This is a genomic window from Ruegeria sp. CI1, from assembly GCF_056536925.1.
On record NZ_JBQFQP010000016.1, the window covers coordinates 1 to 55,898 of the forward strand.

53 protein-coding genes (1 of these 53 running past the window's edge) are annotated in these 55,898 nt (G+C 61.5%); 19 read left to right on the forward strand and 34 right to left on the reverse strand.

Features of this window, described 5'->3' with window-relative positions; all coding sequences use genetic code 11:
* Nucleotides 1-294: 294 nt before the first annotated feature.
* Nucleotides 295-1,056, forward strand: a complete 762-nt coding sequence (locus ACR0LZ_RS17440; RefSeq protein WP_480751181.1) for an NAD kinase — start codon at nt 295-297, stop codon at nt 1,054-1,056.
* A 303-nt stretch (nt 1,057-1,359) separates the two neighbouring features.
* Here ACR0LZ_RS17440 and ACR0LZ_RS17445 read toward each other — a convergent pair whose 3' ends face one another.
* The 4 genes from ACR0LZ_RS17445 to ACR0LZ_RS17460 form a co-directional block, all read right to left on the reverse strand.
* Nucleotides 1,360-2,790 carry an amidase family protein gene (locus ACR0LZ_RS17445; protein WP_480751182.1) on the reverse strand — a complete coding sequence of 477 codons (1,431 nt, stop codon included), beginning with the start codon at nt 2,788-2,790 and terminating at the stop codon, nt 1,360-1,362.
* A gap of 76 nt (nt 2,791-2,866) precedes the next feature.
* Nucleotides 2,867-3,448 (reverse strand): SCO family protein, encoded by a 582-nt coding sequence (locus ACR0LZ_RS17450; RefSeq protein WP_480751183.1) that lies wholly within the window; start codon nt 3,446-3,448, stop codon nt 2,867-2,869.
* Nucleotides 3,448-4,008 (reverse strand): hypothetical protein, encoded by a 561-nt coding sequence (locus ACR0LZ_RS17455; RefSeq protein ID WP_480751185.1) that lies wholly within the window; start codon nt 4,006-4,008, stop codon nt 3,448-3,450. Before ACR0LZ_RS17455 ends, ACR0LZ_RS17450 begins: the two co-directional genes overlap by 1 nt.
* Nucleotides 4,005-4,451, reverse strand: coding sequence for a hypothetical protein (locus ACR0LZ_RS17460; RefSeq protein WP_480751187.1), 447 nt, complete (start codon nt 4,449-4,451; stop codon nt 4,005-4,007). The genes ACR0LZ_RS17455 and ACR0LZ_RS17460 overlap by 4 nt, the downstream gene beginning before the upstream one ends.
* A 242-nt stretch (nt 4,452-4,693) precedes the next feature.
* On the opposite strand from ACR0LZ_RS17460, the gene ACR0LZ_RS17465 reads away from it, so the two are divergent.
* Nucleotides 4,694-5,503: a class I SAM-dependent methyltransferase gene (locus ACR0LZ_RS17465; RefSeq protein WP_480751188.1), complete on the forward strand. Its 810-nt coding sequence runs from the start codon at nt 4,694-4,696 to the stop codon at nt 5,501-5,503.
* 9 nt (nt 5,504-5,512) lie between these two features.
* Here the strand turns inward: ACR0LZ_RS17465 and prpE are convergent, their stop codons facing one another.
* The 3 genes from prpE to ACR0LZ_RS17480 form a co-directional block, all read right to left on the reverse strand.
* Nucleotides 5,513-7,402, reverse strand: coding sequence for a propionate-CoA ligase PrpE (gene prpE, locus ACR0LZ_RS17470; protein WP_480751190.1), 1,890 nt, complete (start codon nt 7,400-7,402; stop codon nt 5,513-5,515).
* 232 nt (nt 7,403-7,634) lie between these two features.
* Nucleotides 7,635-8,024 carry a GFA family protein gene (locus ACR0LZ_RS17475; RefSeq protein ID WP_480751192.1) on the reverse strand — a complete coding sequence of 130 codons (390 nt, stop codon included), beginning with the start codon at nt 8,022-8,024 and terminating at the stop codon, nt 7,635-7,637.
* Nucleotides 8,025-8,067: 43 nt separating this feature from the next.
* On the reverse strand, nt 8,068-10,341 hold the full coding sequence (locus ACR0LZ_RS17480; protein ID WP_480751193.1) for an NADP-dependent malic enzyme: 2,274 nt from the start codon (nt 10,339-10,341) through the stop codon (nt 8,068-8,070).
* Between the two features lie 141 nt (nt 10,342-10,482).
* Here ACR0LZ_RS17480 and ACR0LZ_RS17485 point away from each other — a divergent pair, with 141 nt between their 5' ends.
* The 6 genes from ACR0LZ_RS17485 (at nt 10,483) to upp (ending at nt 16,198) form a co-directional block, all read left to right on the forward strand.
* Nucleotides 10,483-11,568, forward strand: a complete 1,086-nt coding sequence (locus ACR0LZ_RS17485) for a cupin domain-containing protein (RefSeq protein WP_480751194.1) — start codon at nt 10,483-10,485, stop codon at nt 11,566-11,568.
* 81 nt (nt 11,569-11,649) lie between these two features.
* Nucleotides 11,650-12,066, forward strand: coding sequence for a cytidine deaminase (locus ACR0LZ_RS17490; RefSeq protein WP_480751195.1), 417 nt, complete (start codon nt 11,650-11,652; stop codon nt 12,064-12,066).
* A 4-nt stretch (nt 12,067-12,070) separates the two neighbouring features.
* A complete protein-coding gene (locus tag ACR0LZ_RS17495) occupies nt 12,071-13,378 on the forward strand; it encodes a thymidine phosphorylase (protein WP_480751197.1) in 1,308 nt (435 codons plus the stop codon).
* The gene (locus ACR0LZ_RS17500) at nt 13,375-14,586 is read left to right on the forward strand and encodes a phosphopentomutase (RefSeq protein ID WP_480751199.1); all 1,212 of its coding nucleotides are present in this window, start codon (nt 13,375-13,377) and stop codon (nt 14,584-14,586) included. The genes ACR0LZ_RS17495 and ACR0LZ_RS17500 overlap by 4 nt, the downstream gene beginning before the upstream one ends.
* A complete protein-coding gene (locus ACR0LZ_RS17505) occupies nt 14,583-15,569 on the forward strand; it encodes an adenosine deaminase (protein WP_480751200.1) in 987 nt (328 codons plus the stop codon). The genes ACR0LZ_RS17500 and ACR0LZ_RS17505 overlap by 4 nt, the downstream gene beginning before the upstream one ends.
* Nucleotides 15,566-16,198, forward strand: coding sequence for a uracil phosphoribosyltransferase (gene upp / locus ACR0LZ_RS17510; protein WP_480751202.1), 633 nt, complete (start codon nt 15,566-15,568; stop codon nt 16,196-16,198). Before ACR0LZ_RS17505 ends, upp begins: the two co-directional genes overlap by 4 nt.
* Nucleotides 16,199-16,314: 116 nt before the next feature.
* Here the strand turns inward: upp and ACR0LZ_RS17515 are convergent, their stop codons facing one another.
* The 6 genes from ACR0LZ_RS17515 to ACR0LZ_RS17540 form a co-directional block, all read right to left on the reverse strand.
* Complete coding sequence (locus ACR0LZ_RS17515) at nt 16,315-17,841, reverse strand: hypothetical protein (protein ID WP_480751203.1); 1,527 nt, start codon at nt 17,839-17,841, stop codon at nt 16,315-16,317.
* Nucleotides 17,842-17,884: 43 nt separating this feature from the next.
* Entirely contained in the window at nt 17,885-18,337 is a 453-nt protein-coding gene (locus tag ACR0LZ_RS17520) for a hypothetical protein (RefSeq protein WP_480751205.1), read from the reverse strand.
* Between the two features lie 35 nt (nt 18,338-18,372).
* Nucleotides 18,373-21,876 carry a hypothetical protein gene (locus tag ACR0LZ_RS17525; protein WP_480751207.1) on the reverse strand — a complete coding sequence of 1,168 codons (3,504 nt, stop codon included), beginning with the start codon at nt 21,874-21,876 and terminating at the stop codon, nt 18,373-18,375.
* A gap of 276 nt (nt 21,877-22,152) precedes the next feature.
* A complete protein-coding gene (locus tag ACR0LZ_RS17530) occupies nt 22,153-24,621 on the reverse strand; it encodes a GcvT family protein (protein ID WP_480751208.1) in 2,469 nt (822 codons plus the stop codon).
* Between the two features lie 10 nt (nt 24,622-24,631).
* Nucleotides 24,632-25,807, reverse strand: coding sequence for a mandelate racemase/muconate lactonizing enzyme family protein (locus ACR0LZ_RS17535; RefSeq protein ID WP_480751210.1), 1,176 nt, complete (start codon nt 25,805-25,807; stop codon nt 24,632-24,634).
* Nucleotides 25,794-27,314, reverse strand: coding sequence for a trimethylamine methyltransferase family protein (locus ACR0LZ_RS17540; RefSeq protein ID WP_480751212.1), 1,521 nt, complete (start codon nt 27,312-27,314; stop codon nt 25,794-25,796). The genes ACR0LZ_RS17535 and ACR0LZ_RS17540 overlap by 14 nt, the downstream gene beginning before the upstream one ends.
* A 91-nt stretch (nt 27,315-27,405) precedes the next feature.
* On the opposite strand from ACR0LZ_RS17540, the gene ACR0LZ_RS17545 reads away from it, so the two are divergent.
* Nucleotides 27,406-28,323 carry a LysR substrate-binding domain-containing protein gene (locus ACR0LZ_RS17545; RefSeq protein WP_480751214.1) on the forward strand — a complete coding sequence of 306 codons (918 nt, stop codon included), beginning with the start codon at nt 27,406-27,408 and terminating at the stop codon, nt 28,321-28,323.
* Nucleotides 28,324-28,348: 25 nt separating this feature from the next.
* Here the strand turns inward: ACR0LZ_RS17545 and ACR0LZ_RS17550 are convergent, their stop codons facing one another.
* Both ACR0LZ_RS17550 and ACR0LZ_RS17555 read right to left on the reverse strand, forming a co-directional pair.
* The gene (locus ACR0LZ_RS17550) at nt 28,349-28,870 is read right to left on the reverse strand and encodes a thioesterase family protein (RefSeq protein ID WP_480751215.1); all 522 of its coding nucleotides are present in this window, start codon (nt 28,868-28,870) and stop codon (nt 28,349-28,351) included.
* 14 nt (nt 28,871-28,884) lie between these two features.
* A complete protein-coding gene (locus ACR0LZ_RS17555) occupies nt 28,885-29,661 on the reverse strand; it encodes a cyclase family protein (protein ID WP_480751217.1) in 777 nt (258 codons plus the stop codon).
* A 263-nt stretch (nt 29,662-29,924) separates the two neighbouring features.
* Between ACR0LZ_RS17555 and ACR0LZ_RS17560 the strand changes: the two genes are divergently transcribed.
* Nucleotides 29,925-30,638, forward strand: a complete 714-nt coding sequence (locus tag ACR0LZ_RS17560) for a DUF1194 domain-containing protein (RefSeq protein WP_480751219.1) — start codon at nt 29,925-29,927, stop codon at nt 30,636-30,638.
* A gap of 139 nt (nt 30,639-30,777) precedes the next feature.
* On the opposite strand, the gene ACR0LZ_RS17565 is transcribed toward ACR0LZ_RS17560, so the two are convergent.
* Nucleotides 30,778-31,791 (reverse strand): hypothetical protein, encoded by a 1,014-nt coding sequence (locus tag ACR0LZ_RS17565; RefSeq protein ID WP_480751221.1) that lies wholly within the window; start codon nt 31,789-31,791, stop codon nt 30,778-30,780.
* Between the two features lie 169 nt (nt 31,792-31,960).
* Between ACR0LZ_RS17565 and ACR0LZ_RS17570 the strand changes: the two genes are divergently transcribed.
* Nucleotides 31,961-32,869 (forward strand): DMT family transporter, encoded by a 909-nt coding sequence (locus ACR0LZ_RS17570; RefSeq protein ID WP_480751223.1) that lies wholly within the window; start codon nt 31,961-31,963, stop codon nt 32,867-32,869.
* Between the two features lie 38 nt (nt 32,870-32,907).
* A complete protein-coding gene (locus ACR0LZ_RS17575; RefSeq protein WP_480751224.1) occupies nt 32,908-33,555 on the forward strand; it encodes a sulfotransferase family 2 domain-containing protein in 648 nt (215 codons plus the stop codon).
* A gap of 31 nt (nt 33,556-33,586) precedes the next feature.
* Here ACR0LZ_RS17575 and ACR0LZ_RS17580 read toward each other — a convergent pair whose 3' ends face one another.
* The 8 genes from ACR0LZ_RS17580 to ACR0LZ_RS17615 form a co-directional block, all read right to left on the reverse strand.
* Nucleotides 33,587-35,788: a 3-hydroxyacyl-CoA dehydrogenase NAD-binding domain-containing protein gene (locus ACR0LZ_RS17580; RefSeq protein WP_480751226.1), complete on the reverse strand. Its 2,202-nt coding sequence runs from the start codon at nt 35,786-35,788 to the stop codon at nt 33,587-33,589.
* A gap of 24 nt (nt 35,789-35,812) precedes the next feature.
* On the reverse strand, nt 35,813-37,024 hold the full coding sequence (locus ACR0LZ_RS17585) for an acetyl-CoA C-acetyltransferase (RefSeq protein ID WP_480751228.1): 1,212 nt from the start codon (nt 37,022-37,024) through the stop codon (nt 35,813-35,815).
* A gap of 10 nt (nt 37,025-37,034) precedes the next feature.
* The gene (locus tag ACR0LZ_RS17590) at nt 37,035-37,673 is read right to left on the reverse strand and encodes a glutathione S-transferase family protein (protein WP_480751229.1); all 639 of its coding nucleotides are present in this window, start codon (nt 37,671-37,673) and stop codon (nt 37,035-37,037) included.
* Nucleotides 37,664-37,954, reverse strand: coding sequence for a hypothetical protein (locus tag ACR0LZ_RS17595; protein WP_480751231.1), 291 nt, complete (start codon nt 37,952-37,954; stop codon nt 37,664-37,666). Before ACR0LZ_RS17595 ends, ACR0LZ_RS17590 begins: the two co-directional genes overlap by 10 nt.
* Nucleotides 37,951-38,163: a hypothetical protein gene (locus ACR0LZ_RS17600; RefSeq protein ID WP_480751233.1), complete on the reverse strand. Its 213-nt coding sequence runs from the start codon at nt 38,161-38,163 to the stop codon at nt 37,951-37,953. The genes ACR0LZ_RS17595 and ACR0LZ_RS17600 overlap by 4 nt, the downstream gene beginning before the upstream one ends.
* Nucleotides 38,164-38,212: 49 nt before the next feature.
* On the reverse strand, nt 38,213-39,994 hold the full coding sequence (locus tag ACR0LZ_RS17605; RefSeq protein WP_480751235.1) for an acyl-CoA dehydrogenase C-terminal domain-containing protein: 1,782 nt from the start codon (nt 39,992-39,994) through the stop codon (nt 38,213-38,215).
* A gap of 45 nt (nt 39,995-40,039) precedes the next feature.
* A complete protein-coding gene (locus ACR0LZ_RS17610) occupies nt 40,040-40,441 on the reverse strand; it encodes a MerR family transcriptional regulator (protein WP_480751236.1) in 402 nt (133 codons plus the stop codon).
* Nucleotides 40,442-40,785: 344 nt separating this feature from the next.
* On the reverse strand, nt 40,786-41,154 hold the full coding sequence (locus tag ACR0LZ_RS17615) for a MerR family transcriptional regulator (RefSeq protein ID WP_480751237.1): 369 nt from the start codon (nt 41,152-41,154) through the stop codon (nt 40,786-40,788).
* A 116-nt stretch (nt 41,155-41,270) separates the two neighbouring features.
* Between ACR0LZ_RS17615 and ACR0LZ_RS17620 the strand changes: the two genes are divergently transcribed.
* From ACR0LZ_RS17620 to ACR0LZ_RS17635, 4 genes are read left to right on the forward strand one after another with little or no spacing between them, the layout of a single operon-like run.
* Nucleotides 41,271-41,690: a PaaI family thioesterase gene (locus ACR0LZ_RS17620; protein ID WP_480751238.1), complete on the forward strand. Its 420-nt coding sequence runs from the start codon at nt 41,271-41,273 to the stop codon at nt 41,688-41,690.
* Nucleotide 41,691: 1 nt separating this feature from the next.
* Nucleotides 41,692-42,210, forward strand: coding sequence for a PaaI family thioesterase (locus ACR0LZ_RS17625; RefSeq protein WP_480751239.1), 519 nt, complete (start codon nt 41,692-41,694; stop codon nt 42,208-42,210).
* 6 nt (nt 42,211-42,216) lie between these two features.
* A complete protein-coding gene (locus tag ACR0LZ_RS17630) occupies nt 42,217-43,533 on the forward strand; it encodes an MATE family efflux transporter (protein ID WP_480751241.1) in 1,317 nt (438 codons plus the stop codon).
* 46 nt (nt 43,534-43,579) lie between these two features.
* Nucleotides 43,580-44,119, forward strand: a complete 540-nt coding sequence (locus ACR0LZ_RS17635) for a GNAT family N-acetyltransferase (protein WP_480751243.1) — start codon at nt 43,580-43,582, stop codon at nt 44,117-44,119.
* Between the two features lie 9 nt (nt 44,120-44,128).
* Here ACR0LZ_RS17635 and sigJ read toward each other — a convergent pair whose 3' ends face one another.
* From sigJ to ACR0LZ_RS17670, 7 genes are all read right to left on the reverse strand, one after another.
* Nucleotides 44,129-45,019, reverse strand: coding sequence for an RNA polymerase sigma factor SigJ (gene sigJ / locus ACR0LZ_RS17640; RefSeq protein ID WP_480751245.1), 891 nt, complete (start codon nt 45,017-45,019; stop codon nt 44,129-44,131).
* Nucleotides 45,016-45,555 (reverse strand): hypothetical protein, encoded by a 540-nt coding sequence (locus ACR0LZ_RS17645; protein WP_480751246.1) that lies wholly within the window; start codon nt 45,553-45,555, stop codon nt 45,016-45,018. Before ACR0LZ_RS17645 ends, sigJ begins: the two co-directional genes overlap by 4 nt.
* Nucleotides 45,552-45,932 (reverse strand): hypothetical protein, encoded by a 381-nt coding sequence (locus ACR0LZ_RS17650; protein ID WP_480751248.1) that lies wholly within the window; start codon nt 45,930-45,932, stop codon nt 45,552-45,554. Before ACR0LZ_RS17650 ends, ACR0LZ_RS17645 begins: the two co-directional genes overlap by 4 nt.
* A gap of 110 nt (nt 45,933-46,042) precedes the next feature.
* Nucleotides 46,043-46,384 carry an arsenate reductase (glutaredoxin) gene (arsC, locus tag ACR0LZ_RS17655; protein ID WP_480751249.1) on the reverse strand — a complete coding sequence of 114 codons (342 nt, stop codon included), beginning with the start codon at nt 46,382-46,384 and terminating at the stop codon, nt 46,043-46,045.
* The gene (locus ACR0LZ_RS17660) at nt 46,381-47,439 is read right to left on the reverse strand and encodes a quinone-dependent dihydroorotate dehydrogenase (protein ID WP_480751251.1); all 1,059 of its coding nucleotides are present in this window, start codon (nt 47,437-47,439) and stop codon (nt 46,381-46,383) included. The genes arsC and ACR0LZ_RS17660 overlap by 4 nt, the downstream gene beginning before the upstream one ends.
* Nucleotides 47,436-47,867 (reverse strand): DUF1330 domain-containing protein, encoded by a 432-nt coding sequence (locus ACR0LZ_RS17665; RefSeq protein WP_480751252.1) that lies wholly within the window; start codon nt 47,865-47,867, stop codon nt 47,436-47,438. Before ACR0LZ_RS17665 ends, ACR0LZ_RS17660 begins: the two co-directional genes overlap by 4 nt.
* On the reverse strand, nt 47,864-48,202 hold the full coding sequence (locus ACR0LZ_RS17670) for a DUF952 domain-containing protein (RefSeq protein ID WP_480751324.1): 339 nt from the start codon (nt 48,200-48,202) through the stop codon (nt 47,864-47,866). Before ACR0LZ_RS17670 ends, ACR0LZ_RS17665 begins: the two co-directional genes overlap by 4 nt.
* Nucleotides 48,203-48,333: 131 nt before the next feature.
* On the opposite strand from ACR0LZ_RS17670, the gene ACR0LZ_RS17675 reads away from it, so the two are divergent.
* Nucleotides 48,334-49,911, forward strand: a complete 1,578-nt coding sequence (locus ACR0LZ_RS17675) for a bifunctional metallophosphatase/5'-nucleotidase (protein WP_480751253.1) — start codon at nt 48,334-48,336, stop codon at nt 49,909-49,911.
* Here ACR0LZ_RS17675 and ACR0LZ_RS17680 read toward each other — a convergent pair whose 3' ends face one another.
* Entirely contained in the window at nt 49,912-51,735 is a 1,824-nt protein-coding gene (locus ACR0LZ_RS17680; RefSeq protein WP_480751254.1) for a tetratricopeptide repeat-containing sulfotransferase family protein, read from the reverse strand.
* 21 nt (nt 51,736-51,756) lie between these two features.
* Between ACR0LZ_RS17680 and ACR0LZ_RS17685 the strand changes: the two genes are divergently transcribed.
* Together ACR0LZ_RS17685 and mnmH are read left to right on the forward strand one after the other, a co-directional pair.
* Nucleotides 51,757-52,431 (forward strand): SOS response-associated peptidase, encoded by a 675-nt coding sequence (locus ACR0LZ_RS17685; RefSeq protein ID WP_480751255.1) that lies wholly within the window; start codon nt 51,757-51,759, stop codon nt 52,429-52,431.
* A 52-nt stretch (nt 52,432-52,483) separates the two neighbouring features.
* Entirely contained in the window at nt 52,484-53,536 is a 1,053-nt protein-coding gene (mnmH, locus tag ACR0LZ_RS17690; protein WP_480751257.1) for a tRNA 2-selenouridine(34) synthase MnmH, read from the forward strand.
* Here mnmH and selD read toward each other — a convergent pair.
* The gene (selD, locus tag ACR0LZ_RS17695) at nt 53,527-55,686 is read right to left on the reverse strand and encodes a selenide, water dikinase SelD (protein ID WP_480751258.1); all 2,160 of its coding nucleotides are present in this window, start codon (nt 55,684-55,686) and stop codon (nt 53,527-53,529) included. The genes mnmH and selD overlap by 10 nt on opposite strands.
* A gap of 5 nt (nt 55,687-55,691) precedes the next feature.
* Nucleotides 55,692-55,898: the 3' portion of a Na+/H+ antiporter subunit G gene (locus ACR0LZ_RS17700; RefSeq protein ID WP_480751259.1), read on the reverse strand. The gene runs 180 nt beyond the window's last position; the window shows 207 of its 387 coding nt (coding positions 181-387); its start codon lies off the right edge, out of view; the stop codon is at nt 55,692-55,694.

Sequence of the window (55,898 nt, forward strand, 5' to 3'; positions counted from 1 at the left end):
GACGCGATCAGCTCGATCTCGTCGCGCTGACGGCCAAGCTCCGACGCGATCGAGCCGTAAAGCTCAGGATCACGATCCGCGAGAGATTGGGTGAAAAAATCGTCGGTACGAGTTTTGGCGTCCATGGGGGCTCCGCAATGCTTGGGGTGTGTTTTGCGAATTTCCTATAGGAAACTGAATGGGCGAGAAAGGCCGTAAAGCGACGAATTGGCCCGCTGGGGCGTCAAGTCTGGCCTATCGCGGAAAGGTATGTTTGTTTCGGAACCAAATGCGCAGGACCGGAAACCTGAAAACATGAAAAAGAGAATCGCCTTTTTGGCAAGCGATGCGCAGGTGGCGCAGGACGCCCGCACAACCCTTGTGGGTCGGTACGGAAACGTGGCGCCGCGCGACGCCGATGTCATCGTGACCCTGGGCGGTGACGGATACATGTTGCGGACGCTGCACAATACCCAGCACCTGAACGTCCCCGTCTATGGCATGAACCGCGGAACCATCGGGTTTCTGATGAACGAATACAGCGAAACCGGCCTGACCGAGCGTCTTGACTCAGCTCAGGAAGAAATCATCAACCCGCTGGCGATGACGGCGATGGACCAGTCCGGCACGCTGCATGAGGCGCTGGCGATCAACGAGGTGTCGCTGCTCCGGGCCGGGCCACAGGCAGCGCGACTCAAGATCACGGTGGATGGTCGGCTGCGTTTGGCCGAACTGGTTTGCGACGGGGCGCTGGTTTCGACGCCCGCCGGATCGACCGCCTACAATTACTCGGCGCATGGACCGATTCTGCCAATTGGGTCGGATGTTCTGGCCCTGACGGCCATCGCCGCGTTCCGCCCGCGCCGCTGGCGCGGTGCGCTGCTGCCCAAGACGGCGCATGTACGATTCGACGTAATGGAGGCCGACAAGCGCCCGGTCATGGCGGATGCCGATTCGATTTCCTTTCCTGACATCGATTGGGTCGAAATCCGGTCGGAACCGGCCATCGAACACCGCATCCTGTTCGATCCGGGGCACGGGTTGGAGGAACGCCTGATCTCGGAACAGTTCACTTGAACGTGAAATTTGGGGAAAATTTTCGCTTATGTGAACGAGGTCACATTCAGGGTGGTTCGGTTGGTCTAGGGTGAGCTTACCCGGAGTGAACGTCCTGATGGGAGTGAGTGGCCATCGAAGCGGCGTTAAGTAAATGATTGCGCAATGTTTCGCGCTGGCGGGGGCGGTTGACGCCGCGCCCGTCATCAAACTCCGGGAATATTTTAGCATGCAGGCCCCGGGCGCAGCGAGCTGCATTTCCCCGGGGCTTATTTCTTTGGTGATACGGCCTGTCGCTAGACAGTTGGGCGCTTCCCGAAACTCTCAGCCCATTTGTGCCCAAAGCGCGTCGCACATGCGTCCGACGCGGGCTTCTATTGCGGCGGCTGCGTCCACCGCCATATCTTCGCGCCAGCGCCGCGCCACGATTTGTACGTTGATGGGCTGTCTGCCGCCGGGCAGGTCCGCCAATCGACTGGGAACGCATGCCGCAGGCAGGCCCATGAAATTCATTGCATAGGAATAGACGGCACATCCCAGCACCTCGTGCACGCCTTCGGGGCCTTCGGTGTCGCGGTCGGGTCGGAAGAACGGTTGCGGCAGGAAGGGCGTCAGAACCAGTGGGTAGTCCTGCGCAAACATGGACCATTGGCGCGCATAGTGACTGCGCGCCGCCATCATCCGAACAAGTTCGGTGTCGGTGAAGGGAGGAAACTCCTGAAAATAGACGTCGAAGATGTCGCGAATCGTGTCCGAGCCGTGGGCGTCGATATCGGATTTCATCAGCGCCCAGACCTCACCCATCAGCGCGCGGTACCCGTTACGGCCGCAATCGAACACATCGGGTGGCTCGACCTCCTCGACGACATAGCCCGCATCCGTCAGCGCCTCTCGCGCGGTGTTCAGCGCGGCGTCGACCTCGGGGTGCAAGTCATAGCCAAAGGTGGTCTTGGTGAAGGCCACCCTGATCGGGCCGTCCATCGCCTCGCCCCGCCACGGCAACGGCACGTGGAACGGATCGCGCGGATCGGGGGAGATCATCGTGGGCATCGCCAGGTGCAGATCGCGGGCGCTGCGGGTGATCAGCCCCTGTACCGACATGGATTGCGCCAGCATCCCACGTTCGGCAGTCTGGCTGGGGTTCCATGCCGGTATGCGACCCAGACCCGGCTTGACGGTGGTCGCGCCGTTGGCGGCGGCGGGAAATCGCAGGCTGCCGCCGATATCGTTGCCATGCGCCAGCGCGCCGATCCCTGCCATCACCGCAGCGCCCGCGCCGCCGGAGGAACCGCCGGGAGAGATATGTTTGCCCCACGGATTGTGGGTGCGCCCGTGCAGCGGGTTGTCAGTGTCGGCGCGAAAGGAAAACTCGGGCGTGTTGGTGCGCCCGATCACCACCGCGCCCGCACGTTCAAGGCTGCGCACGATGGGGGCATCGTCGGTGGCGACCAGGTCCTTCAGGGCGGGCACGCCGTTGGACGTGGCATAGCCCTTTTGATCGACATTGATCTTGATGGTGACGGGAACGCCGTGCAGAGGCCCCGGTTTCGCCCCGCGCGCGCGCGCCATGTCCAGATCGCGCGCCCGCGCCCGCGCCGCATCGGCGCAGCTTTCCACCACGGCGTTCAATGCCGGGTTGATAACGTCCATGCGGTCAATGGCGGCGGATACGACCAGTTCGGCGCTCAGATCGCCCGAAACGGTGCGCGAAGCGATGTCGGTTGCGTCAAGTCGCCAAAGGTCTTGTTGTGTCATGATCCGGTTCTCCCGCTCGCAGGTTAGGGGCAGCGGGGCGGGAAGTCCAAGCTCGGGCACAGAGAGTGACGCCGGGTCACGCGCCGCCGGATGTCAGGTATTTCAGCGCCAGTTCCACCGCCCGGTCCGAAGTCAGGATCGGCGGGAACAGGGTCAGCACGTCTCCCTGCGCGTCGAGCAGATAGACAAAGCTGCCGTGGTTGTAGACTGGGCCGTATTCGATATCGACATAGGCCAGTTCATTTTCGACCGAGAAGGCATCATAGGCCACCTGCAACTGGGCCTTGGTTCCGGTCAGGCCGACGAATTCCGGGTGGTATTTTGCCAGCGGCGCATCCATGTTGCCGGGCTGGTCGCGTTCGGGGTCGACGGTGATCATCACCGGTGTCACGCTCAGTCCCTCGGCCTTCAGGCGGTCGACCGCCTCGGCCATCATCGGCATGGCAACCGAGCAGATACCGGGGCAATTGGCGTAGCCAAAGAACAGCAGCTGACCATGCCCGTCCGGGTTCACCTGACTGCGGCGCTGACCGTATTGGTCGGTGAGTTCGAACGCGCCGCCCACGTCGAAGGGCAGGGGTGCGGTCTCTGAACCGTCTGCGACGGAGGTCGTCGTGACCACCGCCGCCAGAGCCATCACGAGCCTCGGAAGGCGCATCAGAACCAGTCCTTGATGAAGGCCTCGTCGGTTTCCAGGCCAAGACCGAGGTAGCCTTCGGCCTCGATCATCTCCTTGATCCGGGGGTCGCGGCGGAACCATGGCCCCTTGCCTTCGGCATCCGGGTTCTCCCTGGCCCAGACCTTGGTGAACTGGTTGGCCTTTTGCCATTCGCCGCCGGGTTCGCGGATCGTCTGCACCATATAGACGTTCTTGGCGCGCAGGTCCGGGTCTTCGATCATCAGCCCATCGACCTCGACGGTCTTGCCGCAATAGGGCGCGAGATCGGCGGCGGCGCCGCTGAAGGCAGGCTGGCCGTTCTTGAGCGGCAGGACCATCACGCCATCGGCGCTGCGCAAAAGGCCCAGCTGGCGCTTGCCCGCACCGCAATCGGCGGGGCAGTCGCCGGTCAGCTCGCAAAGCAGATCAATGACCTTGGCCTCGAACCGGGCAGGTTTTTCGGCATAAAGGTTCCAGGTCTTGGCTTCGGACTCGGCCGAAAAATCCTGTGCAAGGGCGGGGCTGGCCAACAGGGCCATCGCAAATGCAAGACGTTTCATTCCTTCGGCTCCGGTATCGCAAAGCCCGGCACCGGGCCGTAATCTTCGTGGTTGAGGTTGGTGATGCCCGCGTCGCTGACAACCTTTTCGACGATCAGGTAATTGATGCCGTCACGTTCGTAGAACATACCATCAGCCTCGACCGTGTGAGAGGCCAGACGCAGCGCGGTGTCGCCGCCCGCCAGCTTGTCATCGTTTTCCAGCTTGAGCACCATGTAGACCGTGCCGTCTTCGGCCTGCATCCCCACCGGGATACCGCCTGCCGAACACCAGAGCGCGCAGGTGTGATGCGCTGTGCCGACCACGGCCTCGGGGCCGCCCATGACGCCCGAATAATAACACCACGTATCGATCAGTTCCCCGGTGACCTGAATACGCTGCCCTTCGCTCGCAACTGCGGGCAGGGCGGTGCAACAGGCCAAGGCGGCAAGCAAAGCGCGCATGGCAGCATCCTTTTGTTAGGTTCCGTTTTGGAGAGAGGCTAGAAAGCTTGTCGGGCTATGGCAATCGCCCAGGCTGAAACGATTGATCACAGTTTCTTGGGGTCCGGTGCCGACCCGGTTTCACAATATCGACACGAGGCCGATTGAAGGCTTGGGGGTCTACACCAAGGCCACGTTGAAAACACCCGGGGGCAACGTTGAAATGTGCTATGCTGAGGTGGCCTGGTTCTGCGGAGGGTGCAATGTCCCGGAATGACACGACGTTTGTTGGAAATATCCCCGATATCTATGATACTTACCTTGTTCCGCTGATTTTCGAGCATTATGCGGCCGACCTGGCCGCCCGCGTCGTCAACCAGCCGGTCGCGGATGTGCTGGAAACTGCGGCAGGCAGCGGGGTGGTGACGCGGGCGCTGGCGCCGCTGCTGCCGGATGATGCCCGGTTTGTCGTGACCGACCTGAACCCGCCCATGCTGGAGCGCGCCAAGGCCAGGCAGGGGGTGGACCTGAGGATCGTGTGGCAGGCGGCGGATGCGCTGGACTTGCCGTTCGACGATCGGAGTTTCGATGCGGTCTGTTGTCAGTTCGGGATCATGTTCTTTCCCGACCGGGTGCGTGGCTATGCCGAGGCCCGCCGGGTTCTGCGCGACGGAGGGAGGTTTCTGTTCAACGTGTGGGACGGGATCGAGCATAACGAGTTTGCCCGGATCGTGACCGAGGTGGCCTCGACCCTGTTGCCCGCGTCGCCGCCGCATTTCCTGGCGCGCACGCCACATGGGCACGGAAATCCCGAACGTATCCGTTCAGAGCTGCAAAAGGCGGGTTATGCCCATGTCGACATCGAAAAGATCACCGCGATCAGCCGCGCCCCCGATCCGTCGCACCCTGCCATCGCCTATGTGCGCGGGACGCCGATGTACGGAGAAGTCGCGCCGCATGGCGAAGCGAAGGTGCAACGGATCGTGGAAGCCGCGACAGAGGAAATCCGCGCCCGCTTTGGTGCGGGCGAGGTTGCGGCAAAGATGCAGGGCTATGTGGTCACGGCAAGCTGACGCCGAGTGTTACTTTGCATAGCCGATGGTTTGCAGGGACGACCTGATCTCGTCCAGAATGGCCGGATCGTCGATGGTTGCGGGCATCTTGAATTCCTTGCCATCAGCAATCGAGACCATGGTGCCCCGCAGGATCTTGCCCGAGCGGGTCTTGGGCAGGCGATCCACCACGACGGCCAGCTTGAAGGCGGCAACGGGGCCGATCTTTTCGCGGACCAGTGCGACGACCTCCTTCACCACATCGCTGTGCGCGCGCTCGGTGCCCTTGTTGAGACACAGAAAGCCCACGGGCATCTGCCCTTTCAGGTCATCGCTGACTCCGATCACCGCACATTCTGCGACATCGGGGTGGGCCGCCAGCACCTCTTCCATGCCGCCGGTGGACAGACGGTGGCCTGCGACGTTGATGACGTCATCGGTGCGCGCCATGATGTAGAGGTAGCCATCCTCATCGATCATGCCCGCATCGCCGGTTTCGTAGTAGCCGGGGAAATGCTCCAGATAGGATTTCTTGAACCGCGCCTCGGCGTTCCAAAGGGTCGGGAGGGTGCCCGGCGGCAGCGGCAGTTTCACCGCGATGGCGCCCAGCTCGCCGGGTTTCATAGGGTGGCCGCCTTCGTCGAGGATCCGTACGTCGTAGCCCGGCATCGGCTTGGCGGGCGAGCCCAACTTGGTCGGCAGTTCTTCAATGCCCAGCGGGTTGCCCGCAATGGCCCAGCCGGTTTCGGTTTGCCACCAGTGGTCGACAACTGGCACGTTCAGCGCGTTTTGCGCCCAGATGATCGTGTCGGGATCGGCGCGTTCACCGGCCAGATAAAGGGCCTTGAGACAGCTCAGGTCGTATTTCGCCAGCATCTCGCCCTTGGGGTCCTCGCGCTTGACGGCGCGGATGGCGGTGGGGGCGGTGAAGAAGCTGCGCACATTGTGTTCGGAAATCACCCGCCAGAAGGTTCCGGCGTCTGGGGTGCCCACGGGCTTGCCCTCGAACACGATGGTGGTGTTGCCGTGGATCAGCGGTGCGTAACAGATATAGGAGTGGCCGACGACCCAGCCGACGTCGGAGGCGGCCCAGAACACATCGCCCGGATCGACGTTGTAGATGTTCTTCATCGTCCAGTTCAGCGCCACCAGATGCCCGGCGGTGGGGCGAACCACGCCCTTGGGCGCGCCGGTGGTGCCCGAGGTATACAGGATATAGGCCGGATCGTTGCCCGCGACCGGAACGCATTCCGCAGGTTCCACGCCATACTGGAAGCCGTGCCAGTTATAGTCGCGCCCGGGGGTCAGCTTGGCCACTTCTTGTTCGCGCTGGAAAATGACGCAGAAGTCAGGCTTGTGGCTGGCCATGTCGATGGCCCCGTCGAGAAGCGGTTTGTAGTGCACGACGCGCCCCGGCTCCATCCCGCAGGAGGCTGCGATGATCGCCTTGGGCTTGGCGTCGTCGATGCGAACGGCCAGTTCGTTGCTGGCAAAGCCGCCGAAGACGACCGAATGCACCGCCCCCAGGCGGGCGCAGGCGAGCATCGCTTCGAGCGCTTCGGGGATCATCGGCATGTAGATGATGACCCGGTCGCCCTTTTCCACGCCTTTGGCCCGCAGCGCCCCGGCCAGTTGGGCCACCCGATTGCGCAGGTTGACATAGGTAATGCGCCGTGTGACGCCCGAAACCGGGCTGTCGTGGATGATCGCGACCTGATCGCCGCGGCCATTCTCGACATGGCGGTCGACCGCGTTCCAGCAGGTGTTCACCTTGGCATCCGAGAACCATTCATAGAGCGGGGCGTTGTCGTCAAACAGCGCCTTGGACGGGGCTTCGACCCAGTCGATCCCTTTGGCGGCTTCCATCCAGAACGCCTCGGGGTCGTTCTTCCAGCTCTCGTAAACATCGCTGTATGCCATGGCGTCCTCCTCAACGTTCGGCTTTCCGGTTGTGTTAGGCGTGCCGGGTCAGTCGGGCAAGCATTGCGAATGACGGCGCGTCAGTTTATCGCAAAAACTTTGCATCTCGGCCGAAAATTGCCTGCAAATTTTTGCAAACAAAGCTATTTTCCGCGTTGATTCTGGAAAAAAACGTAGATTTGCAAATCAGCAAACACTTTACCTGCAAAGTGCGGCTGGAGAGATTCGCTGGTCATCCGGCAGTTTTGGCATAGCGGGGCAACGTGTCGTGGATGTTCAGCCAATGCAGGTGGTCGGAGTGAAAGACGTGGAACCTGGGCGCCAGGTCATCCGGGTTCTCCAGTGTTGCGGTGTAGAGATGGATGTTCACCGGGTCGCGGACGTTGCGATAGGCCATCTGGGTTCCGCAGTTGCCGCAGAACAACCGCTCGACCCCTTCGGACGACGCGTAGACACGCGGAGTCTCGCCAACCCATTTCACCTTCTCATGCGGCAGACCGAAAAACGCGGTGACGGGGGATGCGCAATTGCGGCGACAATCCGAACAATGGCAATAGCAACTCCATGCAACCTCGCCATCGCTTTGCCAGCGCACCGCATTGCAGTGACAATGCCCTTGCATTCTGACCTCCCTGAATGGGCGGTCGGAAAGGCGACCGCCGGACTTAACCGTAATGCGCTACAGGCGTTCCGGCAATGGCCGCCATGTTCAGGAGGCCGCGGGCGGTGATCGCGGGCGTCACGATATGGGCCTTGTTGCCCATGCCCATCAAGATCGGGCCGACCTCGATCCCGTCGGCCTTCATCTTGAGCACGTTGCGCACACCGCTGGCGGCGTCGGCGTGGGCAAAGATCAGAACATTCGCCGCGCCTTCGAGGCGGGAGTTGGGGAAGATGCGCTCGCGCAGGTCCGGGTCGAGCGCGGCATCGAGATTCATTTCGCCCTCATAGGTGAAATCGCGCGGTTTGCTGTCCAGAATTCGGATCGCGTCGCGCAGGCGCTTGCCGGACCCTTCGGCCTGATTGCCGAACTGCGACTGCGAGCAGAAGGCGATCTTTGGTTCCAGCCCGAAACGGCGCACATGACGGGCCGCGCCCAAGGTGATTTCGGCCAATTCTTCCGGGCTGGGCCGAGTGCGCACATGGGTGTCGGCGATGAAGAGAGGGCCGTCTTCGAGGATCATCAGCGAAAGCGCGCCATGCGGGCGCAGGTCGCCGTCATTCAGCACCTGTTCCACGTAGTTCAGATGCCAGCGGTATTCCCCGAAGGTGCCGCAGATCATGCTGTCAGCCTCGTCCCTCTGAACCATGATTGCGCCGATGGCGGTAGAATTGGTGCGCATGATCGCTTTGGCCAGATCGGGCGTGACGCCCCGGCGCTGCATGATCTGGTGGTAGGATGTCCAGTAATCATAATAACGGGGGTCATTTTCCGGGTTCACGATCTGGAAGTCCCGGCCCGGGCGCACCGAAAGACCGATCCGTTCGCAGCGCGCCTCGATCACCTCGGGGCGGCCGATCAGGATGGGGGTTTCGGTGGTTTCTTCGAGGATCGCCTGTGCCGCGCGCAGGACGCGTTCGTCTTCGCCCTCGGCAAAGACGATCCGGCGCGATGCGACGGCGGCGGCTTCGAAGACCGGACGCATCAGCAGGGCAGATTTGAAGACGGTCTGGTTCAGCTTTTCCTTGTAGGCTTCCAGGTCGGCGATGGGCCGCTTGGCCACGCCGCTTGCCATCGCCGCCTTGGCGACCGAAGAAGACACTACGCCAACAAGGCGTGGGTCGAACGGTTTCGGAATCAGGTAGTCGGCGCCAAATGTCAGCTGCTCGCCCTTATAGGCCGCCGCAGCCTCGGCGCTGGTGGTGGCGCGGGCAAGATCGGCGATGCCGTCGACGCAGGCGATCTGCATCTCATCGTTGATTTCGGTTGCGCCGACGTCCAGCGCACCCCGGAAGATGAAGGGGAAGCACAGCACGTTGTTGACCTGGTTGGGAAAGTCGCTGCGCCCGGTGGCGATGATGGCGTTTGGCGCAACTTCGCGCGCGGCATCAGGCAGGATTTCCGGCGTCGGGTTGGCCAGCGCAAAGATGATAGGGCGATCGGCCATTTTCGCGACCATCTCGGGTTTCAGCACGTTGGGACCGGAAAGCCCCAGGAACAGGTCGGCCCCGTCGACCACCTGATCCAGTGTCCGCAGGTCGGTCTTTTGGGCAAAGGCGGCCTTTTGCGGGTTCATATCCTCGGCCCGGCCCTCGTAGACCAGCCCGTGAATGTCGCACAGCCATACATTTTCGCGTTTGACACCCAATTTCAGCAGCATGTTGAGGCAGGCAATTCCCGCCGCGCCGCCGCCGGTGGAGACGATCTTGATTTCTTCGAAAGACTTGCCCGCCACATGCAGCGCGTTCTTGGCTGCCGCGCCGACGACAATGGCAGTACCGTGCTGGTCATCGTGAAAGACAGGGATGTTCATGCGCTCACGGCACAGCTTTTCGACGATGAAACAGTCGGGCGCCTTGATGTCTTCGAGGTTGATCGCTCCAAAAGTCGGTTCAAGTGCACATACGATGTCGGCGAGTTTTTCCGGGTCGGCCTCGTTCACTTCTATGTCGAAACAGTCGATGCCTGCGAATTTCTTGAACAGAACCGCCTTGCCTTCCATCACCGGTTTTGACGCGAGCGCACCGATATTGCCCAGCCCCAGCACCGCGGTGCCGTTCGATACCACCGCCACCAGATTGCCGCGTGCGGTATAGCGTTCGGCATTGTCGGCGTTGTCCTTGATTTCGATACAGGCCTCGGCCACACCGGGGGAGTATGCCCGCGACAGATCCCGGCCATTCGCCATCGGTTTGGTCGCCTTGATCTCGAGCTTCCCGGGTTTGGGAAATTCGTGATAGTCGAGTGCCGCCTGGCGCTGGCTGGTATTGTCGGACATGAAGCGAACTCCCAAAAATTTAGTTTAGCATTAAACTACTTTTGACGCAGGGGAAACAGCCTTGGTGTGGCCACAGCGTCGCAGGCGGCTTATTGCAAAACCGCCGCCTCGCGGCCACAGTCCCGCGCAAAGGAGAATGCCATGACCGACACCATAGCCGAGATGCGCCTGCCGACCAACGAATTGCGCGATGACATACCGTTCTACACCAAGGTTCTGGGAATGCGGATGGACATGATCTATCCCGCCGACGATCCGCGCGTTGGCGTCTTTTCCGGCCACGGGCTGCGTCTTCGCATAGAAAAGGACGCGCCGGAACCGCCCGGCACTCTGCGGATTCTGACCGAGAATCCCGACGGGTTCGCGGATGGCAAGCGGAGCATGGTCGCGCCGAACGGGACCCGGATCGAGATCGAGGAACGCAACCCGCCGCTGGTGATGCCGGAAACCGTGCATTCCTTTGTGGTGCGGCGGCTCAAGGATCAGGCGCCATGGATCATCGGTCGCGCGGGCATGCACTATCGCGATCTGGTGCCCTCGCGCCTTGGCGGCTCGATCATCGCTAGCCATATCCGCATTCCCGACGGCGGGCCGGTGCCCGACATGGTGCATTTTCATAAGGTTGGGTTCCAGTTGATTTTTTGCATTCACGGCTGGGTCGACGTTGTCTATGAGGATCAGGGGGAAAAGATGCGCCTGACAGCTGGCGACTGTTTCATACAGCCGCCGGAAATCCGTCACCGGGTCCTTGAGGCCAGCGACAACGTGCAGGTAATCGAGATCGGTGTTCCCGCCGAACACATCACCGAAATCGATCACGAGATGACCCTGCCCACCCCGAATTATCGCCCCGAGCGTGAATGGCAGGGGCAGCGGTTTGTTTACAATCGGGCCCGGGATGCCGAGTGGATGCCCTTCCGCTTGCCGGGGTATCTTTGCCGCGACACCACGATTGCCGAGAACACCAAGGGCGTTGCCGGAGTACAGGTTGTCCGTCGCGGCGATGGTGAGCCGCAATGGGCCACCCATGACACCGATATCCACTTTTCCTTTGTCATGAACGGCAAAGTGACGCTGGAAGGCGAGGGGCGCGATCCGTACCGCCTGGAACAGGGCGACGCCTTTGTCATTCCGCCCGGGATGCGCACCCGGCTGAGCGATCCGTCGGATGATGTAGAACTGCTGGAGGTGACTTTGCCGGGCACTTTCACAACGACGTTGGGATAAGCTGAATTTAGCTGTTGAAAACCGGTTGCGGGGGCTTCAATTTCCCGCGGCCTTTCTTTTAGGGTAGGCCATTCTGACCAAGTGATCAAAAACCGGGGAATCGCCATGTCTTTGAAAGAGACCGCCTTGACCGTTCGCGAAAATGCGCACGCGCCTTACTCGAATTTTAAGGTGGGCGCGGCGATACGGGGGGCCTCGGGCGCGGTCTATGCCGGGTGCAACGTCGAGAACGTGTCGTATCCCGAGGGCACATGCGCCGAATCCGGCGCCATTGCGGCGATGGTGGCGGCGGGCGAGACGCAGTTGACCGAAGTCTATGTCGTGGCCGAGTGCCCCGAACCTGTCACGCCCTGCGGCGGGTGCCGCCAGCGGCTGGCCGAGTTCGGCAAGGGCGACGTGGTCGTGACCATGGCGACAACCAAGGGCGCCGAGATGCAAATGACCATCTCACAACTGCTGCCCGGTGCCTTCGACACCTCGCACATGGAGGGACGCTGAACCGATGGATGCCCGTTCGATCATCGCCAAGCTACGCCGTCGAGAGGTGCCTGACGCCGCAGAACTGGCATGGTTTGCCCAAGGCCTTGCCGATGGTGGCGTCAGTGACGCGCAGGCCGGAGCCTTTGCCATGGCCGTTGTCATGGGTGGGCTGGGGGCTGATGGGCGCGCCGCCCTGACACTTGCGATGCGCGATAGCGGTGAGGTTCTCCAGTGGGATTTCGACGGGCCGGTGGTCGACAAGCATTCGACAGGCGGCGTGGGCGATTGCGTCAGCCTTGTTCTTGCGCCTGCGCTGGCCGAATGCGGGGCCTATGTGCCGATGATCTCGGGGCGCGGGTTGGGTCACACGGGCGGCACACTGGACAAACTGGAGGCCATTCCGGGCGTCACCACGCAGGTCGGAAACGAACGCTTACGGCAGATCCTGCAGGACACCGGCGCCGCGATCGTCGGCGCCAGCGGCAGTATCGCGCCTGCTGACAGGCGCCTTTACGCGATCCGTGACGTCACCGCGACAGTGGAAAGCCTGGATCTGATCACCGCCTCGATCCTGTCCAAGAAACTGGCGGCCAGCCCGGATGCGCTGGTGCTGGACGTCAAGGCGGGCAGCGGCGCCTTCATGAAGACCATCGAGGATGCGCGCAAGCTGGCAACAGCGTTGACCGAGACCGCGAATGCGGCGGGTTGCAAGACCTCGGCCGTGATCACCGACATGAACCAGCCGCTTGCGCCGGCGCTGGGTAATGCGCTGGAGGTGGCCGAAGTGATGACGGTTTTGACCGGTGGGGCCGATACGCCATTGGCGGACATCTCTGCCATTCTGGGCGGTGTCGTTCTGGCCGATGCCGGACTTGCCAGCGACGCGGCGGATGGGGAAGCCAAGGTTGCAGGTGTGATCCGCGATGGCCGCGCCGCCGAGCGGTTTGGCCGCATGATGGCCGCCGTGGGAGGGCCAGTGCATTTCGTGGACAACTGGGCGCGGTTTCTGCCTGAGGCGACCGTCATTCAGGAGGCAACGGCGCAAGACAGCGGCTATATCACCGCGATCGATGGTGAGGCGTTGGGGCTGGCCGTCGTGGCGCTGGGCGGCGGACGACAGGTGGAAAGCGATGTCATCGACCCGGCTGTAGGGATTTCGGACATCGTGCGGTTGGGTGACAGGGTGTCCAGGGGCACGCCGTTGGCGAGGGTGCATGCGTCGCGAGAGGATGCCGCGCGGCAGGCGGTGGCCGCGGTGCGCAAGGCGATCCGGGTGGGGTCGAAACCCGTCACGGCGCCGGATCTCGTTCACGAAAGGATCAGCCAGTGAACCGCGCCTTTCTTGTGGTTATGGATTCGGTCGGAATCGGCGGCGCGCCGGACGCCGACCGGTTCTATAACGGCACGCTGCCTGACGCCGGAGCCAACACCGTGGGCCATATCGCGCAGGCTTGCGCCGAGGGGCAGGCGGAAGAGGGGCGCTCAGGCCCGTTGCATGTGCCGCACCTGGATGCATTGGGCCTTGGGGCCGCGATACGGCTGGCTTCGGGCGACCCGACGCCGGGTCTGGATGCTGAGCCCGTGGGGGTTTGGGGCTGCGCGCGCGAGCATAGCATCGGCAAGGACACGCCCTCGGGCCACTGGGAACTGGCGGGTTTGCCGGTGCCGTGGGACTGGCACTATTTCCCCGATGAGCATCCTGCGTTTCCCGACGATCTGAGCCGCGCCGCAGCGCAGGCGGCAGGGACGGACGGCATTCTTGGCAACTGTCACGCGCCCGGTACAGCGATCATCGACCGGCTGGGGGACGAGCATATGCGCACCGGCTGGCCGATCTGCTATACCTCGGCCGACAGCGTGTTCCAGATCGCCGCGCATGAAGAAACCTTTGGGCTTGAGCGGCTTTATGATCTGTGCAGGGCACTGGCCCCGCGGCTTCACGGGATGAAGGTAGGACGGGTCATCGCACGTCCGTTCGTGGGCGTGCCCGAAACCGGGTTTACCCGCACCACCAACCGCCAGGATTTTGCCATCGTTCCACCCGCGCCGGTGCTGACCAACTGGGTGCAGGATGCGGGGGGCAGGGTGCATGCCATCGGCAAGATCGGCGACATATTCTCGATGCAGGGGATCGATACGCTGGACAAGGGCGCGGATGCCGATCTGATAAGCCACCTGTCGCGGCTGGTGGACGAGGCAGAGGAGGGCAGCCTGACCTTTGCCAACTTCGTCGAGTTCGACAGTCTTTACGGCCACCGCCGCGATATCTCGGGCTATGCCCGCGCACTGGAATGGTTCGATGTGGAAATCGGCGTGATCCTGAACAAGCTGCGCCGCGGTGACATGCTGGTGCTGACCGCCGATCACGGCAATGACCCGTCGTGGAGCGGCACCGATCACACCCGCGAACAGGTTCCGGTTCTGGTTGCCGGATGCGGAACAGGTTCGGTCGGGCAGATCAACTATGCCGATGTTGCAGCCAGCATCGCCGATCACCTTGGCATCGCGGCGCAGGGGCCGGGGAGGAGCTTTCTGTGAGCATCGCCGACCTGCCCAAGATCGAACTGCATCTGCATCACGAAGGTGCGGCGCCGCCTGCATTCATCCGGCAACTGGCCTTTGAAAAGAAGATCGATCTGCGTGGGATCTTCAAACCGGACGGCACCTATGATTTCCGGGATTTCGCCCATTTCCTTCGGATCTACGAGGCCGCCTGCGAGGTGCTGCAATCGCCCGAGGATTTCCGCCGCCTGACGCTGGCCATTCTGGAACAGAGCGCCGCGAACGGCGTGGTCTACTCTGAGACCTTCCTCAGCCCCGATTTCTGCGGCGGCGGCGACGTGCAGGCGTGGCGCGATTACCTGAACGCAATCCGGGACGCCGCCGACGAGGCCGAGCGCAAGTTTGGCATCACCTTGCGCGGGGTTGTCACCTGCGTGCGCCATTTCGGCCCCGACAAGGCCAGGCGGGCCTCGATCTGCGCCGCCGAGACCGCGGGGGACTGGATCACCGGCTTTGGTATGGGCGGCAACGAAAGCGTCGGGCGGCAGCGCGATTTCGCATGGGCGTTTGACTGCGCGCGCGAGGCGGGGCTGCGCCTGACCACCCATGCCGGCGAATTCGGCGGGCCGGACAGCGTGCGCGAGGCGGTGCGCGATCTGGGAGTCGAACGGGTCGGGCACGGTGTGCGGGCCATTGAAGACCCCGAGCTTGTGCATGAACTGGCCGACCGCGAGATCACGTTGGAGGTCTGTCCCGGATCGAACGTTGTTCTGGGCCTCTACCGCGATTTCGCGGCGCACCCCATCGCGCGCCTGCGTGACGCGGGTGTCAAGGTCACGGTGTCGACCGACGATCCGCCATTTTTCCATACCACCCTGCGCCACGAATATGAGATGCTGCACAAGGCATTCGGTTGGGGGCCGGAAGATTTTGCCGCGCTCAACGAAACGGCGCTGAACGCGGCATTTTGCGATGAAGAGACTCGTACGCGGGTCAGAAAAAGACTGGAGACAACATGAGCGAACATCTGACCATCGTCGATCACCCTTTGGTGCAGCACAAACTGTCGCTCATGCGTGACAAGGGCACCTCGACCGCCGGGTTCCGGCAGCTTTTGCGCGAGATCACGCAGTTGCTGGCCTATGAGATCACCCGCGAGATGCCGCTGACCACACGCAGCATCGAAACCCCGTTGGAAGAAATGGACGCCCCCATCCTTGCGGGCAAGAAACTGGCGCTGGTGTCTATCCTGCGGGCGGGCAACGGTATGCTGGACGGGGTGCTGGAGCTGATCCCCTCGGCCCGCGTCGGCTTTGTCGGCCTCTATCGGGATGAGGCGACGTTGCAGCCGGTGCAGTATTATTTCAAGGTGCCCGAGGGGCTTCAGGATCGTCTGGTGATCGTGGTAGACCCGATGCTGGCGACCGGCAACAGTTCCGCCGCCGCCGTCAAGCTGCTGAAAGAGGCGGGGGCAAACAACATCCGCTTCCTGTGCCTGCTGGCCGCACCCGAAGGTGTCGCCCGGATGCAGGAGGCGCATCCCGACGTGCCCATCGTCACCGCCGCGCTGGACCGGCAACTAAACTCCAAGGGCTATATCATGCCCGGCCTCGGCGACGCCGGAGACCGGATGTTCGGCACCAAATAGACAAGCTGAAGCCGAATGCGGCGGGCGGCTTTTGGCAGGGCCGCCGTCAGACAAAAAAGACGCATGGGTAAGTGGGTTCCGGCGGTGCCGCGACGCGTCGAACGGACCGCGCCACGTCAGCTCAGAACGCCGGAAATAGATGCCAGCGCGGAGCGGGCGGTAGAGGCAACAGCAATATTTCCAAAGCCGCTGTTATTGTCGACTACCTCGAAAAACTCGTTTTCGAGCTCGCGTTCGTATTCGGCGATCAGGGATCGGGCTTCAACCTTGAGTTTCTCGCGGGCATCGCCTGCGGGGGTGTTCACGATCTCGTCCAGCTTGTCCTCGAGGCGGGCATCCAGGTTTTTGATGTAGTCCATCAGACCGCCAATCTCGCTGGTGACATCCAGGTCCTCGATATCCGCCGTTGCCGCCACGATGGTGCTTTGCAGCGAGCGGATTTCCGATTGCATCTTGGCCCGGGCCGATTCCCAGCGCAGGCGGCTTTCGGCAAATGGTTTGACGTCGTCGGGAATATCCGCGGCGAAAGCAGACCGCCCGTCGTCGCGACCGGCTTTCAGCATCTCGACAACTTTCGGCAATGCCGCCAGCGCTTTGCTGTAGTCACCATCTGAGGCACAGTTCGTTGCCCAGTTCCAAGCAGTGCGGAATGCGTCGACGTCGGCAACCTGGCCCATGCTCAGGGCCTTTTCGGCAAGTGGCGAGATCTTGACAAAGGCCGCCTCCCATTTGGCCTGATCCGGTGCTGCCTTTTCGGCTGCCGTTTGTTCCTTTTCCTGCGCCACCTGCGACGCAGTCAAGGCAGCCTGAACTTTTTTCAAAAGCACTGCCGCGCCGGATGCGTCCGCAGCTTGAATCAGCCCGTCTGCCTGATCAAGGGCGGCGTCGAGTTTCGCCTTTACGTCCGCAACCGACCCTTCGGCACGGACGCGCAGTTTGGCGGCAGCCTCGGTCAATTTGGCCAGGTGCGGATCGGCGGCCCGGTCATTGGCAGGTCCTGACAGTTTGTCGATAACACCTTCGACGGTGGTCATCGCCTTGTCTGCGGCATCCAGTTCCTGTGCTTTGATCTGTGCGACAATGCTTTTCAGTGCGTCGTTGAGCTTTGCAGCGGCATCGGGAAGCGTTGCGGCCCGCTGTTGAGCCGACTTGATCCGCGCCACCAGGCCGGCAGAGGACTGTTGGTCCGCTGAAACAGGTTCTTCTGCTGCCTGTAAGTCCTTGTCGCCGGGCTCAGCTGCGGCGGCGGTATCGGAACCGTCGTCCATGAGATCCGGATCGTCCGGCATGTCCTCTATGTCTTCCTCGAGGACATTTCCGTTGGCATCGAGGACCTGGACGTTGAGCATGACCTTGTTTGCCTTCAGGAACCGTTTGAGGTTCTTCGCCAGGGCCGGGATCACCCGTTCGCAAGTCAGCTTCATGACCTTCTGCTCGACTTCGCAAGTGCCGAAGGCCACTTTGACGCCAGGTCCTTCCTTTTTTGCCGTCTTGGCCAGCAGGTTGCCCGGCTTTTTCCGGTGCATCGCAAAGTAATGTTCGGCGGGATCCTTGCCGGGATTGAAGGCAAAGGGCAACCGACCCCTGCGCGCCAGCTTGACGAATTTCTTTAGTTCGGGACCGTTCAATGCGTCGTCTGGCATGCTGTCTCCAATCGTTGCTCGGGAAGCCGTGGCCGGCGGCACCTCAGGTGGCCGGTTCGAGCGGTAGCGGCGTGTAGGTTTGCGCGGTCAGATTCGGGTTGGTCGGTGATGCCTCGACCCGGTAGGGAACAAAAAGTGCGGTGTCGTAGACGTAATAGGTGAGCGTTTCACCGGCTATTGCGGGAACAGCTATGGCTGAGAAATCCGGAATGCCAAAACTGCGTGAGCGGATCACGTTCTGTTCGTAGGGCTGGCCGGGTTCCTCGGCCTCGATCCGGGACCGGTAGAGCGCTTCGTACTCGGCTGCGTCATCGATGACGCGGTACCGTGTCCGGTAGGAAAAATGAGTCATCATCCGGGCAACCTTGCTGGCGTTTTCCGGGGCCGCCGTGTCGTGGGAGGATTGCACCACTTCGCCCCAGTCTGAATAGGCTTGGGTGCCGATATAGACCACCGGCTTCTGTTCTTCGCCGAAAGTCAGGGCGATACGGGGCATGCTGTCTGACATATTTCTCTACAACCTTTGTGCTGTTAACCCACCGGGCGGGTCTTGGCCCAGTCCCGGTCGACCCAATCCCGCCCAGCCGGGCTGAGCGAACCAGGCGGATCTGATTTTTTCCACATGATCGGTTCGCCGGTACCGGGATCTGGTGCGATAACAAAGCTGGTATGGCTTGGACCCGACCCCCAGTTGGTGTCGGCGATCAGAATTGGCTCCGGCATAGGCAGGTTTGCGGCCATTGCGGCGCGCACCGAGTCGCGCGACGGGTTCTTTCGCAGGATGGCTGCATAGGCCTCCTTCTTATCTTCTACGGACTTGCCGTCGTACTTGGTGCCCTGCGTGGCGGCCCAGGCACTAACTTGTTCGTCGGTCAGCGCGTCGATGACAGCATTCCACATCGCGTTTTGCCCCCCGCGAATGGAGGCGTCGATATCAGCTGACGTCATCGCCGATCCGGGCCTACGGCTATCCAGCGCCGTCTCCGCGACGCCCTTGTGGGGATCGGGCACTCCGTTCAGAGCGGATTTCAGAGCGGCATCATAAATGCTGGCGGCCTGTTCCTTGGGAACCTCGATCGCCAGCAACGTGTCGCCCATGCCAATCAGGTGGGCTTCAATTTCGCTCTTCGATTTGCCGCGGATCGCGTCCTGTGACGGATGCGTGGGTTTACCGTTGAAGATGTGCTGCCCGAGCGTGAAGAGCGAAACATTCTTGTCGTCGCCGTCGAAGGCCGTCATCAGCCCGGCAACGATGTCGATGGTGCGTTCTCCTTCGCTCTTGGATGCCGGGTCACCTTCCTTGCGCACCAGATAGGTTGACTTGGACGCCGGGTCCAGCAGCACCCGGTCGACCTCCTCGGGCATTCCGCCGGGTGCCAGTTGCCAGATCGCATTTGATCCTTGTTTGAACGAGTCGACAAACTCGTCGCTGCTGACAATCGCGCGCAGCGCGGCCTCATCCTCGGGCGTTTTGAGCCGATCCTTGTATACGTTCTTGGCGACTGCGAAAGCGGCTTCGATGAACTTGGTCTTGCCGGCCGCATAATCCTTGTCATGCACGTTTCTGCCACCGACGATGGCAACAAAGCAGCCGAACTTGGATGACCCATCTGACGATGTTGAGGCCTGTTCGGCAGTTGAATCGTAAATGAAGCTGGTTTGCAGCGCGAGTTCGGTTCCGAGCGTGAGACGGTCCAGCAGCGCTTCGTCTTCGTCACCGGATAGATCCCGCAATCCCTCGACGACCGAGGACTTTGCCATTGCGTCGACTATGCACCGATCGCGACGCTTGCTGTTGCTGGAAACCTCCAGCGCCGCCCCGGCGCTCGCCGCGCTGTATTCGATTGCCCGGGTGATCGGGTTGTCGCCCGCCGTGTGTTCCGTGACCAGGGGAATAGGCGGCGGCGGCAGAAGATCGTCAGTTTGCTGAAGCGGCGTGAATGTGCCCTTTTCCAGCGCTTCCTTGTACAGGTCCATTGCCCGTATCGGATCCTGCTCTCGCAGGGTGATCATCCCTGCGGTGGCAAAACAGCTGCCGACGCTGCCCTGTTCGATCGGGTTGAACATCGCCACCAGAAGCGCCTGTTGGGTGATCTCAGCCGTCAGCGGGTCGGGTGGCACCCATTCTTCGCCATGAACCTGTTTCATCAGTTCGACGGCCAGGGTTGCCCCGCTTCCTGTCGGAGGGACTGCTGTGCGTATGCGCTCTTTGGCCTCTTCCGATTTCAGCGTTTCAATTGTCTCTTCGACCTGCCGGGTGTGGATCGGGGTGACTGCCCGCAGCGCGTTGTGGCCGTAATTCAAATCCGCCATCGCCTGAACCACCGAGGGATCGTCAAGGTTGTAGGGGTCGCCGCCGGACTTCAGAATGGTGTCGGCAACCGCAAAACCGCGACGGCTGGCAAGCTGAATGTACTTGTCGCCGGATTTGACCGACATGCGCGCGTCAGTCAGGTGTGAACTCCCGTCGACATAGGCCAGGGCGCCATCGAGGTACTCTTCGCCACGAAATGCGCCGTTCTTGAGAAGCATTCCGGCGTGATACTCCGCATAACTCGGGCTGAAATATAAAAAACCGCCTTCTCCGCGCGCACCTTTATCGACAAGCTCGGCAAACGGTTTGATCTTGTCGGCAACCGCATCGGCATGGTCGCTGTACCTCGCGGCATCTATGGCTGCGCCCGCCAGAGTGGGAGAGGCACTGATCGCTTCGATGAATTTCGTCCGGCTTTCGTCGCTCATTCGGGTTGGGCTGGTGGACGTGAGCGCGCCGCCGGGCGCCAGGGTCTCGGCCAGGAGTTTGGTGCCGGCGATGGCATCCGACAGCTTTTTTGCGTCCAGGTATTTCTGCCGGGCTTCGGCGACCTCTTCGGGAGTCGGAGCCGGATCCCGATTGTGAATGCTGGCGAGTGTACCATTGGCCGCCTTTGTTGCGGCACTTGCCGTCGCGGTCAGCTCCTCGGTGATTTCGCGGCCTTGCAGGATGGTGTCGAATGATTTCAGAGCGCTTCTTGCTGCGTCTGCTGCTGCACCATCCGTAGGTAGGGCAAGATTGGCCATCCGCTGGCGCACCCGGATGTCGCCCTGCTTGTTGTTCAACTCGGCAATCTTCGACTCGGCCACCGTCATTTCCGCACGGCTGGGAATGTCATCGGCCAGTTGACTACGGCCCTGTTCCTTCAGAGCAGTGAGCTCTTGGACCTCTTCGGGAGAATGGCCGTCAGGTGGAACAGCCGCCGCATCCAGCCTGTCAAGTATAGCTTGCTTTTCGGCCCGCAGCGCTGTTTTGACTTCGTCGACCCGGGGCCCGAGCGCCGTCGCTTGGGCGATTTCGGCACTGTAATCGCCGGCATATCCGGCGTCGGCCAGTACCGCTTCGATTTCGGCATGTGCGGCGTTCAGGTCCGGCACCTGCGCGTGATCGGCCGGAATGCTGTCGATCGCGGTCCGGGCCTCCTCCAGCGCGGTCCTGAGTGCTGCGGCCTGTTGCGCACGCAGATCGCCGATCCGTCGCGCAATTGCCTCGACACGATGTGCGATTGCACGGGTATGGGCCTGCACGTCGGCAATCGTTGCATGGCTTGGCATTTCATCGGCCAGCATGGCATTGCCCGCAGTGAGCATACCGGCAATTTCTGTAACTTCCTCCGGGGTTGCGTCGTCTGGCGCAATCGCGGTCGCCGTAAGCGCGTCCAGTTGCTGTTGCCGGCGCGTGCGCAAAGCGGCCTGAAAGACAGTTGCATCGGCAATAAGCTGATTGGCGCTTGCCACCAGCCCGTCAATGTCCCCGACATATTCGTCGTCGGCCTCGACACTGGCCAATTCGGCGTGGGTTGCGTTGTAGCGCGTTACCGCGCTGTGGTCGTCGGGGATTGCGTCGATGACGCCCCGCGCCTGAACTCGCAAATCTATGAAGGTTTCATATGCGTCGCGTACGTTTCGGTTGTGCTCTCGATCAGCCCGCGATTTCCGGCGGAACCGCCGCTTGATCACGAATTTTTCCAGAAATTCTTCCTGTTGACGCGTAAGCTCCAAGAGGCCGCCCCTCGCAATGATCTTATTAAACCGTTTTTCCCAAGCTGGAGGGACCTTCAAACAAGCTTACGTGTTCCATAGGGCTACGACAACGGTTTTGGGTTTGTCCCTGTTGTGATGGGGGGGTGCCTTTCCGGATTCGGCATGTCATTTGTTTGTAGCACTGCATTTCGAGGGTGAGACGACTTTTGAACAAACTTGTCGAGCCGTGGTCCGCCGCGCCATGCGTTGGCCCTGGCGCGCCGAAAAAAACGGGCGCCAGGGTTTTCGATTCGGTCAACAGCGCATGTTTGCGCCGTTGGCGTCGTAAATCGGTGCGCCAAGCACCTCGGCGTCGTGGAACTCGCCGAGGATCTCCACCTGTAGCGTGGTGCCGGGTGTGGCACAGTCCGTAGCGACATAACCCATTGCCATCGACCGCCCCGCGCGATGGGCATAGCCACCGGACGAGATATAACCCACCGCCTTGCCGTCTTTCAGAATCGCCTCGTCATTCGACACGTCGATGCCTTCGACATCGATGGTCATTGTCACCAGCTTCTGCTTTGCTCCGGCCTTCCGCGCCGTAAGAGTGGCCTCTTTGCCGACGAAATCCTTGTTCCAGTTGATGAAGGCATCCATGCCGGATTCGACGGCATTAAAATCCGGGCGGAATTCCAGTGTCCAGACGCCCCAGCCCTTTTCCAGCCGCATCGACATCAGTGCCCGGGCGCCATACCAGCGATAGCCCAGATCGGCGCCGGCTTCCTCGATCGCTTCGGCAAGACGCAGCAGGTATTGGGGTTTGCAATAGATCTCGTATCCCAGTTCGCCGGAAAAGCTGATCCGGTTCAGGATCACCGGCACACCGGCCACGAATGTCTGGCGCAGATCACGGAACTTGAGCGCCTCGGCGCTCACGTCATCGCGGGTGATCCGCTGCAAAAGCTCCCGAGATTTGGGACCAGACAGGGCAATTCCGTGCCAGTCATCGCTGACATTGGCGTAAGTGACATCGTCCGGCAGGTCCTTCTCGAACCAGCGGCGGTGCGCCTCCTGCATCGCGCCCGAACCGAACAACATGAAGTGATCGTCGGCCAGGCAAGCCACGGTCAAATCCCCGTAAAGTCGCCCCTTGGGCGTCAGCATCGGTGTCAGCGTCAGGCGACCGGGTTTGGGCACATACCCCGCAAGGATGCGGTCCAGATAGATCCGCGCGCCCGCGCCCTTGAACTCGTGCTTGGCAAAGTTGGCGATTTCGATACCACCCACGGCCTGTTGAACGGCCTTGACCTCGCGCGCGACATAGTCGTGTGACCGGTTGCGTTCGAATGTCGGCTCCTCATGGGCATCGTCCGGGCCATCGGCGAACCACAAAGCGTTTTCCAGACCAAAGCCTTGGCCCATCCGTGCGCCCTTGGCGACCAGCCGGTCATAAAGCGCGGTGGTTTTCTGCATCCGGCCCTTGGGCAGGGTTTCGTTGGGAAAGGTCATCACGAAGCGGCGTTCGTAGTTTTCCGAGGATTTCACGGTGCCCCAGTCGGGTGTCGCAAATTCTCCGAACCGCGCCACGTCCATCGCCCAGACGTCGATCGAGGGTTCGCCGTCGATCATCCATTCAGCCATGGTCAGCCCCACGCCACCGCCCTGACAGAACCCCGCCATGACGCCTACGGCGACCCAGTAGTTTTTCATCCCCGGAACCGGGCCGATCATGGGGTTGCCGTCAGGCCCAAAGGTGAAGGGGCCGTTGATCATGTCCTTGATGCCGGCCTCTCCGATTGTCGGAATACGCTCGAACGACATCTCCAGCCGGTCGGCTATCCGGTCAAGATCGGGCTGCAACAACTCATGGCCGAAATCCCAGGGCGTGCCGTCGACCTTCCACGGCGTCGATTTGGGCTCATAGGTTCCCAGCAGCATGCCCTGCCGCTCCTGCCGGAAATAGATGTTGGCCTCGTAATCGATACCGGCGGGCAGGCGCCCGGCTTCGCCCATGCTTTCCATCCGCTCGGCGATAAGCGGGATCTTTTCGGTGATCAGATAGTGATGCTCCATCGGCTGCACCGGAAGATGGATGCCCGACATATGCCCGACCTCACGCGCCCAAAGCCCGCCGCAGTTGACCACATATTCCGCGTTGATCTGCCCCTTGGGTGTGGTCAGGTCCCACGACCCGTCCGGTCGCTGCGACATGGCGGTCACGGCGCAATGGGTGAAATACTGCGCCCCGTGCACGCGGGCGGATTTGGCAAAGGCATAGGTAGCGCCGGAAGGGTCCAGATCGCCGTCCTGATCGTCCCACAATGCGGCATAGTAGTGCTTTGGGTCGATGAGCGGGTGGCGCTCGGCCAGTTCACTGGGCGAGATGAATTCCTGATGAAGCCCCATATAACGGGCCTTCGAGCGCTCGCGCTTGAGGTAGTCGTACCACTCCTTGGTCGATGCGGCATAGAATCCGCCGGTGATATGCAGGCCGACACTGTGGCCGCTGGTCTCTTCGATCTCCTTGTAAAGATCGATGGTATAGCTTTGCAGGCGGCTGATGTTGGGGTCCGAACTGATCGTGTGGATCTGTCCCGCAGCGTGCCACGAACTGCCCGAAGTCAGCTCATCGCGTTCCAGAAGAACCACGTCTTTCCAGCCGAACTTGGCCAGGTGAAACAGGATCGAGCAGCCCACGACGCCGCCGCCGATCACAACGACTTTGGCATGAGAGGGGAGCGGTTTGCCTGTGGCGGTTTCGTCTTTTTGAATCTCGGGCATGGTTTGGTCCTCAGTTGAGCGGCAGGCGGCGGAAGCGGCCGGGCATTGCAGGGTCATGGAAATGGTCAAGCGGTCCGTTCTCGACCAGGTGAGTGTGCCAGTGGTTCAGGGCGTCGCGGTCCAGCGTCACGCCCAGTCCGGGGCCTTCGGGCACCCGGACGGTGTTGTTCGTCTGCCGGAACGGCCCGCCCTCGATCACGTCGCCCACCTGCCAGCGGAACAGCGATTGCGACGGCTCGGTGATCCATGGCATGGCGGCAGACATATGCAGGTATCCGGCGGTGGCGATGCCTGCGTCCCCGGAGTAGCACCAGAACCCCACACCCATCGCCTCGCAGGCACCGATGAAGCGCACCGCGCGGCCAATCCCGCCCAGAACGGCAAAGTTGGTGACGATGAAATCGGGCGCACCCAGCGCCACCGCGCGGCGGATATCCGGCACATGGGTTGAAATCGGGATGGTGAAGTGCCGCCTCAACTCGGCCATTTCCTCGAACGTGGCAACTGGGTCTTCGTAATTGCGGATGTCGTAGGGTTCGATTTCCCGAAACACCCGCATCGCGGTGGGCAGCGACCATTGCATGTTGCTGTCGAGCCTGATCATCGCCTCAGACCCCAAGGCGGCGCGCATCGCCTTGACGGTGTCAATCTCCAGTTTCGGGTCACCCAGAATGAGCTTGCCCTCGAACATGGTGGAGCCGTGCTCCTCGCGCATGCGCATGCAATAGTCCGAAATTGCCTCGGGCGTCATTTCGCCGCCATCGCGAAAGCCGAAATACTCGGTAAAGGGGATGTCCTTGCGCACCGCCCCGCCCAGCAGGCGATATAGCGGCTCGCCAGCCACCTTGCCGCGCAGATCCCAAAGCGCAATCTCGATCGCGCCAAAGGCCTTGACCACCGAACTGTCATCGGTGTTCTGCACGATCTGCCAGGGCGGCACGCAGAGGCTCTCGCACCCGGCAATGTCCAGTGCGTCTGCGCCGATCAACCTCTCGCCCATGGCGCGGATGGTCTCTACCACATCTACCGACGGTGCCTCGCCCAGACCGACCAGCCCTTGATCGGTTTCAACCTCGATGATCGTTTTCGACGTTCCCGGATAATGCCCGCCAGTCCACCACATCGGCTTTTCCAGCGGGATGTTGACGGGAGTGGCACGCAGTCCGGTGATCTTAATACCAGGCATCGGGCAGCTCTTCCTTCCGTTTCTCGACAAAAGCTTCCAGTTCTTCACGCTTGGCGGCGTCCAATGGCGGTTCCTGATAGGTGTTCAACATGGCCTTCCAGCGCTTAAAGGCGCGCAGACGCATGTCTTCGGACCCGCCCTCTTCCCAGCTCTCGACGTTCTCGCTGTTGCTGAGTCCGGGCTCGTAGAATGCGGTCTGATAGTGGCGCATCGTGTGGGCGCAGCCCAGGAAATGACCGCCAGGTTGAACCTCGTCATAGGCGTCACGCGCCAGCGCGTTGTCGGACACATCAAGGCCCTGATCCAGCACCTTCTGATACCCGCCCAGACGGTCTGCATCCATCACCAGTTTTTCGAACCCGGTGCACAGCCCGCCCTCCAGCCAACCAGCCGAATGCAGTACAAAATTGGCACCGGCCAGCATCGTTGAATGCATGGAATCGGCGCTTTCATAGGCGGCTTGCGCATCCTCGATCTTGGATGCCGTCAGCGACCCCCCGCAACGCAAGGGCAACCCGGCGCGGCGGGCCAGTTGGCCGATGGCATAATTGGACATCACCGGCTCGGGCATCCCGAAGGTCGGCGCGCCGGATTTCAGCGACATCGACGACAAAAAGTTGCCCAGCACGAAGGGCGCGCCGGGGCGGAGCAGTTGCACATAGGCACAGACCATCATCGCCTCGGCCATCGCCTGCGCCACCGAGGCGGCGGTGCTGACCGGCCCCATCGCCCCCGACAGGATGAAGGGCACCACGACCAAACCCTGCCCGCGCGTGGAATAGACCCGCGCCGCCTCGGTCACCACCTTGTCGACCAGTAGGGGCGAGTTGGTGTTGACGTTGCCCATGATGACGCAGTTTTGCTCCATCACGTCGGCGCCAAAGACGATCTCGGCCATGTCGATGCTGTCTTGTGCGCGGCTCATTTCGGTGATGGCCCCCAGATGCGGCTTGTCCGACAGGGTCATGTGGGCCAGCAGCATGTCGAGGTGCCGCTTGCTGACCGGCACGTCGCAGGGTTCGCAGGTGACGAAGCCGCCGTGATGCAGGTTCGGATGCAAATAGGTCAGGCGTACAAGATCGCGGAACGCCGCCATGTCGCCGTATCGCCGCCCGCCCTCGAGATCACGAACGAAAGGCGCGCCATAGACCGGAGCGAAGACCTGATTTGCACCACCAATGGTGACCGAGCGCTCAGGGTTTCGGGCAAGCTGGGTGAATTCGCGGGGCGCCTTGGCGCAAAGCGACCGAATCCAGTCGGCCGGGGCGCGCACGATATCACCGTTGACCATTGCACCCTCGCGTTGCCACAGCCACAGCGCCTCGGGATCGTCGCGAAAGGCGATGCCGACCTCCTGCAGCAACCAGTCTACCTGCGATTCCAACCGGGATATCTGGTCTTCATCCAGTGGATCGAAAAAGGGCAGGGTTCTGCGCACAAAGGGAGACACCAGACCGGAATTCGCCTCTGCTCCGCGTACGCGCGTCTGCCGGGAACGTCTCGCCATATCTGCGCCTCCATCTGTTTCAGGGAATGATAGCGATGTGAATTCACCTTGTGACGCTTGAAAACATGAATGCTTTGGATAATTTGAAATTATGCAAGAACTCTGGAAACTGCTCTCTTCACCCCGCCATCTGGTCGTCTTTGAAGCGGCGGCGCGGCTGAATTCCTTTACCAGGGCCGCGCAGGAGCTGAACGTTCAGCAACCGGCGGTCAGCGCCTCGATCCGCCAGCTCGAAGACAGTCTTGGCGTTGCCCTGTTCACCCGAAGCCACCGCAAGGTTTCCCTGACCGCCGCAGGCGAGCGGCTGCGCGCAGACGTCACCCGTGCGTTCGAGCAGCTGTCCCATTCGGCCTCGGCAATTCAACAGCTGTCGCGGCCCGACTACGTGACCCTCAACGCCTCCACCGCTTTCAACAACTACTGGATCATTCCGCGCCTCGCCGACCTGCAATACCGGCACCCGCAGATCGACCTGCGCTTGCAATCCAGCGACCGCGAACCCGATATCGATACGGAAAACATCAGCCTTGCGGTGCGGCGCGGAACCGGCGACTGGCCGGGATGCGAAAGCGCCCTGATCGCCGAAGAGGTCATCTATCCCGTTGCCTCCACCCGGACAATGGCCGCCGCCGTCGACCTCAGAAACCTTGCGGGGCTGCTGCACCAGCCGTTGATTCATCTTGAAGAGCCGGTGCGTGACCGGCCCAGCTGGCGCGACTGGTTCGTGCAATTCGGCATTCACGAGGTCGTCCCCAAGGGTGGCCTGCGCCTGAACGATTACGCCCTGGTAATTCAGGCCGCGATGGCCGGCGAAGGTTTTGCCTTTGGCTGGAAACACTTGACCGACCGCCTGATCGACCAGGGCCTGCTTTCGGGGCGGAAAGAATGGAAATGGCGCACCGGCCAGGGATTCTATCTTGTCTGGTCACTCGGCCGCCCGCTGACGCATGAAGCGGTCCTGGTGCGTGACTGGATTCTGTCCCACCGTCAGTTATCCGAAGACGGATAGGACAGACCCATCTTGGACCGCCGCGCTATTTGCGCCGAAGCCCTATGGGCTGGCCGATCTGCCGCGCGGGCTCCAGCCCCTTGTGATCTTCAACCATCCGCGCCAGTCGCGTGACGGCCCAGTCCGGATAGGGGCAGGACCGCCCGGTTTCGTGGCTCACGTTGATGAACACGCCCTCCTGAGTGGCACAAAGCGCGTCATCCTCCTCCGCGAACATCTGGCCGAAGTAATGCCCCCGCTTACCATCGGCGTCGAGCAGCCGGAACCGATAATAGAACCGCTCGCCCTCGCGCACCTCGCGCAGGAAATGCACGTGCGACTGGATCATGTAAGGGCCTTCTCCCGTGGCTTCGACCTGTGGGCCTCCCAGACCCAGATGCGCAACCATCATCTCTTCGAGCCCCTCGTCGAAGGCGACGCCGTAATAGCCCACGTTCATGTGGCCGTTATAGTCGATCCACTCCGGCTTGACCGTGTACCCCCGCACCTCGACCGGTGCGGGATAAGGGCCGTCATGGCCCGCTGGTGGCACTGATTTCACTGGCATTGCCTGCCCTCCCCCTATTCCTCAAAAATCGCGACCGCCCGTGTAAACCCCGCCGAGGCGCCCTTGATCTTGAAGGGAAAGCAGGAAATCTCGAACCCGGTGGGCGGCAGGTTTTCGAGATTGGCAAGCTTTTCCATGTGGCAGTACCCTATGTCCATCGAGGAGCGGTGCCCCTCCCAGATGATCGAGGGATCGCCCGTGCGCGCATATTCCCGCGCAGTCAGAGGGAAGGGCGCGTCCCAGCTCCACGCGTCGGTGCCGGTCACCCGCACGCCCCGTTCGGTCAGGTACAGCGTCGCCTCGCGCCCCATGCCGCAGCCCTTGAGCAGATAGTCGGGCTGGCCATAATGCGCCCCGGCCGAGGTGTTGACCACCACGATATCCAGGGGTTGCAGCTTGTGGCCGATCCGCTCCAGCTCTGCCGCTACATCCGCGGCACTCGCCACATAGCCGTCCTCGAAATGGCGGAAATCAAGTTTGACGCCGGGATTGAGGCACCATTCCAGCGGCACTTCGTCGATGGTGATGGCGCGTTCGCCGTTGTTCATCGTGGAATGGTGGTGATAGGGCGCATCCAGATGGGTGCCGTTATGGGTTGCAATGTGCAACCGCTCCACCGCCCAGCCCTCGCCACCCGGCAGATCCTCGCGTGTCAGACCGGGAAAGAACGTCATCACCTGTTCGGCGGTCTGATCGTGGCCAAGGTATTCGATTTCGGGCAACATGATTGACGGGTCCGATACGATGCCGGTCTCCAGCGGTACGGACAGATCGACGAAACGGCGGGGCATCGGACCTCCTTTTTTTGCAATGCTGAGACGGGGACGCTCGCGCCCCGAACAGAGCCAATCGCATCGCAGGTTGTCAACCGGGGCGGGGGCGCGGCCCTCGTCGCGGCCGCCACCGGGGTTTCTATCTGGTTGCACACGTTTTCGCCTATCAGGAGCCCTTCGAGATATCGGCAGATGGACGGGCGAAAATCGACATTTTCAAGGTTTTGTGCCATACTCGCCGAGAAATTGAAGCCAATCGAACCCTTGATAGCGGGGACGAAATGATCTGCAGCAATCTAAAGCGCCTATGCCTTTTGACGATTCCACTTGGCTTTTCGTTGGTATTGATCTGGGCTGACAGAGCCGCTGCCAGAGAACGGGAGTGCTCGCTGGCTTTGGCTTTTGGCCTCGATATTTCCGTCAGTGTCGATGAAGCCGAATACAGGCTCCAGCGCGCGGGGCTGGCCGCAGCCCTCACCGATCCGGTCGTTTCCCGGTTGATCGTCGCTCAACCGGGTGCGGTGGCGATGATTGCCTACGAATGGAGTAGCCATCGTCATCAATCCGTCATCGCCCCTTGGCATATGATTGAAAGCCAGGCGGATTTGTCCCGGTTCGCGGCTGCGATTATCGATGATGCGGGGTATCCGCATTTTTATCCAACCGCGATTGGCCAAGCGGTCGCTTTTGGCCTTTTGGCTCTCGAAGAAAAATCTGAGTGCTATCGTCGGGTTCTCGATATCTCTGGCGACGGCGTAAACAACGACGGATACCCGCCAGAAAGCGCCTACAAGCATTTCCCTGTCGCCGATGTCACCGTAAACGGACTGGTCATTCTGGGCGCCGAACCCGAGATCGTGCGTTACTACGAAACAAGCGTTATTCACGGAACTGGTGCCTTCGTCGAAGTTGCAGGCAGTTTCGCGGATTACGAAAGGGCAATGAAACGCAAACTCCTGCGTGAAGTTCAAGGCCCCTATCTGGCGCAGAAATAGGCTTCCGACTGGAACCTAAATCTAGTCCGCCTCTGCGTACTGTTGGCGTTTACAACATATACAAGTTGGGGTGTTTGACTCATCGCAGATCATTTGAATGAAAAACCGTGTTTCCTGCGTTCCGGGTGCGGCGAATGTCTTACCCGCCGCATACATTCTGCAGCAGCACCCACTCGCGGTCGGGCAGCACCTGTTCGACGGTGCGGCCCGCCATTGGGTCGGCCTCGATCAGGCCAAGAACGGTTTCCCCTGTTACGTCGCGGGCATAGGCATAGGGGGTTGAGGGCAGGGCGGCCTGCCCGAACATTGCCAGAATATCCTCGTCGGCGATGCTGGGCCGGGCCTCGGCCAGAACCTGTTCACCATAATGGTCGAGTGTATCGGGAGTCAGTTCGCCGGTAGTCAGCAATCGAAAGGCTGCCACCGATCCGGCGCGGTCCAGAAGATCGGCCAGCGGATCTGTATGCGCGGCACGGGCGCGTTCGGCCAGAACAAAGCCCGCGGCCACCGCCGGGTCTTCGTGATCTTCGATCAGGGCGCGGTTCAACAGAACAAGACGGCCAGGCAGAAACAGGCTTTCCGCCACGCCGCCGGGCAAAACCACGATCCGGCGCACCCCGGTTCTTTGCGCCAGCCGCTCCAGAACCGGTTGCGCATCCTGCGATGTGCAGGCGCGGCCTGACACCCGTTCTATATGGCGCAGGATGGTTTCCCCTATTTCCTGTCGTTTGATGTCGGGCACCACAGATACGACATGGCGCTGCAACGCCCCGGGCAGCCAGAATATCAGGACAGCCAGAACAGCGAAAAAGACCCCGGCAACACTGGCCCAACGCAACCGACCCGGATGTGGTCGTGCCCGGTCGATGGCGCGCTGCAAGCGGTCGATCGCTTCGATCATCGTGGTTTCCGAGTCGGGCAGTTCGAGCGTTTCACCCGGGTCGCCATCGGGGTTGTAGATCGCTGGAAATTCACCCGGGTTCTGCCGCTCCAGCGCGGCCAGGGACCAGTGCGTCAGGGCGGTGTCCTTGAAATCCGAAATCGTCAGCGTCGCTTCGCCGATCGAGACCAGCACCTCGCGCCGTTGCTCCTCGGGCGAGGGTCGCCACAGACCGGTGGCTTCGATCCGCTCATACTGTTTCAGCGCCGTCATTCGGATGGTTTATGCTCGTCATTGTTTTCTGTAACCCTAGCATGGGAAAATCGGGCACGGCAAACGAGTAGAGCGGTTGATTGGCCATTTTCGCCGGAAACATCCGAAACCGGCATCGAATGTCGCTGAGATTTCAGAGCGCTGGCGGTCTGAACGGTAAGAGAGGGGAATGCAGACAGGTCCAAAAACCGCGCCGGTGGCGGCGTCGATATTGATGGTTGCCGCGATGGCGATCATTGGTGTGATCGACAATTTCGTCGTACGCGTGGCCGAGACCATCGGGCTTTGGCAATTCCACTTCACCCGCGCGCTGGTGATGCTGCCGCTGATTGGCGGGCTGTCCCTGTTGGGGTTGGGCCATATGCGACCCATACGCCCGAACATGGTCGTCTTGCGCAGCATCCTGATGGCGCTGGCGATGCTGTTCTATTTCAGCGCGCTGGCCTTCATGCCCATTGCGCAGGCGCTGGCGGGGTTGTTCACCTCACCCATCTTTGTGCTGTTGATCTCGTCCCTGGGACTGGGGCAGCGGATCGGGCCATGGCGCATTCTGGCAGTGCTGACCGGATTTGCGGGAATTCTGTTCGTGTTGCAGCCCGATCCGGATGCCTTTGATCTCAAGGTTTTGATCCCGGTTGCGGGAGGCCTTTTCTATGCCATGTCGGTGATCGTCACCCGCAGTTATTGTGCCGGCGAAAGCACGGTTGTTTTGTTGGGGGCGTTGGCGATCACTTTGGGAACCGCAGGCGCGCTGGGCCTGATCGGGTTTGCGTTGTTTCCGGTGGAACCAGCGGCCGGCCCTGCGGGCTTCGTGATGCGGGGATGGGTCTGGCCCATGACGGACGCAGTGCCATGGGTTGTCACGCAGGCGGTGGGCGCGTCGGTGGCGGTTTTCATGCTGATCAAGGCCTATCAGTTGGGCGAGCCTTCTTATGTGTCGGTCTTCGAGTATTCCATCATGATCTTCGGCCCGCTTTTTGCATGGGTTGCTTTCGGGCAGACCCTCGGCGCCTATCAGATTCTGGGCGTGGCCCTGATCGCTACCGCCGGGATCATCATAGCCCTGCGTTCGGGTTGAGGCTTCAGCTTGGCCATCAACCGGGATAGCGTAACCGCATGATCATCTCGACCGGCCGTTCCTATGTCTTTGTCCATATTCCCAAAACCGGCGGGACCTCTCTGGCGCTGGCGCTGGAGAACCGGGCGATGAAGGATGATATTCTGCTGGGTGACACGCCCAAGGCCAAAAAACGCCGCAAGCGGGTCAAGGGCGTGCAAAGCCGGGGACGGTTGTGGAAACATTCGACACTGTCCGATATCGATGGCCTGATATCGCCAGAGGTCCTGAGCGGGCTTTTTGCCTTTACCCTTGTGCGCAACCCGTGGGACCGGGTCGTCAGCTACTACCACTGGTTGAGAGAGCAGGAGTTCGACCACCCGGCGGTGTCCTTGGCAAAAAAGCTGGAGTTCGAACCCTTTGTCCTGCACCCCCATACTCTGGCCTCGTTCCGCAACAGCCCGGCGCGCTCCTATATGCTGCGCGCCGATGGAAAGGAACAATGCGCGGCCTATATTCGGCTTGAGCATTTCGCCGAGGATGCCGGGTCGCTGATCCTGCATCTGGGATTTCAGGTCGAGATGCCGCACCTCAACCGTTCGGAGCGCGGGGCCGACTATCGCCGGTATTACTCATCGGATACCGTGGACGCGGTCGCCGAAGCCTGCGGCGAGGATATCGCCCGGTTCGGATACCGGTTCGAATGACCGGCGCGCCGATGCGCGCCGGTCTGGATTGTCAGGCTGCTTTGGCTTCGGGGTTGAACCGGCCATAGAAGCTTTGCCCCTTTTGCGCCATCTCGCGCAGCAGAGGCGGGCAGGTGAACCGTTCGCCATATTCGGCTGCCAGCTGGTCGCAGCGTTCGGCGGCATAGGGCGTGCCGATGATGTCGAGCCAGCTGAGCGGCCCGCCGGACCACGGCGCAAAGCCCCAGCCCAGAATGGCGCCAACGTCGCCTTCGCGGATGTCCTCCAGCACGCCTTCTTCCAGCGCGCGCACCGCTTCCAGAACTTGCGCGAACATCAGGCGTTCCTGAACTTCGATCAGATCAGGCTGATCCTCGGCCAGCGGGTATTTCTCGGCCATTCCCTTCCAGTATCCGACGCGCTTGCCCTTGTCGTCATAGTCGAAGAAGCCCGCATTCGCCTTGCGCCCCAGACGGCCCAAACCTTCCATCCAGAAGATCAGGTCATCGCCCGGATTGTCGGGGTAGGCATGGCCCATTGCCGCCTTGGTCGCCCGCGCGATCTTGGCCCCCAGATCGATCGAAGTTTCGTCGTTGAGCTGGATCGGCCCGACGGGGAAGCCCAGTTGCCGCGCCGCATTGTCGATTAGCACAGGGCTGACACCCTCTGTGATCATCCGCAGGCCTTCGTTGATGTAGGGAATGATACAGCGGTTGGCGTAGAAAAAGCGCGCGTCGTTGACCACGATCGGCGTCTTGCGGATCTGACGGACATAGTCCAGCGCCTTGGCCACAGCCCGGTCGCCGGTTTTCTTGCCCTTGATGATCTCGACCAGGAACATCTTTTCCACCGGCGAGAAGAAGTGGATGCCGATGAACTGTTCGGGCCGCACCGATGCCTCGGCCAAGCCGGTGATCGGCAGCGTTGAGGTGTTCGAGGCAAAGATGCAGTCTTCGGGAATGATCGCCTCGACCTTCCGGGTCATCTCGGCCTTGACCTTGGGGTCTTCGAACACCGCCTCGATGATCAGGTCGCAACCCTTCAGCGCGTCCAGATCAGGGGTCGCGTTGATCAGGCCCAGCATCGCTTCTTTCTTGTCTGCCGTGACCTTGCCACGCTTGATGCCCTTGTCGAGGTAACTTTCGGAATAGGCCTTGCCCTTGTCGGCGGCGGGCTGATCGCGGTCGATCAGCACAACCTGCATTCCGGCCTGTGCGCTGACCAGCGCGATGCCCGCACCCATCATGCCCGCGCCCAGAACGCCGACCTTTTTGACACGCTGATCCGGCACGTCCTTGGGCCGCACGGCGCCTTTTTCCAGCGCTTCCTTGTTCAGGAACAGCGACCGGATCATCGCGGACGAAGATGGGTTCATCAGGATCGAGGTGAAATGCCGTGCCTCGATCCGCAGGGCGGTATCAAAATCGACCAGCGCGCCTTCGTAGATCGCGCTCAGCAACGCCTTGGCGGCAGGAAATGCGCCTTGGGTCTTGCCGTTCACCATCGCGCTTGCACCGACAAAGGTCATGAACCCCGCCGGGTGATAAGGCGCGCCGCCGGGCATCTTGTAGCCCTTGGCATCCCACGGTTTCACCAGATCGGCCTCCCTGGCGTTCAGCACCCATTCCTTGGCCGCCGCCACCGGATCGTCCGCCACCGCGTCGATCAGCTGCGCTCCCTTGGCCTTGGCCGGCTCCAACATCTTGCCTTCGAGCAGCACCGGGGCTGCCGCCATCGCGCCCACCATGCGGCTGAAACGAGTGGTGCCGCCGCCGCCGGGGAAGATGCCCAGAAGAATCTCGGGCAGGCCGATCCTGGATTTCGGATTGCTGGTCATCACCCGGTGGTGACAGGCCAGCGCGATTTCTGTGCCAATGCCCGCGCAGGTGCCATTGATGGCGCAGGCCACCGGCTTGCCGCCTTTTTTGGTCTTGGTGTCCATGCCAGCCAGTTCCAGCTTGCGCAGGATGTGGTGGCCACCCATGACGAAATCGAACAGCGCTTGGGCCGGTTCCTCCCCCGCTTCCTGCCGGATCGTAGCCAATGTATTCAGGTCCATCCCGCCGGCGAAAGTACCTTCCTTGCCGCTGGTGATGACGATGCCTTTGACCGCATCGTCGGCCAGTGCCTTATCGACCAGCGCGCTCACCAGTTCAAAGGCGTCGCGGGTCATCACGTTCATGGATTTGCCCTGGGCGTCCCAGGTGATGAAGGCGACGCCGTCCGCGTCGGTGGTCAGAGTGAAATCAGTCATTTTCTTGGTCTCCTGCTCCGCCGCTTACACGCGTTCGATAATGGTTGCCGCACCCATGCCGGATGCGATGCAGAGCGTCGCCAGACCGGTTTCCTTGTCCTGCCGCTCCAGCTCGTCAAGCAATGTGCCGATGATCATCGCGCCGGTTGCGCCCAGCGGGTGACCCATGGCGATCGAGCCGCCGTTGACGTTCACCTTGCCGGGGTCCACGTCAAAGGCCTGCTGGAACCGCAGCACGACAGAGGCAAAGGCCTCGTTCACCTCGAACAGGTCCAGATCGCCGATGACCATGCCGTTTTCGGCCAGGATCTTTTCGGTCACCGGTACCGGGCCGGTCAGCATGATGGTCGGGTCGGTGCCGATCTTGGCGGTTGCCTTGATGCGCGCGCGCGGCTTCAGGCCGTATTTCTCGCCGAATTCCTTGTTGCCGATCAGAACAGCCGCAGCCCCATCCACGATGCCCGAGCTGTTGCCCGCGTGGTGGATGTGGTTGATCCGCTCGATATGTGGGTATTTCAGCATCGCCACCTTGTCGAAGCCCGGCATCTGTTCGCCCATCATCGCGAAAGAGGGGTTAAGCGCGCCAAGGCTTTGCATGTCGGTGCCGGGGCGCATGTATTCGTCGCGATCCAGAATGGTCAGGCCGTTCTGATCCCGGACGGTGATGACCGATTTTTCGAACCGGTTTTCTTCCCAGGCGACCGCCGCGCGGCGCTGCGACTCGACTGCCAATGCGTCGGCATCGTCGCGGCTGAATCCGTATTCCGTGGCGATGAGGTCGGCCGAGATGCCCTGCGGCACGAAATAGGTCTCCATCGCGAGGCTGGGATCAACGGCGATCGCCGCGCCGTCGCTGCCCATGGCCACGCGGCCCATCATCTCGACGCCACCGGCGATATAGGCATCGCCCGCGCCGCCCTTGACCTGATTGGCGGCGAGATTCACCGCCTCCATGCCGGAGGCGCAAAACCGGTTGATCGCCAGACCGGGGATCGATTGGTCCAGATCCGAAGCCAAGACCGCCGAACGCGCCAGACAGCCGCCTTGTTCCATCACCTGGGTGACATTGCCCCAGATCACGTCCTCGACCGCGTGGCCTTCCAGGTTGTTGCGTTCCTTCACTGCGTTCAAAGTCAGCGCGCTGAGGCGCACCGAGGTCACCTCGTGCAGGCTGCCATCCTTGCGGCCCTTGCCGCGCGGCGTGCGCAGGGCGTCATAGATATAGGCTTCGGTCATGTGTTTCTCCTCAAGCGCGATCCGACGGGTTGCCGGGCATCAGGTCATAGGGTGCTTTCCAGCCGGGCTGTTCGGAAAGCCGGGTCAGCCAGGCGTCAATATGGGGCCAGTCTGCACGGTTGAATCCAAAAGACTCGGGGTAATAGAGGTAGCCGCAACAGCTCAGGTCTGCGTTGGTCACGCTGTCCCCAACGATCCAGTCGCGGCCTTCAAGGTGGGCGTTCAACACATTGTAAGCGGCCTTGAGCCGCCCCTGGTTGAAAGCGATCACATTCGGGTCGCGGTGCTGTTCGGGCAGGAAATGGATCAGGAACCGGGTCAGGCCCGCCATCGAGCTGAGCTTGTGATTGTCCCACAGCACCCATCGCAGGATGTCATAGTTCTCCTCGCGGGTCTTACCTCCGAACCTGCCGGATTTCTCGGTCACATAGGCCTGGATGCAGCCCGACTGGCTGGTTCGAAAATCGCCGTCGATCAAAACCGGCGCCTCGCCCATCTCGTTGACAGTGGCGCGGTATTCCGGCGTGCGGGTCTCGCCGCCGAAAAAGTCGACGAATACCGGCTCCCACTCGAGCCCTGACATTTCCAACGCCAGCGCTGCTTTGTAGGAATTGCCGCTTTCTCCGAAGCAATGAAGTTTTATAACCATTTCAACGCTCTCCCTATGGCGATAAGTATTCCGATGATGAACAAAACAGCCAAGCAACCTGCGGCCCAAAGCAACGCGAAACCAAGCTGATATCCAGTGAAGACACCTGAATAGACAAACTCGCCAACCTGTGTGCCGAACAATGTACAATCGGGGACTCCGGCGGCTGTGACGTCATGGCAGTCAGCTATTTTTGCAACTCCAACGGTAATCGCGAGTTTTCCAAGAACCAAAACTAATGGCCCGAGAACAACCGCCACCAAAGTCAGGATTAATTTCACCGCTTGCGCTCCTCCAGTTCCGCGTTGAACAGCCGCAAGCGGTGGATCATGTTTTCCTCGTCGACTACGCTGTTGAAATTCTCGAACAGAAACGACAGCGCCTCGCCCTCGTCCAGACCTGACTGTTTCGCAAACTGTTTCAGCTTGCGGTAGGCGTCTTCCGTCATGGCGACGGGGAAGCGGCGGGTCAGGCGAAAGCGTTTCGGCATGTCTCTTTCTTCAGTGATTGGGCCGGCGGGGCGGACCCCGCCGCAATACTCAGAAATTTGCGGCCTCCAACGCCATGACCGTGTCAGCGCCCGACTGGATGCGCGCCAGGTGCGTGGCGGTCATGGGCAGGCGGCGCGCCATGTAATAGCGCCCGGTCGCGATCTTCGTCTCGTAGAACGCGGCGTCAGAAGCACCTGCGGCCAGTTGTGACGCCGCGGCCTTGGCCATTCGCGCCCACATCAGGCCCAGGCAGACATGGCCGAACATGTGCATGAAGTCATAAGAGCCCGCCAACGCGTTATTGGGGTTCTTCATGCCGTTTTGCATGAAATACATTCCCGCGGCCTGCAGATCCTTGGATGCAGCCTTCAGCGGCTCGATAAACGCCTTGTCATAGGATTCGTCCTGCCCTGCGTTCTCCTTGCAGAAGGTTTTGACCATCTCGAAGAAGGCCATCACGTGCTTACCGCCGTCCTGCGCCAGTTTTCGACCCACGAGGTCCAAAGCCTGAACGCCGTTGGCCCCCTCGTAAATCATCGCGATCCGGGCATCGCGGGTATATTGCGACATGCCCCATTCCTCGATGTAGCCATGGCCGCCATAAACCTGCTGCGCCTGTACGGTCATGTCATAGCCCTGGTCGGTCAGGAAACCCTTGATGACCGGCGTCAGCAACGAGATCAGCCCATCTGCGTCCTTGTCCTGTGCGCGATGCGCCTTGTCGATCATCGTGGCGCCCCACAGGATGAACGCGCGCGCACCTTCGGTGAAACTCTTCTGATCCATCAGGTTGCGGCGGATGTCCGGGTGCACGATCAGCGGATCGGCCGGACCGTCCGGGTTCTTCACCCCGGTCACGTCGCGGCCCTGCAGGCGGTCCTTGGCGTATTCCAGGGCATTCTGGAATGCAGCTTCCGCCTGGGACAACCCCTGCATGCCCACGCCCAGACGCGCTTCGTTCATCATGGTGAACATGGCGCGCATGCCCTTGTGCTCTTCGCCCAGCAACCAACCGGTTGCGGCGTCATAGTTCATGACGCAGGTCGAGTTTCCGTGGATGCCCATCTTTTCCTCGATCTTGCCGACCGAGACGCCGTTGCGCTCGCCCAGGCTGCCGTCGTCGTTGACAAGGAATTTAGGCACGATGAAAAGCGACACGCCCTTGATGCCCTCGGGGCCGCCGGGAACTTTCGCCAGCACCAGATGGATGATGTTGTCAGCCATGTCGTGGTCGCCGGACGAGATGAAGATCTTTTGCCCGGTGATCTTGTAGCTGCCGTCGCCCTGCGGTTCCGCCTTGGTGCGCATCAGACCCAGATCTGTGCCGCAATGCGGCTCGGTCAGGTTCATGGTGCCCGTCCATTCACAGGCAACCATGTTGGGCAGGTATTTGTTCTTCTGCTCATCGGTCCCATGCGCCAGAATGGCCGAGGCCGCGCCGTGGGTCAGGCCCTGATACATCACGAACGCCTGGTTCGCGGCGGAAAACATCTCGCCCACGGCAGTGCCCAGAACATAAGGCATGTTCTGTCCGCCGTATTCCTCGGGCATGTCCAGCCCGGTCCAACCGCCTTCCTTCATCTGCTCGAAGGCTTCCTTGAACCCCGTCGGGGTGTAGACGATGCCGTTTTCCAGTCGACACCCTTCGGCATCGCCCACCACGTTCAGCGGGTGCAGCACATTGGTCGCGATCTTGCCTGCCTCGTCCAGAACCGCACCGGTAAATTCAGGTTCCAGGTCCGAATAGCCGGGGACGTCCGAGGCGGAAACGTTCAGGACATCATGCAGGATGAATTGCGTATCCTTGGTTGGGGCGTTGTAGACGGGCATGGAAGGCTCCCAATTGTTTCAATTTTCTGAGGGGCGGGGTAGGCGTTACTCGGCCGCCTTCTTTTCTTCTTTCATCGAGGCGATGACCTTTTCGCCCCATTTCAGTTGCTCTTTCAGGTCTTCGATGGCCTGGGTCAGCTCGTCTCGGCGCAACTCCATGTCAGCAAGCCGGTCACAGGCGATCTCATAGGTGCGGGTCAGCTGTGTCAGTTGCTGGTCGCCGGCGTGATACAGGTCCAGAAGTTGCCGGATTTCTTCGAGGCTGAAGCCGAAACGCTTGCCGCGCAGGATGAGTTTCAGTCGGGCGCGGTCGCGTTTGGTGAACAGCCGTTTTTGACCTTCGCGGATCGGGAACAGCAGTTCCTTGGCCTCGTAGAACCGCAAGGTGCGAGGGGTCACGTCATAGGTCTCGCACATCTCGCGAATGGTCATCAGTTCTTCATTCATGTCTCAATCTCTCAAATCACGTACCTGGTGATATCGAGTTGGCCGGGTGTCGGGCGATTTACAACATGCAATTGACGTTTACGTAAGCTAGACGCTGCGTCACTTTTTTGGTGACGTAAGATCAATTCGCGTCAGGCATCTTGCGGGAAATTTTATTTCCGCAACGTCAACCTGAAGGGGGCAAAATCGCCTTTCATTGGCGTTGTATGACGAACGTAGAAAATGGGACTGTGTCACGCTCGATCCTCCACTCGATACATGCGCCATGCTTGGCGGTCTGCCCATATTCTGGCAACGGGTATCGTGCTCGGATGACGATGAAGTGAGAGACGGAGAGCGCCCCGTCAGGCCAGACTATTGGCGGTCTGGTCACGCAGTCGCTTCAACTCGTCCATCGCCTCGTCAAGCTGTTCGCGCTGCTGGCGCAACTCTTCCATCTGACGATCGGCCATTTCGATGAAGGCTGACATCTGCGCCTGATTGCCCTCGTCCTCATAGATCAAGAGCCATTGGCGAATCTCTTCCAGCGGGAAGCCGAACTTGCGCCCGCGCAAAATCAGCTTCATCCGGGCGCGTTCCCGCGCGCCATAAAATCGCGAACGCCCTTCGCGGTCTGGCTGCAGCAGTTCAATATACTCGTAATAGCGCAGCGTGCGCGGCGTTACGTCGAATTCCGCGCACATCTCTTTGAATGACAAACGGGTGTCGGACATTCTGTTTCTCCTCGCCCGGCAACCTATGGTGTCGTTTCGTCATGCGCAACAGGCGGTCTTGCTCTTTGATGTCGCAGCGGCCCATAAAGGGGCACTCAACAGCAGGACCCAAGCCTATGGTCGACAAAACAAAACTCGCTCGCCAGTTCATCGAGGCCATCCCGCACGCCAAGGCGCTGGGGCTGGAGCTTGATCATATCGGTGCCGGTGAGGCCGAGATATCGATGCCCTACAACGAAGACCTGATCGGTGATCCGCGCACCGGGGTGATTCATGGCGGGGCAGTATCGGCCATGCTGGATACCTGCTGCGGCGCCGCAGTGATGAGCCATCCCTCCGCCCCCGGCGGCACCGCGACGATCGACTTGCGCATAGACTACATGCGCGCCGCGACGCCGGGCCAACGAATTTCGACGCGCGCGACCTGTTATCACATCACCCGCAACGTTGCCTTTGTCCGCGCAACCGCCACCGACGACGATCAGGACCAACCTGTCGCCACCGCCTCGGGCGCCTTTACCGTGGAGGGCCGCTGATATGGCGCGCGCCCGTCCCGAACCGATGCAGGTGGTCAAGCAGCGCCGCGATGCCGCACTCAAGGCGCTGGTCGAAGGCGTGCCCTATATCCGCTTTCTCAACATCAGTTTCGACCGTCGCGGGGACGAGCTGACCGGGGTTCTGAATTTCGACGAAAAACACATCGGCAATCCGTTCCTGCCGGCCATCCACGGTGGCGTGACGGCGGCCTTCCTTGAGGTGACGGCGGTGATCACGCTCAGCTGGTCGCACCTGTTTCCCAGGATCGAAAGCGGCGAGATCGATCCGGAAGAGATATTGACCGACGACAATATGCGCTTTCCCAAGACCATCGACTTTACCGTCGACTACCTGCGCTCGGGCCTGCCGCGCGACGCCTATGCGCGCGCATTCATCAGCCGTTCGGGCCGTCGTTACGCCTCGGTCCGGGTCGAGGCGTGGCAGGACCACCATTCAAAGATGTTCGCCCAGGCGACCGGCCATTTCCTGATGCCACAACCGCGATCCGAAAAAGCCTGACCCGCCATGAAGGACGCCTCGGCACCCATCACACATCGGCGGGTGCTGAAAATTGCCCTGCCCATCGTGCTGTCCAACGCAACGGTTCCGATCCTCGGGGCCGTCGATACCGGCGTGGTGGGGCAGATGGGGCAGGCCGCCCCCATCGGCGCGGTCGGGATCGGCGCGGTGATCCTCGCCACGATCTATTGGGTGTTCGGCTTTTTACGCATGGGCACCACCGGCCTTGCCGCGCAGGCGCGCGGATCGGGCGATATGGCCGAGACCGGTGCGCTGCTGACGCGCGGCCTGCTTCTGGCTTTCGCGGCGGGGCTGGTTTTCATCGTTGCGCAAGCCGCCTTGTTCTGGGGCGCTTTCGCACTGGCCCCCGCCAGCGCCGAGGTCGAGGCGCTGACCCGCACCTATCTGGAGATTCGCATCTGGGGTGCGCCCGCCACCATCGCGCTTTATGCCGTCACCGGCTGGCTGATCGCCATCGAGAAAACGCGCGGTGTCTTCGTTCTGCAAATCTGGATGAATGGTCTCAACATTGCTCTAGACCTGTGGTTCGTTCTGGGGCTGGGCTGGGGGGTTGAAGGCGTGGCCACCGCGACCCTGATCGCCGAATGGACCGGCCTCGCGCTGGGCTTGTGGCTGTGCCGCGAGGCTTTCGCCGGTGAACAGTGGCACGACTGGGCCCGCATCTTTGACGCCACCCGCCTGCGCCGCATGTTGCAGGTGAATGCCGACATCATGGTGCGCTCGGTATTGCTGACCGGGGCGTTCACCACTTTTCTGTTCGTCGGCGCTGATCTGGGCGACGTCAACCTCGCCGCCAATCAGGTGTTGCTGCAGTTTCTGGAAATCACCGCCTTTGCGCTTGACGGTTTTGCTTTTTCCGCCGAGGCGCTGGTGGGCAGTGCTGTTGGCGCAAAGGATCGCTATCAGCTGCGACGTGCCGGGATCATCGCCTCGCAATGGGGGGTGGGCGGCGCGCTCGTATTGGGAGCAGTGTTCTTTGTTGCGGGTCCGCTGATTATCGACATCATGACCACGTCACCCGACGTGCGTCTGGGCGCGCGTGACTATCTGATCTGGGCGGCGCTGGCACCGGTTCTGGGCGTCGCCAGTTGGATGTTCGATGGCATTTATATCGGCGCGACATGGACTCGCGACATGAGAATCGCAATGATCCAGTCGGTCATCATCTACGTTCTGGCGTTGTTTCTTCTGGTGCCCACGCTCGGCAACCACGGACTCTGGGCGGCGCTGATGGTGCTCAACATCGCCCGCGGTCTGACGCTGGGCCTGCGCTATCCGCGGCTGGAGGCGCAGGTGGCATGACTGTCCGACACGCAGACACACGGATGTCAGGGAAGGAACAGAGGGGATGAGATTCATTTCAGGTTTCAACGGGCGGGAACAGCAGATTGCCACGCTGTTTCAGGACACCTTCACCGCCTCGGAGGGGGAAGGGGAGGGCCGGATCATCGGTGCGTTGGTTGCCGAACTACTGGCAACAACTCCCAAGAACGACCTTTATGTATTTTCCGCCTATGCGGGCGAGGTGCTGGTTGGCTGCATCTGTATTTCACGGCTGCTCTATGCGCAGGATTCAAGGGCGGTGTTCATTCTGTCCCCCGTGGCGGTCAGGACGGACCAGCAACAGAAAGGCATCGGCCAACAGTTGATCGCGCATGGGCTGGATCAGTTGCGTCTCAGCGGCGTCGACTATGTCACAACCTACGGCGATCCCGGTTACTATTCCCGGGTCGGGTTTCAGCAGATCACCGAGGATTTTGCAAAGGCCCCGCTGAAATTGAACCATCCGCATGGCTGGCTGGGACAGCCGTTGTCGTCAAAAGATGCGACGCCCCTGTCAGGGCCATCCCAATGCGTGCCGGCGCTGCACAAACCCGAATTGTGGTGAACGGCCGGGTCAATGCGCGACGCCCGGCAGTGGTGGCCGGTGCGGCAATTTCTCGGGGTTTCGCATGATATAGATCCAGTCGATCAGCCCGTCCCGATTGACCGTCAGCGTAAACACCATGTCATCTGCGCCGCCGTCCAGAACCGCCAGTGCAGGCGCGCCGTTGGCCCTGACCGTCCTGACATCGACACGCCCGACCTGTTTCGATGCGATCGACAGCAATACCTGCGCCACTTCGTCCCGGCCCGCCAATGGGCGGAACGCGGCGCGCACTTTGCCGCCGCCATCGCTGATTGCGGTGACATCGGCGGACATCAGCGATAAGACCGTGGCGCGATCCTGCGCCGCGACAGCCTGGGAAAACCGGGCCAGCATCGTGGCCGTTTCTTGTGGCTCGACCTTAAACCTCGGCCCTGCCGATTTCACCTTTTTCCCGGCGCGGCTGACCAGTTGACGGCAGGCTGCCTCGGATTTGTCCAGGACCTGTGCCAGTTCTTCGTAGTCGGCGTCAAAGACCTGTTTCAGCACGAATGCCGCGCGCTCCTCGGGGGTCAGCCGCTCCATCGCCCATAGCAACGCCAGTTCGCAATCCTGTGCCAGAGACAGATGGTCTTCGCTGCTGGCGCTCGCATCGCGCACCAGCGGTTCAGGCAACCACGGTCCGACATAGACCTCGCGCCGGTGCCGGGCCGACCGCAGCGCATCAATGGCCAACCGCATCGTCGTGGTGTGCAGCCAGCCGGCAGGATTGCCGATGGTGTCGCCTGTGATGTCGGACCAGCGCAGCCAGACCTCCTGCACGACGTCTTCGGCCGCGGCGCGTTCGCCCAGCATCCGGTAGGCCAGCGCCATCAGGCGCGGGCGTTCCTGTTCGAACCGGTCAAGTCGTGTCTTTGTCATCGGGCCGACCGTATTACAGGATGCAGTGTCTTGCCGAGTGAGATTTTCTGGCACGTCTGCCCGTGGCCCAACCCCCGTTTCATGACCGGATAGGCCCGGCCGGACGCCGCGGCATAAGTCGCCGCAATCACCGCCCTTTCGCCATGTCGCTTTCTGATTTCCAGTTGCAGGTCGTCCGCCTCGGGCAAGTCGGCGATCACGGCTTCGGCAAAACGGAACCCTAGACCAGCTTCGCCCGCGGCGTCAAAGTTGCGTGACAGGCATGCCGCAATGTGATCGGACGGTACGCCCGATTTCAGGGCAAAACCTGCGACAAGCTGCGCGCAAGGCCCGCAATCGCCGTCCAGCGTCGATGCCAACAGCGCACCGGCCCAGATTTGCGGGGCGGGTCCTGTCATTCCGCTGAACAATGACAGGCCGAAGTAGCGAAGTGCAGCACCGGGCCAAACTTCCGCGACCTGCCGCATATAGCTGGCGTCATAGTCATTGTCCTTTTCGAACTTGCTCAACATCCTGTTCAGGATAGCTCTGATCATGCCGGAACCTCCTTGAGGCGCTGTGCGAAGGCCAGGGCGACGGCGGCGGGAATGGTATTGGCAGCTATGTCGAACAAAACCGTGGCGCTGTCAGGCGATGCATGGTGGCCCCATGAGGCGACGTGAAATGCGGCATGCAAGGATAGGAATGCCGCGCCAAGCACTACGAGCGTCCGGTCGCCACGGCGCGCGCCAAGAAACAGACCGGTCGCGCTGACGAAAAAAGCAAAGCCGATATCCCGGGCAAAATGGTCGTTGAAAGGCCCGGTGGACGAGACGCCAGGAACCGAGCGATAGAATTCAGCAGGTGCAATGACCAGACCGGCGGCCAACAGCAAGAAATAGGCCGCCAATCCGACGAGGATGGATTTTGTCATAGATGTCTCCCTTCGCCTTTATGACGAAACAGGAGCACTGTTTGTGACCGCGACGAGCAAAAAAAACCGACAGAGCTTGTGCGATGGGACCCGCCGGGCTCCAGGTCGACCTAGGTAAGGTCCAGCAAAGCCTCGGGCGGGCGACCGATCGCGGCCTTGCCGTTACACAACGCGATGGGGCGTTCGATCAGGATCGGATGGGCGGCCATAGCGGCCAGCAGAACCTCATCTGCGTCCGTTTTCGACAGCTCAAGCTCCTTGAACACCTTCTCGCCGGTGCGCATCATCTCTACCGCGCGAAGCCCCAGCGCGGCTTGGGCCGCCTTCAACTCCTCGAGGCTGGGAGCATCCTCTAGGTACTTGCGCACGGTGATCGTTGCGCCGCGCTCTTGCAAAAGCGCCAGTCCCGCGCGGGATTTCGAACAACGGGGATTGTGCCAATATTCGATCACAGCCAGTCCTCTCTTTTGCTGCCCACAGCCTGCGCCACAGTGTCTAACCCGTCGCGCTTCAGCAAGTCGTCCAGCCCGTGCGCTATATCGGCGGCCAGCGACAAACCGCCATAAACCATCGCGGTATAGAATTGAACCGCCGAGGCACCCGCGCAGATCTTGGCATAGGCCTGTTCGGCGGTGCTGATGCCGCCAACCCCGATCAGCGGCAGGCTGCCTTCGGTCAATTGGCTGAGACGAGCCAGAACCCGCGTGGATTTTTCGAACAAGGGCGCACCCGACAAGCCGCCTGCCTCGCCCTTGTGGACACTTCGCAAACCATCGCGCGACAGGGTGGTGTTGGTGGCAATCACCCCATCCACTCCGGTTTCGCGCGCCACATCGGCAATGTCCTGTAATTCGTCGTCTGTCAGGTCCGGCGCGATCTTCAGAAACACCGGCAAACGCTGCGGCAGGCCGTCGCGGGTTTCGATCACACCGGACAGCAGCGCCCCCAATGCCGCCTTGCCCTGCAAATCACGCAGCTTTTCTGTATTGGGGGACGAGACGTTGACCGTGGCGAAATCAAGGTATTCGGCGCATCGTGCCAGCACCTTGGCGAAATCGCTAGGCCGGTCGTCGCTGTCCTTGTTGGCGCCGAGGTTCAGACCGATCACCGCATCTTTGGGACGCCCCGCCAGCCGCTTGGCCATGACCTCCATGCCGTCATTGTTGAAACCGAACCGGTTGATTGCCGCGCGATCCTCGCTTAGCCGGAAGAGTCGTGGTTTGGGGTTGCCGGGTTGCGGGCGCGGGGTGACCGCGCCAACCTCGATAAACCCGAACCCGGCGCGCGAAAGCGGCCCCAGGACCTCGCCGTTCTTGTCGAACCCGGCCGCCAGCCCAACAGGGTTCGGCAGGTCAAGACCGGCGACGGTGGTACGCAACCGGGGTGAAGTCACAGGCCCCGGCGCGGGCGCCAGCCCCATCTTCAGGGCTCTTATGGACAGCCCGTGCGCCGCTTCCGGATCCATCCGGTGCAGGGCGGCCAACCCCAGTTTTTCGATCATCTTCATCCGAATGTCTTTCCACTTTGGGCCGGGGCGCAGCGGATCAGGCGCGAGGTTGCCAACGCCGCCTGCCGGTGCACCACGGCCTGCCTGTAAACCGGATCGGTCACCATCTCAAGAAACGTGTGTGCCGTAGGATAGCGAGCAACGAACACCTCGTCCCAAGCCTCTTCCTGAGGTCCGATCAGAACGGATTGAAACGCCCCGCGCCAGACGATCGCGGCCCCGAGCCGCGCAATGATCGGCGCGGTTTCGGCCCCGTACCTTTGGTACGCCTCGGCCCCGGTCAACCCCGCGCCCGCCAGTTCGTGACCTTCGGGGTAAATCGCCCTGTCGCGAAATTTCACAAGGTTCAGCATTTCGATGGGGTGATCACGGTCAAGTGCCTTGAAGGCCTCGAACTGCTCCCGCTCGGGATCGACATACCCGCTCATACCATCTCATCCGGAAAGCGGTGCTGCCCGTCCACCAGCGGCAGCGGCTTGGCCCAGACTACGTCCGACAGCCGCAAGTTGCGGTAAAGATGAGGAAACAATGCACCGCCGCGTGACACTTCCCATTTCAGCGCATCGCCCATCGCGTCGCCATCGCAGGCCAGCACGGTCAGCCCATCGGCCCCCGCAAAATGCTTGACGGCGGTCTCGGCAGCCTGTTCGGCGGTCGAGAAATGAACGAACCCGTCGGCCACATCGACCGGCGCGCCAGTGGTCTCGCCCTGCGTCTGTAATACGGCCCATTCGTCCGCCCGGAAAATCTTGTAGATCAGCATAACGCCCAGATGCCTCGGGGCCGGGGCAATATCAAGCCGCAATTCCCCCTACGTCGCCTGCACAGACCCTTTGACTCTGCCAAAGACCCGGCGCACGATCCAAAGAAAAACAACTTTAGGGAGTCAACCAGATGTTTACCCGATTTCTGACCTCGGTTGCCGCGCTTGGCCTGACCGCCGGCGCGGCGGTGGCCGAATACAAGCTGACCATTCTGCATACCAATGATTTCCACGCCCGCTTCGAGCCGATCAACAAATACGATAGCGCCTGCGATGCCGAGGACGACGCCGAGGGCAAGTGCTTTGGCGGCACCGCGCGGCTTGTATCCGCGATCGAGAACGCGCGTGCGCTAGCCGGCAACTCGATCCTTGTCGACGGCGGCGACCAGTTCCAGGGCTCGCTGTTCTATACCTATTACAAGGGAAAGGTCGCGGCCGAGATGATGAACAAGCTGGGCTATGACGCGATGACCGTGGGCAATCACGAATTCGACGACGGCCCCGAGGTTCTGCGCGGCTTCATCGACGCGATCGACTTTCCCATCCTGATGTCGAACGCCGATTTCAGTGGCGAGGAACTGCTCGAAGGTGTGCTCAAGAAATCTACCGTGATCGAGGTGGGCGGCGAACAGATCGGCCTGATCGGCCTTACACCCGTCGACACGCCGGAAATCGCCTCGCCCGGTCCCAACGTCACCTTCTCCGATCCGGTGCCCGCCGTACAGACCGAGGTCGACAAGCTGACGGGTGAGGGCATCAACAAGATCGTCGTGCTCAGCCATTCCGGCTATGCCGCCGACAAACGCATTGCCGCCGAAACCTCGGGTGTCGACGTGATTGTGGGCGGGCATTCCAATACGCTTCTGTCCAACGTGCTCGAAGACGCGGTCGGCCCCTATCCGACCATGGTCAACGGAGTGCCGATCGTTCAGGCCTATGCCTATGGTAAGTTCCTGGGCGAGTTGAACGTCACCTTCGATGACGACGGCAACGTCACCGTCGCCGAGGGCGAGCCGCTGATCATGAACGCCACGGTGACCGAGGACGAAGCTACCGTTGCGCGCATCGACGAGTTGGCGCAGCCGTTGGACGAGATCCGCAACAAGGTTGTCGCCAACGCCGCTGCTCCGATTCAGGGCGACCGCTCGGTTTGCCGCGTGCAGGAATGCGAGATGGGCAACCTGGTGGCCGACGCAATGCTGGATCGGGTAGCGGATCAGGGCGTGACCATCGCCATCGCCAACTCGGGTGGGTTGCGCGCCTCGATCGATCCCGGCGACGTGACGATGGGCGAGGTCCTGACGGTGCTGCCGTTTCAGAACACGCTATCGACCTTCCAGATCAGCGGTCAGGGCATAATCGACGCGCTGGAAAACGGCGTCAGCCAGGTCGAAGAGGTCAAGGGCCGCTTCCCGCAGGTGGCGGGCATGACCTTTACCTGGGACCCGTCGATCGCACCGAACGAGGGCCGGGTGGTCGAGGTGATGGTGGCCAGCGACGATGGTTTCGTGCCCATCGACCCGGCGGCAACTTATCTTGTGGTGACCAACAACTATGTCCGCAATGGCGGCGACGGCTATGACGTGTTCGCGGGTGACGACAAGAACGCCTATGACTTCGGTCCCGACCTGGCCGATGTCACCGCGGAATACCTGGCGAAAAACGCGCCCTATCAACCTTACGTGGACGGCCGCATCATCCAGAAATGATCAGTCGCGGATCTCGGGCCACAGCCCGGGGTCCAGCCCGTCGATGAACGGCGCCAGCATCTCGGCATGCTCGCGCCACTTCCCGATCGAGCGGGAATGCACGCTCTGGCGCAACTGCGTGTCGCTGAAGGTCAGAACCTGTCCCTCATGGCGTTCGGGGTGCGCCATATTCTCGACCCAGTCGAGGCCGCAGAACTCTGCCAGCTTCTTTGTCTCGCCCTCAATGTCCGAAACCAGGGTTTCATAACGCAGTTCGAATACCCGCCCCGGCATCACCTTGTGCCAATGCGCCATGACGCGGGCGTGAAAATTGAACCGGTCGGCCATGGCCGCAAGATCATAGGCATAGGTCATCGACCCCCCGGCAAAATGGGCCTGCCAGATCGACAGGGCGACATCGCGCGGATCGCGCCTGAGCTGGACCATGCGCGCCTCGGGATGCGCCTTGGACAGGAAGCCCAGCAACCGGTAATTCTCGGGCATCTTGTCAACATAAGCCTGCGCCTTGCGTGCAAATTCCGGCAGACGCGCACGGTCTGCCTCGGCATAGGCACGCGCGGCATCCGTGTCATAGGGCGTGTTGTCGGTCAGATAGTGATCGAGCAGCAAGGCGGGCACCGCGCGCTCTCCCAAAGACACCACATCGGGATGCGCCGACAGCAGTACTTCGGTCAGGGTCGTGCCCGAACGCGGCATGCCGACGACATAGATCGGGCGTGGCGACGCGGGTTCGAGTGGCGAAGTCACGGAATTCTCATCCGGAAACCGAACTTGCACCGATGTCAGCGATTGCGCCGTCTCATTTGCGTCATAGGGGGCCTTTGCCGCCATCGCTGCGTTGGCCTTGCCCAGATGCTCGGCAAAGCCCGGCATGTCACCCGCCTGTTGGGCAACTCGCGCGCGGGCAAAATGCAGATAGGTCCGGTCCGGCGCGTCCTTGGGCAAGGTCTTGAGCGCCTGTTCGACCCGGGGCGCAAGTTCTGCATTTTGCTCAGCGCTGTTCATCCGTGCCAGCGTTTCCAGCGCCACCGGATCCCCCGGAACCAGTGCCAGAACCGCTTCGCATTCTGACCGAGCGCCTTCGCTGTCCCCGTTCGACAGCAACTGCGTCGCCAGCCGGTGCCGCGCCTCGGCGTTGTCGGGGGCCAGCGCCACGGCCTTGCGCGCCGCCGCCGTCGCATCGTCGCTGCGGATCAGGCGGGCAAGTGGCAGGCTGATATCGACCAGCGTTTCCACGTCATTGGCGTTCATCGCCAACAACGCTTCGAAATCCGCAACGGCACCCTCATAGTCACCAACAGCCTTGCGCAACACACCCCGCAGCCGCAAGGCGCGATAGTTCCGTTTCTCGAGGCGTAGTACCTCCGAGACGCAGTCCATCGCGCCGTCATTGTCCCCTTGTGCCATCAATCCCTGCGCTTTGATGTAAAGCGCGCCGATATCCTTGGGCTGGGCCTGCAACACCTTGTCGAGCATAGGCATCGCCGCGTCGGCCCGACCCAGAAACACCAGTGTCTGCGCCATGTTCTTGCGTGCGTCCTGAAACCCGGGATCAAGGCTGAGCGCCTTCTTGAAATAGGGCACCGCATCCTTGTGCTTGCCCAGCCCCGACAGGCAGATGCCCGCGATATTGGGAAAGGCCGGATGGGACTTGTGCCGTTTAATACCCGCCTTCGCCCCCTTGAGAGCGGGTTTGAGCCGCCCCTGATTGAGCAGCATCACCGTGGATTTCAGATCGTTTTCGAGTGTCATGACACGGGTTACACCGGCAATCACGGACAGGTGCAAGAGAAATCCTGTGAGCCGGGGAATTGCATTCGTCATTTCCGGCCCTAAGCTGCGGGGATGTGCGGTCGATTTGCCATAACCCTGCCAAGCGACGCGATGGCGCAGCTGTTTGCCGCGCAGCCAGCGAACGCTTTGCCGCCGGTGCCCAACTACAACGTCTGTCCGACCAATCAGGTGCATGTGATCCGCGCGGCAGAAACCGGTCGACAACTTGTACAAATGCGGTGGGGTTTCCTCCCACACTGGTACAAATCGCACAACTCGGGTCCGCTGCTGATCAACGCCCGTGCCGAGACCATCGCCGAGAAACCGGCCTTTCGCGCCGCCTGCCGCGAGCGCCGCTGCATGATCGTGGCCACCGGTTTTTATGAATGGACAAAGACGGATCAAGGTCAACGGCTGCCCTGGTACATCCGTCGCCGCGACGACGCCCCCATCGCCTTTGCCGGGGTCTGGCAGGATTGGGGGCCTGAGGGTGCCCGCGAAACCACCTGCGCCATCGTGACCACGCAGGCCAATCAGAGGATGAGCGCCGTTCACCACCGGATGCCGCTTGTTCTGGAAAGTGAAAACTGGCCCTTGTGGCTCGGAGAAGCGGGCAAGGGGGCAGCGCGTCTGATGCAGCCGGGAGGTGAAGATGTGCTGGGATTTCATCGGGTTGGCGTTGCCGTCAATTCCAACCGGGCCAGCGGGCCGGATCTGATCGAACCCCTGGGCACTGGCGCTGATTGATATGTGCCTACGGCCTCTTTCCCTTTGTCTGCGGGCGGGATAGACGGTCATCATGGCACTGAAATTCAAGACCTTACCCGAGCTTTACGCCCACGGTTTCGACACCGTGATCGACGTGCGCAGCCCGGCGGAATACGCCGAGGATCATCTGCCCGGAGCAATCAGCCTGCCGGTTCTCGACAACGAGGAACGCGCGCGGGTGGGTACGATCTATAAACAGCAAAGCCCGTTTCTGGCCCGTAAACTGGGGGCCGCGCTGGTATTCCGAAACGCCGCGGGTCACGTGGAACAGCACCTTAGCCACCATGATGGCAACTGGCGGCCACTGGTTTATTGCTGGCGCGGCGGGCAGCGCTCCGGATCGTTCACATGGATGCTGCAACAGATCGGCTGGCGCGCTGACGTGATCGAGGGCGGGTATCGTACCTATCGGCGGCTGGTGAACCGGTATCTCTATGACGATCCCCTGCCGCATCGTTTCATTGCGCTGGATGGGTATACCGGAACCGCCAAGACCGAGCTTCTGGCGCGCCTCGGTGCGCGCGGTGCACAGGTGGTAGACCTGGAGGGGCTGGCCAATCATCGCGGCTCGCTATTGGGGGAAATGCCTGGCGGGCAACCCAGCCAGAAAGCGTTTGAATCGGCCCTTGCCGGGGTGCTTTGCGCGCTTGATCCCGCACGGCCCGTCGTGGTCGAGGCGGAATCATCGAAGGTGGGTGAACGCATCCTGCCGCCCAGTCTGTGGTCATCACTCTGTGCGGCACCCCGGATTGAAATCTCCGCCCCGATCGAGGCGCGGGCGGCGTATCTCGTTCGTGCTTATGATGACATCCTTTCGGATGGCGACCGGTTGCGCGACCGGTTGAACCCATTACGGTTTCATAGGGGACACGATGTGGTGGATACCTGGTTCGGTCTGATTGAAGCCGAGGACAAGCAAGGGCTGACCCGCTTGCTGATGGAGCAGCACTATGACCCGGCCTACACGAGGTCGCGCAGGGCGCGTGCGGCCGAACCGTTGGCGCGCGTCACCGCGCAATCATTGGATAGTGCGGACCTGGATCACGCTGTGGCACAGATCGAACGGATTCTGTCTCAGCTCTGAAGGGTCAGACCGGGCCTGTCGGTTAACCGACCGATGACTACGGCCGGGTATCCGGCGTTTCGTAACTCTTGCAATAGTTTTTCGGCATCCTTTGGGGAGACAGCCGCCAGCAAGCCACCCGAAGTCTGCGGGTCGAACAACAGATCGGTCTTGCCACCTTCGGGCAACTCGGGTGTCAGCCCCCGGTTGTCCGTGAACAGGGTGGATCGCACGCCTTTTTCGGCCAGGTCCAACGCTCCTGCCATGACCGGAATCACATCCAGATCGAGTTCAGCACCGCATCCTGATGCCTCGCACAGGCCTTGCAGGTGTCCGGCAAGGCCAAATCCGGTCACGTCGGTCATTGCATGAGCCTGCGAAAGTATCGCAGATGCATCGCCTAGGGGCTGAACCATATGTTCGTACGCGGCGGCGATCCAGGCGCCGTCTGCCTGTCCGGCCATCTCGGCGGCCATCAGAACACCGCTGCCCAATGGTTTGGTCAGAATCAGGCTGTCGCCCGCCATGCCGCCCGACAGGGTGATCGGGTCGCGGTCGCACAGACCTGTTACGGTGAAGCCGATAGTCATTTCGTCGCCCATCGAACTGTGGCCACCGATGATTTCCGCCCCGGCCGCACGCATGACGCAGTTCGCGGCGGACATGATCTCGGCCATTGTGCGCCGCTGCAAGTCGACCGACATGCGTGGCAGGATCAGGGTCGCGGTTGCCGCCTGTGGCTGTGCGCCCATTGCCCAGATGTCGCCCAGTGCGTGCACCGCTGAAATACGGGACATCAGGACCGGATCAGCCACCAACGCGCGCAAATGGTCCGAGGTCATGACCTGACGCACCCCGCCGGTCGTGAGCAGGGCGGCATCGTCGCCCGGCAGCGGTGTCACATCTGCCCGTTCGTGGTGTGGCAGGGCAGCCAGCGCTTCGCGCAACGCGCCTCGCCCGATCTTGGCGCCGCACCCTCCGCACATTGGTTTGTCGCCAAGCGCCTCGCGCAGGCCTGTCGCATGGTGGCGGGGCAGGGGCGGCAGCGACATCCGGGGCAGGTCGCGGAACCGGTTCATGAATTTCTGGTCGATGTGGTTTTTCCACCGCCACATCAGCGGACCGCTGAAAGATGTTCCGAACCGTTCGCCGAGCGCGGATTTTCCGCCCAACGACACCAGTTTCAGATAGTCCTTTTGCGGAACATAGCGGCGCATCCGGCCCGACCCCAGCGCGGCGTGCAGATTGTCGAACAGAACCGGTGCCTCGCGCACCGCATAGACTCCGGCCTTGGGGCGCGGATCTTCGGCCAGATGAGCGCAGTCGCCCGCGGCAAAGACATTCGGGTCGCTGGATTGCAGACAGCCGTTCACCGAGATGTAGCCATCATGCAGCGCCAGACCGGATTCGGCGATCCAGTCATAGGCGCGCGCACCCGCAGCGCCGGTGACGAATTCGGCTTCGATCCGGCGTCCATCCGTCAGCGTCAGGCATCCGAGTTCGATGCTTTCGACACCGGTATTCTCGATCACGTCGATATCCAGGTCCGCCATCGCCCGCCTGATTCGCGCGGCAGCTTTAGGGCGCGTGGCGGTCAGGGCCGTTGCCGCGTCGATCAGCGTCACCTGCGCCGGGCGGCTGCGACTGCGCAGGGCATGCGCCATCGCCATCACCAGTTCGACCCCGGCCACGCCGCCGCCGATCACCGCGATCGAAGCAGGGCCCGCCCCATTCAGATATCCGGCCCAACGCGCGGCGAACGGACCAAGCGGCTTGGCCGGTATCGCGTGCTCGGCGAAACCGGGCAGCGCCGGCATGTCCGAGGTGATGCCGACATTCACCGATGCCACGTCGAACCCGATGGGCGGCCGGCCGGGTACAAGCACCTCGCGCCGGGAAAGATCGATGCCCTCGACCATGCCCAGAACCACGCGCGCCCTGGCGAACCGGGCAAGTCGAACCAGATCGATATCCAGTTCCCACCGGTCATAGTGCCCCGCCACGAAACCGGGCAGCATGCCAGAATAAGGTGCGGTCGGACCGGGGTTGATGACGGTAAGCCGCGCACCTGGCAAAGGGTTCATGCCCCATTTGCGTAGAACGAGGGCATGGGTATGTCCGCCGCCAATCAGTACCAGATCGCGGGTCAGGGGCAGGTGCGGTGTTTGCATGGGCGTCAGTTGGTCGTCGGGTCCTGTGCGTCTTCGTCCTGCGGGGTGGCATGGGTGGCCCAGACGCCATCCTCGCCAACACTTGGCAGGTCTTCGGGGCGTACATGACGGTGAATGTGCCATTTGGCAATGAACAGGGCCGTGATCGGGGCAGTCAGAAACAGAAACAGGGTGATCAACAGCTCATGCAGCGACAAGTGATGCTCGATAAG

Excerpts from the sequence above, each read along its gene's own strand:
- ACR0LZ_RS17440 (WP_480751181.1), top strand. The coding sequence starts at position 295 with ATGAAAAAGAGAATCGCCTTTTTGGCAAGCGATGCGCAGGTGGCGCAG.
- ACR0LZ_RS17445 (WP_480751182.1), bottom strand. The coding sequence starts at position 2,790 with ATGACACAACAAGACCTTTGGCGACTTGACGCAACCGACATCGCTTCG.
- ACR0LZ_RS17450 (WP_480751183.1), bottom strand. The coding sequence starts at position 3,448 with ATGCGCCTTCCGAGGCTCGTGATGGCTCTGGCGGCGGTGGTCACGACG.
- ACR0LZ_RS17455 (WP_480751185.1), bottom strand. The coding sequence starts at position 4,008 with ATGAAACGTCTTGCATTTGCGATGGCCCTGTTGGCCAGCCCCGCCCTT.
- ACR0LZ_RS17460 (WP_480751187.1), bottom strand. The coding sequence starts at position 4,451 with ATGCGCGCTTTGCTTGCCGCCTTGGCCTGTTGCACCGCCCTGCCCGCA.
- ACR0LZ_RS17465 (WP_480751188.1), top strand. The coding sequence starts at position 4,694 with ATGTCCCGGAATGACACGACGTTTGTTGGAAATATCCCCGATATCTAT.
- prpE (WP_480751190.1), bottom strand. The coding sequence starts at position 7,402 with ATGGCATACAGCGATGTTTACGAGAGCTGGAAGAACGACCCCGAGGCG.
- ACR0LZ_RS17475 (WP_480751192.1), bottom strand. The coding sequence starts at position 8,024 with ATGCAAGGGCATTGTCACTGCAATGCGGTGCGCTGGCAAAGCGATGGC.
- ACR0LZ_RS17480 (WP_480751193.1), bottom strand. The coding sequence starts at position 10,341 with ATGTCCGACAATACCAGCCAGCGCCAGGCGGCACTCGACTATCACGAA.
- ACR0LZ_RS17485 (WP_480751194.1), top strand. The coding sequence starts at position 10,483 with ATGACCGACACCATAGCCGAGATGCGCCTGCCGACCAACGAATTGCGC.
- ACR0LZ_RS17495 (WP_480751197.1), top strand. The coding sequence starts at position 12,071 with ATGGATGCCCGTTCGATCATCGCCAAGCTACGCCGTCGAGAGGTGCCT.
- upp (WP_480751202.1), top strand. The coding sequence starts at position 15,566 with ATGAGCGAACATCTGACCATCGTCGATCACCCTTTGGTGCAGCACAAA.
- ACR0LZ_RS17515 (WP_480751203.1), bottom strand. The coding sequence starts at position 17,841 with ATGCCAGACGACGCATTGAACGGTCCCGAACTAAAGAAATTCGTCAAG.
- ACR0LZ_RS17520 (WP_480751205.1), bottom strand. The coding sequence starts at position 18,337 with ATGCCCCGTATCGCCCTGACTTTCGGCGAAGAACAGAAGCCGGTGGTC.
- ACR0LZ_RS17530 (WP_480751208.1), bottom strand. The coding sequence starts at position 24,621 with ATGCCCGAGATTCAAAAAGACGAAACCGCCACAGGCAAACCGCTCCCC.
- ACR0LZ_RS17535 (WP_480751210.1), bottom strand. The coding sequence starts at position 25,807 with ATGCCTGGTATTAAGATCACCGGACTGCGTGCCACTCCCGTCAACATC.
- ACR0LZ_RS17540 (WP_480751212.1), bottom strand. The coding sequence starts at position 27,314 with ATGGCGAGACGTTCCCGGCAGACGCGCGTACGCGGAGCAGAGGCGAAT.
- ACR0LZ_RS17545 (WP_480751214.1), top strand. The coding sequence starts at position 27,406 with ATGCAAGAACTCTGGAAACTGCTCTCTTCACCCCGCCATCTGGTCGTC.
- ACR0LZ_RS17550 (WP_480751215.1), bottom strand. The coding sequence starts at position 28,870 with ATGCCAGTGAAATCAGTGCCACCAGCGGGCCATGACGGCCCTTATCCC.
- ACR0LZ_RS17555 (WP_480751217.1), bottom strand. The coding sequence starts at position 29,661 with ATGCCCCGCCGTTTCGTCGATCTGTCCGTACCGCTGGAGACCGGCATC.
- ACR0LZ_RS17560 (WP_480751219.1), top strand. The coding sequence starts at position 29,925 with ATGATCTGCAGCAATCTAAAGCGCCTATGCCTTTTGACGATTCCACTT.
- ACR0LZ_RS17565 (WP_480751221.1), bottom strand. The coding sequence starts at position 31,791 with ATGACGGCGCTGAAACAGTATGAGCGGATCGAAGCCACCGGTCTGTGG.
- ACR0LZ_RS17570 (WP_480751223.1), top strand. The coding sequence starts at position 31,961 with ATGCAGACAGGTCCAAAAACCGCGCCGGTGGCGGCGTCGATATTGATG.
- ACR0LZ_RS17575 (WP_480751224.1), top strand. The coding sequence starts at position 32,908 with ATGATCATCTCGACCGGCCGTTCCTATGTCTTTGTCCATATTCCCAAA.
- ACR0LZ_RS17580 (WP_480751226.1), bottom strand. The coding sequence starts at position 35,788 with ATGACTGATTTCACTCTGACCACCGACGCGGACGGCGTCGCCTTCATC.
- ACR0LZ_RS17585 (WP_480751228.1), bottom strand. The coding sequence starts at position 37,024 with ATGACCGAAGCCTATATCTATGACGCCCTGCGCACGCCGCGCGGCAAG.
- ACR0LZ_RS17590 (WP_480751229.1), bottom strand. The coding sequence starts at position 37,673 with ATGGTTATAAAACTTCATTGCTTCGGAGAAAGCGGCAATTCCTACAAA.
- ACR0LZ_RS17600 (WP_480751233.1), bottom strand. The coding sequence starts at position 38,163 with ATGCCGAAACGCTTTCGCCTGACCCGCCGCTTCCCCGTCGCCATGACG.
- ACR0LZ_RS17605 (WP_480751235.1), bottom strand. The coding sequence starts at position 39,994 with ATGCCCGTCTACAACGCCCCAACCAAGGATACGCAATTCATCCTGCAT.
- ACR0LZ_RS17610 (WP_480751236.1), bottom strand. The coding sequence starts at position 40,441 with ATGAATGAAGAACTGATGACCATTCGCGAGATGTGCGAGACCTATGAC.
- ACR0LZ_RS17615 (WP_480751237.1), bottom strand. The coding sequence starts at position 41,154 with ATGTCCGACACCCGTTTGTCATTCAAAGAGATGTGCGCGGAATTCGAC.
- ACR0LZ_RS17620 (WP_480751238.1), top strand. The coding sequence starts at position 41,271 with ATGGTCGACAAAACAAAACTCGCTCGCCAGTTCATCGAGGCCATCCCG.
- ACR0LZ_RS17625 (WP_480751239.1), top strand. The coding sequence starts at position 41,692 with ATGGCGCGCGCCCGTCCCGAACCGATGCAGGTGGTCAAGCAGCGCCGC.
- ACR0LZ_RS17630 (WP_480751241.1), top strand. The coding sequence starts at position 42,217 with ATGAAGGACGCCTCGGCACCCATCACACATCGGCGGGTGCTGAAAATT.
- ACR0LZ_RS17635 (WP_480751243.1), top strand. The coding sequence starts at position 43,580 with ATGAGATTCATTTCAGGTTTCAACGGGCGGGAACAGCAGATTGCCACG.
- sigJ (WP_480751245.1), bottom strand. The coding sequence starts at position 45,019 with ATGACAAAGACACGACTTGACCGGTTCGAACAGGAACGCCCGCGCCTG.
- ACR0LZ_RS17645 (WP_480751246.1), bottom strand. The coding sequence starts at position 45,555 with ATGATCAGAGCTATCCTGAACAGGATGTTGAGCAAGTTCGAAAAGGAC.
- ACR0LZ_RS17650 (WP_480751248.1), bottom strand. The coding sequence starts at position 45,932 with ATGACAAAATCCATCCTCGTCGGATTGGCGGCCTATTTCTTGCTGTTG.
- ACR0LZ_RS17660 (WP_480751251.1), bottom strand. The coding sequence starts at position 47,439 with ATGAAGATGATCGAAAAACTGGGGTTGGCCGCCCTGCACCGGATGGAT.
- ACR0LZ_RS17665 (WP_480751252.1), bottom strand. The coding sequence starts at position 47,867 with ATGAGCGGGTATGTCGATCCCGAGCGGGAGCAGTTCGAGGCCTTCAAG.
- ACR0LZ_RS17670 (WP_480751324.1), bottom strand. The coding sequence starts at position 48,202 with ATGCTGATCTACAAGATTTTCCGGGCGGACGAATGGGCCGTATTACAG.
- ACR0LZ_RS17675 (WP_480751253.1), top strand. The coding sequence starts at position 48,334 with ATGTTTACCCGATTTCTGACCTCGGTTGCCGCGCTTGGCCTGACCGCC.
- ACR0LZ_RS17680 (WP_480751254.1), bottom strand. The coding sequence starts at position 51,735 with ATGACGAATGCAATTCCCCGGCTCACAGGATTTCTCTTGCACCTGTCC.
- ACR0LZ_RS17685 (WP_480751255.1), top strand. The coding sequence starts at position 51,757 with ATGTGCGGTCGATTTGCCATAACCCTGCCAAGCGACGCGATGGCGCAG.
- mnmH (WP_480751257.1), top strand. The coding sequence starts at position 52,484 with ATGGCACTGAAATTCAAGACCTTACCCGAGCTTTACGCCCACGGTTTC.
- selD (WP_480751258.1), bottom strand. The coding sequence starts at position 55,686 with ATGCAAACACCGCACCTGCCCCTGACCCGCGATCTGGTACTGATTGGC.